Raw genomic sequence first — 57,671 nt, forward strand, 5'->3', positions numbered from 1 at the left:
TACCGCGCTGCAAAACGTGGCGCTGGCACCCTGGAAGATCAAAAAGCTGCCGAAGCAGCAGGCGATGGCGATTGCCCGTCTGCGGCTGGATGAAGTGGGGTTAACGCAGCGCGCCGATCATCGACCACGCGATCTTTCCGGTGGCCAGCAGCAGCGTGTCGCCATTGCCCGCGCACTGGCGATGGACCCGGAGGTGATGCTGTTCGACGAGGCGACGTCGGCGCTCGATCCTGAACTGGTGAAAGGCGTCCTCAACCTGATGGCAGACCTTTGCCAGCGCGGCATGACCATGGTGGTGGTTACCCATGAAATGGGCTTTGCCCGCAAAGTTGCCGATCAGGTGGTATTTATGGATGAAGGTGAAATCGTGGAGACCGGCATGCCGGAAGCGATCTTTGAATGTCCGCAGTCGGCGCGCCTGCGCCGCTTTTTATCAGAGGTACTGTAATGGCGTTAATACAGGGAAAAATTCGTACTGCGGTGGTGGGATTCGGCATTTCCGGTCAGGTGTTTCACGCGCCACTGCTCGCTGCCGATGCGCATTTTGCGCTGGACGTTATCGTTACCGGCGATGCTGAACGCCGGGCGCAGGCCCGACAGCGCTATCCGCAGGCGCGGCTGGCAGCAAGCTGGGAAGAGTTGTTACAGCTAATTGATGCGGGCGACGTTGAACTGGATCTGCTGGTGCTGGGCACGCCGCCGCAGGGTCATCGCACACAGGCGGAAGCTGCCATTGCGCGCGGATTGCATCTGGTGATTGATAAACCTTTTGTTCCGCACAGTCGTGACGGCGAAGCGCTGCTCGCCGCCGCCCGGGCTGCCGGGACGCTGCTGACGGTGTTTCAAAACCGCCGCTGGGACGGTGATTTTCTGACGGTGAAAAAGCTGCTGAGTCAGGATGCGCTGGGCGAAATCCGCACTTTTGAATCACGTTTTGAATGGTGGCGACCGCAGGGATTCGGCAACTGGCGCGACCACGCAACTATCGCGCAAGGCGGCGGCCTGCTGCTCGATCTTGGCAGCCATCTGATCGATCAGGCGTTACAGCTCTTTGGTCCGGTGGCCGACAGCTACGCCGAGCTGGCACGCCATACGCAGCCCGCGCTTTCCGATGCCGACGAAGAGAGCTTTGTGTCGCTGCTGCACGTTAACGGCGTGCGTACCCGTCTGTGGATGAACGGGCTCGCCGCGCGCCAGGGACCGCGTTTTCATCTGCTGGGCAGCCAGGCAGGCTTTAGCAAATGGGGACTGGATAATCAGGAACCTGCGCTGGCGGCCGGCATGACGCCGCTGGATGCCGCCTGGGGCCTGGAAGAGCCCAGCCGCTGGGGCACGCTGACCCACAATAACCAGGATCGCATTATCGAGACCGAGCGCGGCGACTATCCCGCTTTCTATCGCCAACTGGCGAATGCGTTACTGGAAGGTGCTCCGCTGCCGGTAGATGCCGTAGAGTCGCTGGCGGCGCTGCGTCTGATTGAAGATTTACATACCCGTTACGCCGTCCGCACTGCCTGAAACGGACAGCCTGTTTTCTTACCTGAACAAGGAACATCGTGATGTCACTGAAAAATAATCAGAAACCTGTGGTGGTGATTGGCGGCGGCGCTATCGGCGTGTCCAGCGCGGTACATCTGCTGCGTCAGGGTGCGCAGGTAACGCTGGTTACCGAAGCGGCGCTGGGATCCGGCGCATCGGGACGCTCCCTTTCCTGGCTCAATTCCGCTGGAGAACGTGCGCGTGAATATCATGCGCTGCGTATGGCGGGCATCGATCGCTATCGCACACTGTTTGCCCACCATCCCGATCTCCCCTGGCTGCGCTTTGACGGCGGCCTTTACTGGGCTGCAGATGACGATCGCGGCACCCAGGCGCGCCACGCATATGAAAAAGCGCATGGCTACGACTCTGCGCTGGTCAGCCCGGAAAATATCGACGCTTTTACGCAGAATATTGCGCCGCAGGCGATGGCTAACAGCGCCATTTATAACGCTGGTGAGGGCTGGGTAAGCCTGCCGCATCTGATCGGCTGGCTGATGGAAGAATTTCATCAGCGAGGCGGCCAACTGATTGAGCATGCCGGGAAGGCCACGGTGAAAACCGATGCCAGCGGACGCGTCTGCGGTATCAGCACCACGCGTGCCGGTGAGCTGTCGGCAGATAAAGTGCTGGTAGCCTGCGGGCCGCAAACGCCGGAGGTAGTTGCGCCGCTTGGCGTCACTATCCCGAATGGCTCGCCGGTCTCAATGCTGGTTACCACCGAGCCCGTAGTTAAGCCGATTAATGTGGTGATGAATACGCCGCGCGCCGCTGTGCGACCCAACCCAGGCAATACGCTGGCGGTGGATCATGACTGGTATGAAGAGCATATTTCTGCTGTTGGCGATGGCGAATACCGTATCCCGGAGCCGGTGGTGCAGGAGTTGCTGGATGAAGCCAGCAAACTGATCGCTGGCAAGCCTGCACTGCGCGCCAGCGGCTGGAAGATAGGCCTGAAGCCGATTCCAGGCGATGGCAATCCGATTTTTGGCGAGCTGCAAAAGGTGCCGGGCTGCTTTGTCGCCTTTACTCACTCCGGTGCCACGCTGGCGCTGATTGCCGGTGAGTTGCTGGCGGAAGAGATGCTCAGCGGTGAGCCACATCCAATGTTTGCGACCTTCCGTGCCGAACGCTTTAGCCAGGCTTAAATCACTGGTTAAAGCTGACCCGACACAAGATGCTCTCTGTTAAAGGTTAAAACAGGAGAGATTACTGGCCAGCATCGCTGCTGGCCGGTAATTGATTAATGGAAGAAAATATCGCCCGATCTGGCTTTAATAATTTTGCCGTCCGCTTTGGAAATCAGCACATAGTTACCGCCCATATAGGTCCAGTGGCTGTCAGCATCCGGCGCAGGCAGGTGGCGTTTTTGCCATTCAGTAATCTCGTAGGTCTTCGTCCGATACTTTTCCGGTACCACCGAACCAATCGTGTAGCGCTGCGCATCGCTAAAGAATTCGGTTACTTCGTAAGGCTCTTTCGGCTGCTGCTGAGCCGTATCCGGCGTTGCGGCATCAGGCGTTGCCGGCTCAACCTGTGGTTGGGTCTGGGCAGGATACTGCGGCACGGCGGATGCTGGCGCATCCTGAGTTTGTCCCTGAGTCGGATCCTGTTGAGCTGGCGTTTGCGGCACGCCCTGATTCGGATCCTGCTGGGCTGGCGTTTGCGGCACGGCTTCCGCCGGAGCGGCCTGCGGCTCTCCTTCCGCATGGGTAACAGAAGTAAATGCCAGCGCGCCGATCAATGCGCCCGAAAATAAAATCTTAGTGGTGTTACGCATAGTTTCTCCTGATTTCCCTGCCCTGTTGTCGCGGGCGCTTATTCTTAGTGACAACAAATTAACCCTGGTTACGCCAGCAGGCACAACTTTTATTGTGAACTTTGTTGTCAAAGAGCGACCTTGATCCGGCTGTAAACCGCAGACTGCGGGCTGCCTGACCGGTTGCTGAGGCGGTATTTTCAGACGGAGGATATCACTGGCTGGGCTACCTGCACGCGAAGCTAATCATACAACCAGCGACCCGCCCTGGCGGATTCTGCAAACATTTTTACCGTCAATGGTTTTCTGTTTGCAATTACTGACGCCCTGAAATTACGCCCTTTGAAAAGGCGGGTAGTTAATGGCAGGTTTTCCCAGGGAAAGTAGTTGCGCATATCCAAAGCAGAAACATCAACACCATATTTGTTACTGTAATCACTAATCACATAAGGTAATTCATCGGCTGGTGCATAATCCTGTAACAATGTTTCCAGCTCAAGCGGAACCGTCTGGAGCTTTCGGTTAACTTGCCTGGATAATTCACCACGAAAAAATGCCAGTATCTCTGTATCACTTACCAAATTTTATCTCCTCCTCTGGCAAGATAATTATATTTTTTTATAGTCTGGAATGTAATTACAGAAACATCACTTGCGAGTATAACCCATCCGACAATCGGAATGGCTCTGCCTACAAACGTACCGATTTTATGTGTCATGAGAATTTTCAGGCGATGAGGCGGGTACCCGCCAACGACAGAAGGAAGCTCCAGTCCCCATGGAAACTGCGCATTACCAAACGCTTTTCTTGCTCCACGTGATGCTAAAGATGTGCCCGGCGTGGCATTAGCAAATTTTCCACGGGTCGACAAAATATTAAGGCCGGTAACAATGGAAATAATAGCGCCGAAATCCTGAACGCCGAGTTGATCCGCTACATTCTCGCAAAATATCATGAACAGTAATTCACTGGCTGAAAGATTAGATCTTCCTGCATAAAAGTAGGTTCCATTAAGTTCCTCTGTGGTATCCATTCCCGTGCTTTCCCTGTAAATTCTCCCTTATCCAGATGCCGACTATAACGCGCCACAGCAGCCGACTAATGTGATTATTTATATTTGTGACAAATGCCAATAATACGTTGGCCGGTACAATAGCGAATATTGCAATATCCCCATCCTGACCAACACCCTGCCCGTAATAGCATCTGTATAATCACAGAATGCTGGCACCAGCAGCGCGGGCTCACGCAAAGCCCGCCGCGTTTCAGGCTTTGCGTGAACAGCAGACGATATAATTCATATTATGCCGCTGCGCATGGAAATAGCGTAGCATGCCCAAAAAGCGCTGGCGGTTTTCCCGGTTTTTCAGGCCATTAAACATAATCTTCACGGTTCTTAATAGCCCTTCATCTTTCATCATGCCGCGTGGCGACACCAGCGACATTTTACCGTTATGGGTTTGCACCTGACTAAAGCCGCTCTGCAGGAACATTTGCTGCCAGTTCTCTTTACTCATCGGGCTAACGTTAGATTTCACCACCTGCTGTAGCCGGGAATCCGCGCTGGCCGGTAGCTGCCCCTGCGTTAACATAATATCGTGGGTTAACAAACAGCCGCCTGGCTTTAACACACGATAATACTCCTGCACCAGACGCTGTTTCGCCTTATCCGCATACATGGTGAGCATGGCTTCATTGATCACCATATCAAAACTGTTATCCGGGAAAGGAAGATGGTGCGCATTGGCTTCGCTGACCTGGATACGCTCGCTAAGACCGGCTGCGGCGACATTTTCACGCGCTTTGCTTAGCGCCTGCTTGTCCATATCCACGGCGTGAACATGGCAGCCAAAGCGCGAAACCAGTTCAATAGCCGTGGTGCCCATATTACAGGCGATTTCCAGTACCCGGCTCTGTTCATTCAGCCCGGCATGGGCCATCAGCCATTCGGTCGCCTCTGTGCCGCCGGGACGCAGCCGGGTTTTTCCCAGGCTGGCCAGAAAGGTATGTCCTGCTTTATTACTCTCAGACATTATTATTTCACTCAAAAAAAAGATGCATATATTATGCATCTTAGTAAGAGTGAAGTTAAGCCGAAAGCCGTGCTCACCTGCCCCAGAAAGGGCAATGGGCATTAATAATCAAACTGGCGGTAATAGCGGCGGATATTAAGATCGTGTCCGGTATATTTCTCAAAATGTGCCGCCAGGCGATCCACCAGCAGCGTGGAAGCAACGCAAGGGGCGACAATCCAGCGGAAAGCGTCATCTATTCCGTTCAGGCGATAATCGCGTGGATCGATTACCACCACACAATCGCTGATTTTACGGGCAAAGGCTTCTACCCGATCGTCCAGCGTGCGACATTTACCTTCGCCTTTTACCAGGAACAGCGGCACCTCTTTCTCCAGCAGCTCCAGCGTACCGTGAAAGAATTCCGCCGAGCTTACCGATTTAGTGCGCTTCCACTGCATCTCCTCCAGAATACACATTGAGAAAAGGTAGACCTCGCCCCACATCTCCGCGCCGCCGATCCACATCATATAGTCGCGGTCATGGTACTCACGGGCGATCTCATCGGCCTGTGGATCAAAATCACGTTTGGCCTGCAGCAGATTTTCCGGCAGCAGCTCCAGCTGGCTGGCGAAGCGCTCATAGTCGGCAAACTCGCCGTTCAGCGCCACCAGCCGAAAGAACAGCCAGTAAAGCAGCATATATTCATATTCCACCCCATTTTTATGGCGCATCGGAATATGCCATGTGGCATTGCTGGCCAGCGGCGAATCCTGATTTTTAGTAATCGCTACCACGCGAATACCCTGCGCTTTACACCATTGCGCAATGGCAACGGATTCTTTGGTATCACCCGATTTAGAAAGCGTAATCACCACAGAATCTTTATTTAATTTCTTATTGCCCTTATTAATTAATTCCGCCGCCTGCTCGGTATATATCGGCAGCGAAGTACACTCTTTTGCAAACTCATTGATTGCCATCATGGGTGCCAGCGAGCCGCCTACCGAGGCGAAAAACAGATTGCTGTAACCTGCCTGATGAATATTTTCCGCTACCTGTTCGGCAATTTTACGCGCAGCGATGATCTCACGAGCACTGTTCAGGTACTCGTCCTGATTAAAACCCAACATATTTTTTCTCCTGAGGAATTAAATTTTGCTTTGCAGCACCTTGTCGAAATCGTCAAATATTCGCACGCTTAAATTAATGCCTTTAAGCGTGGCAACCCGATAAGCCATTATTTGTACCGGCACGATTAATAACAGCGGTGCCAGTAAAGGATCGATGGGGAAATTCAGTCCCAGCTGACTTTCACTGCTTTCTCCGTGTGCGCTGAGGGTAAAGGCTGCTTTAACGTGCGGACGCATATAGTCACGCAGGGCGGCAAGGCGTGGATGCGGCGCATCTTCAATAAACAGCAGCAGATGCTCATGGTTTGCCTCCAGGTAGGGGCCGTGCATGTAGGCTTCCAGTTCAAAACCGCTTGATGGGCGGCGCACCGTCTCGGTGAACTTGGTTTCGAACTCCTTCGCTACGCCCACCAGACCGCCGTAGCCGATGGCGATGTAGCGCGGTGCGGCAGCCAGCATCGCCTGATGGCGCGTAATGAAATCATCGGTGCGGCGTATCACCTCCGGCAGCCGCTGCGCCATGTCACGTAGCGTGTTCAGCGTTTTGTCGCGGGCACGGGCATCCAGCGCCCCCTGCGTCTCTGCGGCCAGCAGCGCGATCAGCAGTAAATTCAACACCGTGGCGCTAAAGCCCAGGGTCACAAAGCCAACCGGCTCAATGCCGCAGTTAATATCCAGCACCGCATCAGCTTCGCGCGCCAGCGGGCTGGTGCAGTCGGCGGTCAGGCAGTAAACCTTGCGGCCCGCCGCCTGCACCTTACGCTGCGCCTCCAGCGTCGAGTGGCTTTTACCGCTCTGCGACAGGGCGATTACCCAGTCGGTCGTCTCATCAAACCGCTCATAGTGGGTAAAGGGATACGGCTCCCTGATCTCTACCTGAATATTCGCCCACTGACTAAAGGCAAAAGCGGCGCACTGCGCGGCATTCAGCGACGATCCGGTTGCCAGAATCAGCAGTCGCCGCACCGCTCCCTGCGCCAGCAATTCCGATGCCGGAGCCAGCTTTTGCGGATACTCATCCAAAATACGCGCCAGCACTTCCGGTTCGCGCTCGATACAGTCCATCATCGTGACCGACATCGCTATCTCCTCAGAACAGACCAATCCATGAACCCAGGATGCCGACCAGCGCCATCCCGCCAATAATCGCCAGCGGCTGCACCTTTTTGCCCAGCAGCCAGTAAACAATGCCAAAACTCAGCAGCGGCAGCAGACAAGGCATAATGTCGTCAATAATTCCCTGCACCTGGGTTTTCGCTTCGCCCGCGCCGAAAGAGACGGGAATAGTGATATCGATCATTGAGGCGGTCATTGCGCCCACCACCATCAGACCGATAATCGAAGCGCCGTAGGTGAGGCTTTCCATCATCCCGCTTTTCTGGACGCGCTGAAGCACGCCGGTGCCGAGGACATATCCCCAGCGGGTAAACAGCCAGCGCACCAGGATATGCGGCACGTTAAAGATCAGCACAAACAGGATCGGCCCAAGAATATTGCCTTTCAGCGCCAGGCTGGTGCCGATGCCGGTGGCAATCAGCCGCAGCGTTCCCCAGAAAAAGGAGTCGCCCAGCCCGGCCAGCGGCCCCATCAGCGACGCTTTGACGTTATCGATCGACGCGCTGTCCAACCCGCCGCCGCTGCGGTTTTTCTCCTCCATCGCGGCGGTAATGCCGAGGATCAGCGTGACGATATGCGGCGTGGTGTTAAAGAAAACTAAATGGCGTTTTAGCGCGCTCACCAGATCCTCATGGCGCGTGTAGAGCTTTTTCAGCACCGGCATCATGGCGTAGACAAAGGCCAGGTTCATCTGCCGCTCATAGTTCCAGGAGAACTCCATCTGGAAAGAGCGCCAGAAGACGCGGCGCAGATCGCGCGGCGTAATCTGCGGCTCCGCCTGTGGCTCGTTATCAGAAATCATCTTCGTCATCGTTCACTCCTTCTGCCGTTGAGGCACGCTGAACCGGCTGCTGCGTCATATTGACCATTACCACCGCGACAATTGCGCCGAGGATGGCAATGCCGGTCACCGGGATCTTGAGATAGGCCATCAGCACAAAGCCGAGGAAAAAGTAAGGCGCGACCTTTTTGTTAATCAGCAGCCGCGCCAGCATGGCGAAGCCGAGCGCCGGGATCAGGCCGGTCGCTACGCTCAGTCCATGCTTAATAAACTCAGGGATTGCGTCGAGCAGGCTTTTCACCGCGCCGCTGCCTACCAGGAAGGAGACGGTGACAATGGTCGCCAGCATCAGCGACAGACCGAAGCCCGCCAGCAGATGCATACGCTCAATGCCGCCGGTGTTGCCCTGCTCCGCATACAGATCCGCCTTATGGCTGAGCGTCGGGATAAACAGCCCCAGATAGATATTTTTCAGCACCAGCGTCAGCGTGGCGATCGGCAGGCCAAGCAGCAGCGCCGTTTCGGTACCTGCGCCGGAGGTAATGGCGAAGGCCACACCAAGAATGCCGCCGGTTACCACATCAGGCGGAATTGAAGCGCCAACCGAGAAAGAGCCGATAAATGCCAGCTCCAGCGTCGCGCCCATGATCACGCCGGTTTGCACATCGCCCAGCACCAGGCCGGTCAACAGGCCGGTGACGATGGGCCTGGAGAGCAGTGAGGTGCCTAAGGCATATTCAGACTGGGCGATAAACGCCACCAGCCCCAGCAGTAATGCTTCTGTCATCATCACTCCCCGCGCTACAGCGCTTCGCTAAACAGCTGTTTGCGATCGCCCGGCACCTGGCGGATCTCAATCTCTTTGCCCGCCTGAACCAGCGCCTCCAGCAGCGAAATTTCATCCGGCAATACGTTGATCGCTTTAGAAATATTCCGGCTGCCCTCTTTGGCCTTGATCCCGCCAAGATTAATGCTGGTGATCTCCGGTACCGCCGTGGCCAGCCGCCAGGCATCGCTCACCGACTCCACCACGATAAACAGCTTATATTTGTCGGTGACGCCACTTTTGATCGCCTCAATGGCATCGTCGATATTTTTAATCACCAGCTTTACCGCAGGCGGCTTAGCGAGCTTGATGGTGGTTTTGCGCAACTCATCGTTGGGCACACTGTCATTGGCGATCAAAATGCAATCGGCGCCAATATATTGCGTCCAGGAAAAGGCGACCTGGCCATGCAGCAGTCGATGATCGACCCGTAAGAGCTTTATCATTGTTATCCTCCTCGCTCAGAAATCTTTATCCACGCAGCTGGCGCTGCTAATGGTCTGATTGCAGTACTGCATTCCCGCGCGGGCGTTGCTCAACGCCTCGTTTATCAGCGCTATCGCGGGCTCGTCGGGCGACGCAATCAGCATCTCAATCACCAGCGGCAGGTTTAATCCGGCCAGCAGATGAAAATTGGGCCGATGCAGATAGCGAATAAATTCGTTATTTACGCTGCCGGCAAAAATATCGGTAATGACGATCAGTTCATCCTGCGGCGTAAACGCGGCCATCAGGCTATCGACCTGGCAGGTTAAATCGTCGTTTTCATCTACGTAGGCACACAGCACATGCAGATGCGGCTGTTCTCCGAGAATTAGCTCAACGGATTGACGGATACCGGCGGCAAAAGAGCCGTGGCTGGCAAAAATGTAGTGACGTTTCATCCTGACCTCATCAAGCGGTTCCACGCGTTAATAAGAGCAAGCGGCGTGCCAGAAATAGTGGCGCGCCGCGTCATGCCCAGAGAAGCGAGGCTAAAACTCTTGATCGGACGGAATAAATTCAGTTTCGCGGTACAGAATATCGTGGATGTAATGCAGCTCGGCGTCGGGGATTTTGACACTATAGCTGGCCTCAATGACACTAAACGCCTCGCGCAGCGCGTTAAGCTGCTGAGACGGACGCTGCGTTCCGCTGTAGCGTTGGATCGCCGCCTGACGGATCAGCCGCTCGATCAAACAGCTGATATGTATATAAAGCGCCACCTTGCGATCGTTGGTTAGCGTCAGTCCGGCAAGGTGCTCATAGCGCAGCAAAAACTGCTCCACCTGATTGATCACTTTACTGGTATCAAGAATGGTCACCGACTCAATCACCCGTCGCAGCGAGAAGTTTTTCACCAGCTGGTTATTGATCTCTTCGACCTGTTCAGCGCTGGTTAGCGGCCCGAACAGCGCCCTCAGTGTGGCGCTGCCTGTCCCGGAGATCAGTGACTCCAGTGAGATCCACGGCACCGGCAGATGCGGATCGATCGTGCCGACCACCGCCAACACCTCATAGCGCGCCAGCAGCGGTTCACGCTGCGCCCGATCGGTGAGACTGCTGTAATCGCAGGCGACCATCTCAATCGCCAGCGTCTCCGGGATACTGGCCTTCAGCAGCGCGCTCAGGTTATTGGCCGCGCCCAGGCCGGTCGCGCAGGTGGTAACGATCGCCCGCGGTTTATTCCGCACCGGCCAGATAAGCTGATGCTCAATCGGCAGGTCCTCCGCCACGTCGTTAACAATCGCTTCAGGCAGATCGCCACGCAAAATGCGCTCACCCACGTAAAGCGCCATGCGCGTCGAGACGTTATTGATAATCGCCACCGGCGTGGTGATATGGCGGTTAAAGTGTTGATAAATGGCGTTCAGCGAGCCCATATCCACCAAAATTATCAGCCCGGACGCCAGCGCGTTGCGCTCGATATAGTGCATCACTTCGCTGGCGATCGCGTCCGGCGTCACGTCCAGCGGCATATCAAAAGATTCAAACAGGTTGCTTTTCAACAGACGGTTCGCCACGTTGGCAATGCTGCTGGCGGTGGCGTAGCCGTGTGCCAGAATTACCGCCCGCGTGACCTGTTTCTGGCTCAGCACACCGGTTTTCTGTAACCAGAGGATCAGCAGCAGCGCATCGATACGCTGTGGATGCAGATCAAGCTTATGGGTTACCGCTGCCAGCACCTCGTGACAGAAACCACAGAGCAGCGGATAGCGCTGTTCCAGGCTGTGAGAAAGCTGCCGGATCAGCTCCGCGTTAAGGCGGGCGGGCGTTTCGCTGGCGCGATGCAGCAGATAGTGGCTCAGCGCATAGATGCAGTTGCCGTTAAACTGCAGGCTGAAGCGCTTTTCCAGCCGATAAAACGCTTCACGCACCTGGCTGCTGGTCAGCAGCAGCATGGAAGATTCCTGCTGATCGCGATGGGTAAAAATAAGCTGGTCGAACAGGCTTTCAATTTCATTGCCCATGCGTTTTTCCATCTCTTCCCACGCCAGCTTTCCGCTGCGCCAGCTTTCAAACAGCAACAGCACGCTGAGTTGCGCGTCCTGAATCAGCAGCCGCGCGCTATCCTGTTGACGCAGCAGCCAGGGCAGCGCAACTGTCCGATCGATCACCAGCGGCTCCGCCTGCGTCTCTTCAATCGTTGGCAATTGCGCCATCACCGTTTCCGGCAGATCGTGCAGGGTGATCTCGATCGTCTCGCGGCTCCTCTGCCGCGCCCAGGCGGAGGCAACGCTATATTTCACCGCGTTTTTCATCTCCCCCACGTTGCCGCGCCAGATATGATTTCCCAGTGCGGTAATCAGCCGGGGGCTCAGCCGTAACCGCCCACCTACTTTCTGCGCCTCGCGCCAGAAAAACTGCATCATCAGCGCCTGCTTCTCCTGCGGGCTGCGGCTTGCCAGATCGGGCAGCGTCACCTGAATTGGGATACGGCGAATAAAGGTGGTCAGGAAAGTGCTGTGCACCTCCTCGGTGGTGGCGAAGATCAACCGCGTCTGCACCCGCTGTCCCTGCGCGGTTTCGCCCAGCCGGTAGATCTCCCCGCGATCGAGCCAGGTAAACAGCTTTTCCTGTCCTTCCGGATGCAGGCGGTGAACCTCATCAAGAAACAGGATGCCGCCGTGCGCCGCCTCAAACGCCCCTGGCCTGTCGTTAACCGCGCCGGTAAACGCGCCCTTTACATAGCCGAACAGGTTAGCGGTCAACAGCTCCGGGTTGCTGGCGTACTGGGCACAGTTGAAGTTGATAAAGGGCGCATCGGGCGCGATAACCTGCTGGCCAATAGCATATTGATGCAGCAGTTGCGCCATATAGCTTTTTCCGGTGCCGCTGTCGCCGGTAATCAGCAGCGGCAGCCCGCCGTCGGGATAAAACAGCGCGGTTTTTAACTGTTCGATGGGCTTTTTCAGGCTGCCGTCATGACCAATCAGCAGGGCAAAATGGTCAGCCTCCGGTGCAGGCTCGCCCTCTTCCGCCAGCAGTTCGGCGATGCTGGCGTATTCGTTGCGCGACAGCGGGAAGAACTGTTGCTCAAAGCTGGCTTTATGCAGAAAACAAACCGGACGACCGTTAATTTTTATCAGCTCGCCCTGCGCCACCAGCTGGTTAAGATAGTGGCTGGCAGTATTGCGCTGCATGGCAAAGCGCTGCGCCAGCCAGGCGGCGGTAAACACTTCACTGACCTGCTGCGGATCAAAAAAATCGGTCTGATTAATTAAGAAGTTCAGTAGCTTATCTTTACGCATCATGATTTCCCCGGTTTACAACGCAAGGCTATGATGCCGCGAAGTCAGCCGCTGCAACCGCAACCGCGCCGGGGAATTACTGTTTTGTGGCATGCCGCACAGAAGAAGCTGCTGACGGCTATTTTTATTTGTACTCTTTATTCCCCAGCAGCGTGTAGGTGTGTTTACACTCTGCTAAGGCCCATGTTGCAGGGGCATTACTTTTACCAGAGGTAATATCTTTTATCATAATCGACGGATTATTGTTGTCCGGTTTTTTATCCAACCAAGCTTCGTAACTGTGCCCAGCTTCAGGAATAAGATATTCGGAAGATTGAATCAATTCTTCACCAAAAGCCCTTTTTACTGTAATCATATACATCACTTCAATGGGTTGATCCGCCTTAATGCGAAATTCCATTACGTTCGAATTTTTAACTTTGCTGTCCTCTGGCGAAGGGGCAATACCAGCAATTTTTTTGTTATAAGTGGATTTAATCCCCATAAGGTTGAAACCTGCCGTCAAACCGCGTTGTACCGTTTGCTGATAACAGTTTCCTACAGTGCGATAGCTACGCAGAATTAGCGGCATATCACCGTTCTCGACACGAAGCATAGCTGCATCGCTGCCGGAATAGTCTTCTTGTTCTTTATTAAGATGAAAAGTACAGCCACTAAGTAACAGGGGGATAAATAAACCACTCAGGATATATCGGGGAGATAAAAACACAGGATTTCCTTATTTGTTAAGTAATGAAAAGCCAACTTGCAGATGCATTACCTGGCTTCCTGTTAATTTTATCGGCGAGCAATCTGAAGTCTTTACCGCTTATTAATTGATAGTTACAGGTTAATCTTATGCTTTAAGCTAAGCGCCATTTTTTTCACACTACGCAAGCCTACCCGGAACTGACCGCCCTATCGCGCCACTTAACAGACTGACCCCCTAAGCGATAAGGATAACCTGATGATCACACTACCCGGGGCGCTAAGCCCAACTCAACCCCTCACGCCACCTGACCTGAGCGGCCTGTCGGATAAACTCCCGTTAACAAACAATGGTGCGTTTTCGCCTTCCGGCGGTATGACCGCGATCGATTTTGGCCAAAGCGGCAATAGCGGCACCGACCTAAATGCACTGTTTGGCCAGAATGGTGGTGCCACGCAAGAAGCGTTAAATAATGAAATTGCCCAGACGCTGACCCAGCTCATCAGCGCGCTGCTTACCTCGCTGATGCCGCTGTTACAGCAGCTCACCGGCCAGCAAAACCAACAGCAGAGTGGGCAACCCACCTCCGCCAGCGGCGGCATGCCGCAAAACCTGACAACGGGCGGCAATCCAACCCAGCTTACCGACGGTAGCAGCGCCGGACAAAGCGCCCCAGCGTCAGGCGGCGCTCCGGGCGGCAATATAGCCAGCGCAGGTGGTCAGAACGGCGCGCCTACCGGTACGGCAGCCACCAATGGCACTGGCCAGAGCGTGACGCAATCAGGCACCAGCGGACTGCATCTGCCCGACGCGCTGAAACCGTATGAAGGCGCGATACAGAACGCTGCGGCGAAAACCGGCGTGCCGGGAGAGGTGTTAGCGGCGCAAATCTGGCAGGAGTCACGCGGCAGCCTGGGTGCCAGCACCGTTAACGGCGGTAACGGGCTACAGGACAGCGGCCTGATGCAGGTTAACAGCAATACCTTTGCCGATCTGCAGCGTAAAAACCCTGACCTGTTAGGGCCGAACGCTAACGCCAATAATCCAACGGATAACATCATGGCAGGCGCGCTCTATATGAAAGAGCAGCTCAACGCCTTTGACGGCAATATGGGCGCGGCGCTGCGCGCGTATAACTCCGGTCCGCTTAACGTTAACGTGAATAATTTAAGCGATATCTCGAAAACCGGCACCGGCGACGCCACCTACGTCGATAAAGTCATGAATTTCTCCTCGATTATCAGCAGCGGCCAGGGCCAGCTGCCAGCCTGATAAAAAAAGTCCCTGCACATCGGGTGCAGGGACTTCAAGCTGAGGTCCATTGCTCAGGAAAAAGGCGGTGGATCTTTCTTATTCTTATTAACATTTTCTAACGCGATAGAAACGGTATCGGTCGCAGCAGTCACCGCCCAACCTACCGGACCCCGCGCCGCGCTCATTGCGCCTTCTGCCAGCCCTGTCAGGCCACCGGTAAAGACTTCGCCCAGCGTACGCGCCTCGCCGATATTATTAAATACCGGTGCCAGCACCGACTTCAGAATCGGGATATTGGACAGCACACGTCCAATCTCGCCCATTCCCCACTGGAAGTTATCTTTAGTGGTGCCGTCTTTACGTACGTGCGTATCCTTAGTCTGCGGCAGATTGCCATCGGCTGGCAGCGCGCTCAGTCCTTTTTCCGCAATATCCTTCAGCACACCGGCCTCGGTCCCGTGACGGGCATCGCCATCTTTGGTGATCCCTTCGATTTTGCCGTTGGTATGCACATCGCCGCGATCGCCACCTTCACGATCTTTCAGCCCTTTGATGCTGTTCAACACGCAGGCCATGTTGTAAGCCGCATCTGCCCGGCTTTCCGGGTCAGGATTATCGGCGGTCCAGTCGCCGAAACGCTCCTTCAGCTGATCGCGTTTGATGTCTTTCTGATTACCCAAATTTTTCAGCACCGGGTTCTCATCCAGAATCTGCTCCGCGCTGCGGTTATCATCAGGCGGACGGCCAGTCAGGTTCTCCTCCGTTGGCCTGACGCTGGTGTCATGCTCGCTGGTACGTACCTGTCCTGCGCCTGCAGCGCCCTGCGTCAACAGCGGTGAGGATGCCTGCAGCGCCTCGCCGCTCGCGCCGCTCTGAGCAGTTTGCTCTGCCTGCTGGCTTCCCGCCGACGAGAACAGCGTTTGCAACAGCGCCTGCAGGCCGATAAACATCATCAACCCCTGCAGCATTCCGCCGCTTTGCTGACCGCTGCCCGCCTGTAACGCATCGCCGGACGCTTCACCCGGCAGCGGTGCATTAGCCGCCGCCCCGCCGTAGTTAAGCACGCCGCCGGTGCTTTTCAGCGTGTTGGGCTGTGCGCCTGCATTTTCCGCGCCGCCAGGCTGCGGGCCGGGAAGTTCAGGTAAAAGGGGGACTGCTCCCCCTCCGTTAACGTTCAAGGCCATTATTTCACCCCGTTGTTAGATCCACCGCCCAACAGTGACATAATTGCGTTCAGTCCGGTCATTTGCAGCGCCGAGTTCAGCAGGTTACTCAGCATATTGCCGCCACCGGACTGCGCGTTGGCCTGGCCGCCAGCAGACTGGCCGCCAGACTGCGCGCCAGTGCTGTTACCGCTGCCCTGCTGCATGCCCATCAACTGCTGCATCATCTGCATCATCTGCTGCATCATCTGCTGTAGCTGCTGGATCATGCCGCTAACGCCGCCCTGATTACCCTGTGCCGCCGGGCTGCCACCGGACTGCGTGCCCGCCTGCTGCAATGGGTTTTGCCCGCTGTCACCGCCTTTCAGCATCTGCTGCAAGCCAAGCAGCATCAGCAGCTGCTGTAGCATCTGCGCAATGCCGCCGCCTTTACCGGCAGAAGAAAGCAGGCCGCCGTTCTGTGCGCCTGATGGTTGAGCCGTCAGGTTTTGTCCGCCAGCCGCCCCTGTTGCGCCCGCGCCGCCCAGCGCGCCAGGACCCAGCAGGCTCAGCGCGCCCGAACCGGCGTTCAGGCCGAAATCAAGCATATTGCCGCCAAGCTTGCCGCCTTTGCCATTCTTGCCGTCAATGCCCTGGCCGCTGGTATTCGGACCGTTAGGGCTGTTGGTACCGTTAGTCGTGCCGTTGGTGCTGTTGGCGTTGGTGTTCATTCGTGGCCCGTTTGGCCCGATGTCCTGACGCCCTGCGCCGGTTACATCTGGCGGCGGCATGGTTGTTCTGCCTGCGCCACCGCCGCCTAAGCCACCTAATTTAAATCCCATACATCCTCCGGTTAAACGTTACGTTTATGAATGAATCGAGCATCCCAGGCCGCCCTGCGCTTACGCTTCGCTGACATTTGTAACGGTATGGCAGGCTCTGGCTCACTTTGTAAGTGGCAGGGCGAAGAAAGAAGTTCCATCAAGTGCAACAAGAGATGTGGCGTAGTCCACAGACATAAAAATTTCATCTGGCGCCCCTGATGGCAAAGGCATCCCCACAAGCGGCACGGTGAAAGGGGTTAGCGGGCACACGGTCAGGAAATCCTTACAGCGCTGTTGTAAATCCCTACCAACTTATCAGCACAGACTGATAGCTGAGGCAGAACGTTATGGCAGAAAGTAAGGAAACCGAATGCTTTTGTAATTTTTTATGAACGAAATGCCATAAAAAAAACTTCACGATTACGTAAGACCGTCGACATCCCCTACACGCAGCAAAATTTTATGTCGAGTCACTGGAGACATTATGGTTAAAGCGATTACTACCAGCACGCGCTGCCCCGCGCATGAGAGTCGGCGCACCAGCCATGCTGAGATCTCCCCTCTGCACCCCGCAACGTTGACGACCTGTAGTTTTCCGTCGACAGATATTCATGCGCATCTGCACAAGCTGGTGGATACCATTGCGCCGCTTAATGTCGATGTGCTGCTGGAAGGTGAAACCGGCACCGGCAAAGATACGCTGGCGCGGCGAATTTATGAAAGCTCCGGCTGTCGCGGCCCGCTGGTGCCGGTAAACTGCGGCGCAATCCCGGAAACTCTGGCGGAAAGCGAGCTGTTTGGCGTTGTCTCCGGCGCCTATACCGGCGCCAGCCATTCGCGTCCGGGCTATATCGAGGCCGCTAATAACGGCATTCTGTTTTTGGATGAGATCGACAGTATGCCGCTCATCGTGCAGGCTAAGCTGTTGCGTATGCTTGAGTCGCGCGCGATTGAGCGCCTCGGCAGTACCCGCTGCATTCCGCTTACGCTGCGCGTGATTGCCGCCGCCCAAACGCCGCTGGAGCAGTTGGTGGCAGAAGGACGCTTTCGCCGCGATCTCTATTTTCGTCTGAATACCATTACGCTGGCCACGCCCACCGTGCGTTCGCGTCCTGAACTGATTATCCCGCTGTTTCGTCAGTTCACGCAGGATGCCGCCCAGCGGCTAAATCAACCGCTGCCGCCGCGCCAGCCCGGCCTGGACGAAGCGCTGCTGCTGCACAGCTGGCCGGGTAACATTCGCGAATTAAAAGCGGCGGCGGAACGCTTTGTGCTGGGTCTGCCGGTGTTGTGCCAGCAGGCGATCCCGCAGGCGGAGCCCATTATGCTGAAGGAGCGGTTACGGCGTATTGAGCGCAGCCTGATTGATGAATGCCTGCATCGTCATGGCAACCGTATTGATGAGGTGGTGCATGAGCTGGGCATTCCACGCCGCACCCTTTATCACCGCCTGAAACAGCTGAAGCTCAGCGCCTGATCCCTGCCCGCCGTCAGCCGACGGCGGTTTTTCTTTCTGTGGAAAAAAATCTGCGTTTTTATGGAACCCGCCCGGTGCGCTCGCCACTCAATGATCGAAACCATCGCAGTACACCTTAAACATTAACGAGGAAAGAACCATGAGCATAACAACAGGTCTGTCTAACATGATCACCGGCGGTGCCAGCTCAATGAGCCAGATTTCAGGCGCGCTGGGCGGTGCTGATTTTATGATGGAAATGCAGGGTGTAAAGAACGAGATGCAGCAGAATCAGGTGGCAAAGGCCAAGATGGATGCAGAATTCCAGCGCATCAACGGTATTGCTGACAGCCAGGCCCAGGCCGGCTCAGCCGCAGCCCAGGTGAAGATCTCCTATTAAGCCACGCGGGCGGGGAGGAGAACGTCACGCTCCTCCCTCTCTTTCCTTTAGCTGAAGAGCCGAACCGATGAAAGTTAATAATACCTCCCCTTCGCTGACCACCTCCGTGACATTAGAAGCGGACGATGCCTCTCCGGAGGTGAACAAGTCGGATGCGCAGTGGTTCAGCGCGGCGCTGAATGCGCCTGAATCCTCCACGCCAGCGGGCGGCGCGCCCGATATTATCAGCAGCCTGACCGGTGCCATCAGCCGCAACCAGCAGGCGCAGCAGAGCGCGTTTCGCGATCTGGAAGTGGCTTCGCGCTCTACCAGCTCGCTGGACTTTAGCGCCGCCAACGCCGCGCTGTCGGACTATTACGTGCAGAGCCTGATGAACGCCAAAATTATCTCTAAAGGCGTGCAGAGCCTGGATAAATTAACCAACCTACAGTAAACCCTATGCGACCTTTTCTGGTAAAAGCCCTGCTGGTCGGCTTGCTTGTGCTGCTGCTGAGCGGCTGCGGCGACGATACCGTGCTGAACAGCAATCTGGCTGAAAACGATGCCAACGATATTGTGGCCGAACTGAACCGCTACCATATTCCCGCCAGCAAACGCGTGGATAAGGCAGGCGTCTCGGTGCTGGTGGCGCCGGAAAATATTGAGCGCTCGGTCAATATTCTTGAGGCCGCCGGGCTGCCGCGCAAAGCGCGTACCAATCTGGGCGAGGTATTCCAGAAAAGCGGCGTGATATCCAGCCCGATGGAGGAGCGGGCACGCTATATCTATGCGCTGTCGCAGGAAGTGGAATCCACGCTGGCGCAGATCGACGGGGTGGTGGTGGCGCGCGTCCATGTGGTTCTGCCGGAGCGCATTGCGCCCGGCGAGCCGGTGCAGCCCGCCTCCGCCTCGGTGTTTATCAAATATCATGAAACGCTCGATCCCGACAGCATCGAACCGCGCATTCGTCGGCTGGTCGCCACCAGCATTCCCGGCCTGGTCGGACGCGACGACCGCGATCTGGCGATCGTTTTTGTGCCGGCCAAAGTGTATGAGGATCGGGTTGAGACCGTGAAAATGGGTCCGTTTACCCTCTCTCCCGGCCAGTTTTCGCTGGTAAAAGGCGTGCTGAGCGTGGCGGGGATCCTGCTGCTGCTGCTTGTGGGCGTGATGGCGCTGCGTTCCGGTAAAAAAGGCGCACGCACGGCGGTCGCCACGCCAGGGAAATCATCATGAATCAGCAATGGCTGATATGGTGGCACAGCGGCTACTGGCAGACGGCACATGAAAGCTGGCGTCAGGATAGCTGGTTTACGCTGCCGGAAGCCCGCCGCCAGGCGCTGACACGCATGCGTGCCGGGGCCATCGGTCACCAGTGGGGCGTGCAGCCCTCGCCTCTTGCGCCGCCGCAGCCGCTGCTGCTTAGCCTGCTGGCGCTCCCCGAACCACAAAAAATCCGGCTGCTGACGTTCGTTGAGGCGATTTGCGGCGCAGAGACCGCACTAACCGGCGAAGAAAAAATCTGGTGTCGGCGGCTGTCGAGAGGCATTCGCCCGGAAAGCTGGCTGCCGGAAGCATTGCTTTCGCGCCCCATGGCGCTGGCGCTATTACAGGCGCTTTATCCAGACTGCTGGACGCGCCTGCGCATGGCGTTTCCCCGCGAGGCAGTGCTTGCCTGTCCTTCCATGCCGCCCGACCTGCCAGCCCGGCGGCTACAGCCGATCTGGGAAGCTGCGCTGTGGCGCTGCCAGTCCGGGGAGAATAACCATGTGGCAGCTTAGACGGCTCAGCTGTTTCACACCGCCGGAGCCGCAGCAGACGTTGCTTAACCGTGACGCGCTGGTGCTACAGCAGCAGGCACAGCAAATACGCGCTGCGGCAGAGCAGGAAGCGCAAAGGCTGCTGGACGAAGCCCATCAGCAGGCGCAGCAGATCCAGCAACAGGCGCAGGCAGAGTCCGCCGCGTTACTTGAAAAGCAGCAGGCGCATTTCTGGCAGCAGGCACAAATGCTGTTCGACGACTGGCACGAGCAGCGTGAAACGCAGCAGCAGCAGGTGGTGTCGCTAGCCAGCCAGTTGCTGGCACAGGCGCTGGCGCACTGCTTAGCGGAAGTGCCGTCGGAGCAACGGCTGCAGGCGCTGCTGACTCAACTGATGAATCGTTTGCCGTCAGAGACGCAGGCGACGCTTTACTGTGCCCCTTGCCGCCAGGCGCCGCTGGCCGCCTGGCTGAGCGCGCGGCCCGCGCTGCGCTGGCAGCTTACGCCCGATGAACGGCTGGAGATCGACGCGCTGCGGCTGGTGACCGCACAGGGGGAATTGCAGATCAGCTGGCAGGCGCTTTGCCAGTCGCTGAGCGGCGGATAATTTTTTAAGCCGCACGGAACCCAACGGTAAAAGGCACCACTCAAGGGAGAACCTTAAACCAGAGGAGTCAAATCATGCCTTCCGGAGATTTGCTGCAGCGCCGCTTAGCCACCCAGTCCAGCCGTACACATAACGAGACCTATCAGTTCGCCAAAGAGATCTCTGGCCAGCCGTTCAGTCTTAGCGATATGTACGCCTTTCAAAACCAGCTGCTGGATATGTCCAATGCCAGCTGGGCCAGCTCGCAATATACCCAGTTTAAGTTCGGTATCCGCAAAGCGATTATCGATGCCATTAACTGATGCGCGTTAACTGACGGCAGCTGCGGCTGCCGTTAACAGGCTTTCCCGTTTGGATGATTGTCAGAAGAAAGGAGTAAGGTGTGATCACCCTGCCCGCTGTGAAAAGGCTGCTGCGCTGGACAGCCGCCCTGCTATTGCTGTGCGCTGGCACCCTGCACGCCAGTACCCCGGAAGCCTGGAAAAATGGCGCTTACGCCTATTCGGCCGACAACACGCCGCTCAGCATTATCCTCGAAGATTTTACCAACAGCTTCGGCGTGGATATTAATCTCGGCACCTTACCCGACAGCAACGTCACTGGCCGCCTGCGCGCCGTCAGCCCGGAAGCGTTTCTTAACCGGTTGGCGCTGGAGTATCGCTTTCAGTGGTTTGTTTATAACAACACGCTCTACGTCAGTCCGCTGACGGCACAAACCTCGCGTCGTCTGGAAATTTCACCTGATGCCGCGCCCGATATCAAGCAGGCGCTGAAAGGCGTCGGCCTGCTGGAGCCGCGCTTTGGCTGGGGCGAGCTGCCCGACGAAGGGGTGGTGCTGGTCACCGGCCCGCCGGAGTATGTCAATCTGATCGCCGACTTCGCGAAAAAGTCAGATACGCCGAAAGAAGATAAAGAACCCAAAGAGATGATGGCGTTTCCGCTGAAATATGCCTCAGTGGCCGATCGTAATATTCGTTATCGCGACCAGACGCTTCTGGTGCCCGGCGTAGCGACCATGCTTAACGAACTGCTGGGTCAAAACAGCGGCGACAGCGCCAAAGGCATGAGCAGCGGCCAGGGCGGCGATGACGGCATGGAGCAGATGCGCATGGAGTCGCAAAGCATCCTTAACCAGCTGGTGGGACGCAGCACGCATCGCGATCATGATCCCGGCGGCGGTCCGGCAAGCGTCATGGCCGGACGCGTTTCCGCCGACGTGCGCAACAACGCTCTGCTGGTGCGTGACGATCCGAAATACCGCAGCGCCTATCAGTCGCTGATTGCCACCATTGATGTGCCGCAAAAGCTGATCGAGATCGATGCGCTGATTGTGGATATCGACCGCAACGAGCTGGCGCGCCTTTCCACCAGTTGGGCCGGCCAGTTTGGCAACGTCAGCGGCGGCTCGGCGCTGCTTTCCGGCCCCAGCACACTGTTTGTCACCGACTTCCGTCGCTTCTTCGCCGATATTCAGGCGCTGGAAGGCGAAGGCACCGCCTCGATTATCGCCAATCCTTCTATCATGACGCTGGAAAACCAGCCGGCAGTGATCGATTTCAGCGATACCGCCTTTATCCGCGCCATTGGCGAACGGGTGGCGGATATTCAGGCAGTCACCGCCGGCACCAGCCTGCGCGTGACGCCGCGAGCCATCGGCAGCGCCAAATCATCGGTACAGCTGATTGTGGATATAGAGGATGGCAAGCTGGATAAGGATGATAATGGCGAAGCAGAAGGCACCAGCAATGGCGTGATCAGTACGCAGGCGCTGGTTCAGGAGCGGCGTTCGCTGGTGATGGGCGGTTTCCACACCAAGCAGAGCGGCGATCGTGAGCGCCGCATTCCGATCCTCGGCAGCATTCCGTTGATCGGCAAGCTGTTTACCTCCACCCAACATGAAACTTCGCAGCGTGAACGACTGTTTATTATCACGCCACATCTGGTGGGCGATCAGGTGGATCCTTCCCGCTATATCGCCGATGAAAACCGCAGCCAGCTGAATGATGCCATGGGCGACGTTAACCGCCGTCATAAATATACCGATATGAAAAGCCTGGTGGAAACGGCGCTGCGCGATCTGGCTGAAAACCGCCTGCCCACCGGCTTTTCTACCGGCGGCAGCGGCCAGACGCTGAGCGCGCTGTGCAGCCTGCCTGGCGGCCTGTTCAATGATTACCGCCGTCACCAGTGGTATCACAGCAGTTCGGTGCAGATCACCGTTGGCGTGATCACCAATAACAGCAACGTAACCCAGCGCTTTGACGAAGCGACCTGCCGCAGCGATCGCACGCTGGCGGTGGCAGTCTGGCCGCGCTCACAGCTGCGTCCCGGTGAATCCGCTGAAGTTTACGTGGCGTTTGAACCGGGTGCCGTTGCCCGGCCAGGGCGCGTTTCGCTGCTCTCCGCCACCGCCAGTCGTCTGACACCCTGAGGATCTAAAGTGAGAACGATGATCATAGCACTGCGTAAACTGCTTTTTACCGGCCTGCTCGGCCTGCTGCTTACCGCCTGCGCGCCGAAAGCGCCGCCCGGCTGTCAGGATATGCGCTGTCGCCCGCAATCTGGCCCGCAGCACCTGACCATCTGGTGGCAGCCGGAACTGCGCAACGGCCCTTACGATTACACCCAGGTACAGGTTCACCCCTGAAAACGTTAAGAGGAAAAACGTATGGCTTTGCCTCCCGTTATCACCGGTGCCGCAGCCGTTGTACGCACCACCAGTCATGTCGGCGCGCGTGCGCAACCTGCTGTGACGCAGGGCGCGGCACGCGCCACCCAGCGCAGCAGCGGCAACCTGCTACAGGGCCGCGCCCATGCGCCCGCTTCCGCACAGCAGCAAGCGGGTGCCAGCTCTTTGCGCCGTCGGCATTCGCAGCCGGAAGCGCGTCACGCTGGTCAGCATGGGGAAAACGGCCCGGCGTTGCAGCGGCGTCACTCCACCGGCGAAAAAGAGGCGCGGCCAACAGACAGCTGGCCGGTGAACAAGCCGCCTGCACGACGTCACTCGGTTGACGGTACGCCAGAGGAGTCTCCCAGGCCCGGCGCACCCGCCCGCCGCCATTCGCTTGCGACTACGCCACCGTTGGCTGACAGACCGCCACAGGCCAGCATTACGTCCGCCTCGCTGGCTGACTGGAGCAGCACGATGTTGCAGCTTATCGACAGGGTGTCGGAGCGCCATGCCAGCGCGCTAAGCGCTGCCGAAACCACCAGCCTGGCGACGAAGCAGGCGCAGAGCAAGCGTCTGGAGCAAAACGCAGCTGAATCTGAACCACCCGATGAAGCAGCAGACCCGCCCTCTCCGCCAGCCGCGCAATTAACCCGCCTGGCGGTTAACGCAGGCCGCCTTAACATTAACGCCTCATCCTCCCTGCAGCCGCTGCTGGAGCAGACGCTGGGTAAAGCCGATCAGCGCTATCGCTGGCATGAGAGCAGCGGCGAACATCACCATGTTCTGCTCGATCATAGCGGACGCCTGCTTAACGTACAGGATTCGCCGCTGGCCTTTACCGCCGTAGCGCACAGCAAGCCCGTCAGGCCGGAGCAGCAGCCACGGCTGGATAGCGCTAATCAGCGTATTGCCCTGCACCATAACAACACACAGCAACACCGTCCGCTGCCTGACCCGGCAGTACACTCTATGCTTACCGGTATCTATAGCCACCAGCGCGAAGACGGCACACAGAGCGAGCATCTGCGGCTGCATGAAAACCGTCTGTACCGCTTTGATACAGGCCATCAACGCTGGGAACCCACCCACAAAGATGATGAGAAAACCTTCGATAAGCTCAGCCGCCAGGGCAACAATCAGCTGTATGCCATTCAGGGCGACAAACGTCTGCACAACCTGAGCCAGCAGCAAAAGAGCCTGATGTTTAGCGATAAGATCGCCGCTTTTAGCGTCGGTGCACAAGGCGAACTGGCGGTAGTGCTGAAAGATAAAAAGACGCATGAGCAACAGCTGCAGCTGATGAACGGCATCAACGCGCCTGACTGGCAAAGCCCGACGCTAAAGATGAAGCAGAGCGTTAACGGTCAGCCGGGCGACTTCCAGCTCAACAGCATCGCGCTGCATAACAACCAGATCCTCGCCGTGGATCCCAACGGCAGGCTATTTAGCGCAGCCCGTCCCGACAAAGGGGCCCGTGAAATTAACTTTGCCGACGATAACCGCAACCAGGCGATTCTCACAGCGTTCGGCGAAGGCGCGCAGATCACTGCGCTGCACAGCAACGGTCAGGGACAATTACATGCGGTGGTAAAAGACCGGCTGGATAATGAACACAGCTGTGGACTGGATGATCAGGGCATCACGCCAGGCTGGAACCTTAGCGAAAGCATGGTGATGGATTACCAGAAAGGGCTACGCCGCAAAGAGCCGCTACCGCATGCGGTCGTCGATGCCGGACGTCTGGGTAAACTGGCGCTAATGAATGGCAAAGTCCATTTTTACGACACGGTTTCGCAACGCTGGGAAGCGACCTCCGAAAAAGCCGATCGTCTTATCCGTGGCAATGACGGACTGCCGTTAAAAGTTGAGGGCGGCGAAGTCAAACCGCTGAAGGTCAACCAGGCGGGCAACAAAACCTCGCACCACAACAATCTGTTTCAGCTCACTCAGGTGAAAAACAGCGTTAAAGCGGATCTCGCGCTGCATGGCCTCGGCAAAGAGAGTAAAACGCAGACTATTTCCTCGCTGGGTAATGGTCGACTGCTGGCGCTGGATGAGAACGGCGAGATACGCCTGCATCAAATCTCCTCTGGTTTGCGCCGCGATCGGCAGCCGCCGCATACCATCACTAAAACAGGTTTGCCCTCCACTGAGGGATTAACGGGCGAAGCGGCAAAGCAGGCGCAGCTTAAAGATATCGCAGTAAATGAGCATAACAGGCTCTTTGGCCTGACCGGCGGCGGCGCACTTTTTATGCTGGATGCCAAAGCCTGGCACGGCAACAGCGGCGACGGATGGCAGCCCGTCACCCATCTGCCTGAAAACTTCGGTACGCTTGCCAGCCTGCATACCGATGGGCAAGGCCGTCTGATGGTGGCGAACACAGAAGGCCAGGCTGTGCTGCTGGATGCCGGTAACTGGCAGCCAATGCATAAGCGACAAGCGTTAAACACGTACAAGAATAATACCTCTGCCGAAACTTTTGACCGGCTGGGCGACGCCGGAAAATCGGGCCGTATTCCCGGCACTAACGTCACTTATAAACGCGAGATCGACCTGTTCGGCAGCAGCGGCAACAATACGTCTAAAGTAAACAGCCCGTTTAAAAAACGCATGGAAGCATTTGTGCTGCGCACCTCCGGCGGCGGCTGGCCGCGCCCGTTGAAGAATCTGGGCAATGAGTTTAAGCATCGTCTGCACGGACGCGAAGGCCTCAGCCCGCTTTATAAAGCGCAAAATCATATCGCTATGGAGATAACCGCTCAGCACACATCGCGTACCCAGCCTCATGCGGCGCTTGAACAGCGTCTGAGCCGGTTGAATATTAAAACCAGCGATCCCGGGCTGCATCAGGAGATCAATGACTTTGCGGAGGAGCTGGGCCATAGCCTGATGTTGCAAAGCCGGGCGGTCGGACAGCATTACGGCGTGCTGGATGATAAAAACCAGCTAAACACCCAGCCGAAAAAGCTAAAAAACACCCATAACGGCCACTTTAATACGGCACGCAAGCGCGATCCGCAAATAGTGGGCACGCTGCATCAGCTGATTAATAACAACCCCTCTGCCCATACGGCGTCTGCCCTGCAGGTGATTAACGGCATGCGCGCCAACCGCTTGACCCTCGATCATTTGAAACACGATACCGATAAACCGGTGCGCGACAGCCATGACGAACTGGGGCTGGTAAAGTCGCGTCTGTTTCTGGACGCCCTGACCCAGCAGCGGCTGCACAGCGCGCTGGATATTTACCAGCGCAGCCTGCATATGGGCGACGATCCGGCAATGGCGCGCGCGGCACTTCAGACACGCATCCGTGAACTGCGCGATCAAACCTGGGGCGATAATCCGGTGAAGAAGCTGACCGATCAGGGCTTCGCCAGTACGCATCAGGTCGAGGCGAATTATGACGCCATTAAAAAAATGACCAATGCGTTTGCCAAAGAGCATCACGGCCTGAATTTAACCTCGCGCACCCTGTTTAACGCCGGGAGTCAGCCACAGCTGGTAGAGAACCTGGCAAAAGAGCTGAAGTCATTGAATAACGGCGAGAGCCTGACCTTTAACAACAACTACGGCGTTTTTGCCTCCAGCACCGTCTTACCGGGTAGTCAGGTTATGCACATCGCGGGCGGACGCGCCAACGCCGATCGCGGCTACAGCCTGGCCTTTACCCGTGGCGAAGATGGACTCACGGTTACCATTGGACGTAACGGCGCGGGCGGCGTGACTCCCTTTACCGCCATCGGCCATAACATGCTGACCGGCCACGTTGACCCTAATGATGTGAAATTTGGCAAAAATGGCGACCATAGCGCCTCGCCGGCAGTCAGGCTGGGCGCGGTAGCCTCGCTGAATCTTCAGCGGCAGTCGCAAAACAGCGTGACATTTAGCCTGGCAGACAACGAGCTAAATGATTTCCTGAACCGCCTGGCCAGCAACCAACTCGATCCGCTGGCGCTGCTGGATAAAGGCAACGAGCATAAAGTGAAAAACGGCACCACCTGGACCGCCAGTCTGGATACCAGTGCTATTGCGCAGGCCAGTATCGGGCTGCCGATGACGAATAAGAATGAGAAGGAGCATATAGCCTCGACGCGCTTTGGCGGCGGCGTAGCCGCTAACCTTAACATCGCGGCGGCTTCCCGGGAGCGCAACAATAACGGTAACGCCAGTACCGATAAACATACCCGCAGCAATAACCGCGTACGTTTCTTTAACCAGGGCGCGGCGGAAGCGCGCTTTATGTCGCCGGGCGGGGTGGTGAATCAAACCGCTCAGGCGCGGCAGCCGATTATGGCGATCACCGGCGCTGGCGTCCGCTACAGCTTTGATAATCGCACCAAACAGACATTAAGCCTGGAGTTGACCCAGCCGCATCGCCTGGCGGCAACGCATCTTGATAAGGTATCGGAAAGCCTGAGCAAAGCCTTTACCGATCGCGCCACGGCACAGTTAATTGAGTCGCTTAAAGATCCCGCCGCCGACAGTGGTAAAACGGCGAAAACCCACGATGAGAAGCTTGATGCGCTGCTGAACCATTTCGAACAGCATGAAGCGCAAGGCAAGGTCACCAGTAACGCTCAGTATGCTGCTATCCGCGAACTGGTGAAGCTGCGCCAGCAGCGAGAAGCGCTGAACCTTCACGTTCCGCTGCCGGGTGGCACGGAAATCCAGTCCACCTATAGCAATCTCGCCAAAATAGAGAGCAACGGGCTGCTGCACTGGCTTGGCGAGATGCTGAATCACGAAACCGAATCGAACCATGCGCTGAGCAACGCCAACCGCATTCACGGCATGATGCAACAGGATGCGCATCTGAGCGGACTGATTAAACAGATGCAGCTTTCTCCCGATACCCAGGCGGTGGTAACGCTGGAGCCGAAAGATGACGTTAAAGAGCAGCTTAATGCGGACTGGCTTGCCGGACGCATCAGTCGCGGCGAGCTGGAGGCGCGCCTGAAAACGCGCAGCAATATGCGTATCAAATCAGTGACCTTTACTGAAAGCAAAAGCAAAAGCTACGGGATCTCCACGCCGCAGTTTTTGCTGGGCGGTGGCAGTAACGTTTCTGTCGCCAAAAGCCGTAACCTCGGCAAAATCAGCTTCAGCTACGGTCGCGATCAGCAAAGCCCGCTTGCTTATACGCTGGAAGGCGAGCTGGCTAAACGCAGCACCGAACAGCTTGCGCAGCCGTTGCAGGCCGCACAGCAGAACGGTCGGGTTCTTAAAAGTTAACGGGGTGGATAATGGATAGTCACTATTTGCAGCGCCTGCTGGAACAGTATGGCCGCACATTGAATACCGAACTGACACTGGATAATGGCGTTTGCGTCTTGCTTGATGCGCAACAGCAGGAACTGGTCACCATTGAGGCACCGCCGGGCGAGGATCTGCTGCTGCACTGTGAAATTATGCCGCCGCAGCAAATGACCGACGACCCGGCGCTATGGCGCGCGCTGCTGGCAATGAATTTTGAGATGGATGCGATGCGTGGCTGCTGGCTGGCGCTGGATCCAGAAGTTGCGTTACGGCTCTGTAGCCAGCAGCCGCTAAAGCATCTGGATGCGCCGCGCTTTACCCAACTGGTCAATAACTTTATCGATCAGGGGCGTCAGGTGCGCGAGTTTATGCCCACGCTGCTGACGCGGCTGGCGGAAACGGCGGAGGCCATGGCATAAGCATCGTGTTAAAGGTGGAAATATACTCTCCCTGTTCCTGATGGATCAGGTTACAAAGCAGGGAGAGGCAAATCCCCGAGCTTAAATGGAAAGCAAAAGCGGTTAAGCAACCCGACAGATTAGTTAACGCGGGTTTAAACAGCGCCTCAGACAATCCTCATCTGCGCGATCACTCCTCCTCCAGTTCAATCACCTCATCCAGATAGTGATCTTCCAGTTCGCGTAGCAGACGATAAACCTGAGCGACTGCTTTTAAGGTTTCGCGCGGGATCCACTCACCTTCCGCCGTGGTGCGATAAAGCGTACGCGCCAGCCAGATATAACGGATCACCGGAATTTTTGCGCGCTGCGCCTGCTCAATCAAATGGTGAGCATCATCATCGCTGGCCTTGAACAGCAGACGCGGCAGCGGAGTTTCGCCGGGACGATAGTAAAGCCCTACGGCAAAGTGGGTCGGGTTGACCAGCAGCACGTCAGCCTCCTCTACCGCAACCCGAGGCGGCGCTTTTGGTGCTTCGTTTAAGATCTCATGCGCCACCTGTCGGCGGTGCCCTTTCATATGCGGATCGCCTTCACTCTGCTTGAATTCGTTACGGATATCTTCATGGCTCATGCGCTGCTGTTTCAGGTAAAAATACTTTTGCAGGCCGAAGTCCAGCACGCTCAGCGCCAGCAGCGCCAGCAGCACCTGGCGTGCCGCCTTAACAAACAGCATCAACACGCCATGCCAGAAGGTGTTGAGATCGGTCTGCGCCAGCCGCGCCAGATTACCGATTTCCGGTTCTAACGCCAGCCACAGCACCATGCCAATTGCCCCCGCTTTGATAATGCTGGTCAGCAACTGGGTAAACTGGCGCGCCGAAAACATATTTTTGAAGTGATTGACCGGATTCAGGCTCTCCAGCTTCGGCATCATCGCCTCCACCGCAAACAGCGGCCCGAACTGCAGCCAGCCGCCCACGATACGCAGCACAATTGCAATCGCGCCGATAATGGCGGAAAAGAGCAGCAGCACCAGTAGCGAGTCGGTTACTACCTCCTCCATGGCGTGGCCAAAGGGCTGACCGATGCGCGTCAGCGGCAGCATAATCATCGCTTCCATTCGCTGCATGCCGCTCTCCACCAGTGCAAAGATCGCCTCCAGGATGCCAATGGAAATCAGCAGTTTGGGAATATCCTGACTCTGGCTTACCTGCCCTTTTTTACGTGATTCCTGGAGCTTTTGCGGGGTTGCGTCTTCGGTTTTTTCACTCATCTCCCGCTCCCTTAGCCGCAAACAAATGGGGGAATATCGCGCTCAGATCGCGCAACTCAAACAGGCGCTCACCGGCCAGATGGTTGAGCAGCGGCAGATACAAAACAAAAAACAGCAGCCCCAGCAAACATTTCAGCGGGATCGCCAGCACCGTGGCCTGAATTTGGGGGCTGTAAATACTGATAATGCCCACTGCGAAATCCAGCAGCAGCAGCAGCCCCACCAGCGGCCCGGCATACAGCACCATGGTGACAAACGTCTCTTTCAACAGATCCAGCCAGACTTGCCAGCCCTGCTCGCTTAACGGCGGCAGCCACGCCAGCGGTGGCCAGATACGGTAACTGTCCCACAGCAGCTGCGTAATCGCGCCCAGCCCCGGTCCCACTATCAGCAACAGAATCATCACCTGCTTCATCAGATAGCCCAGCGGCGTGGCGTCTGGTCCCAGCTGCGGGTTAATTTGCCCGCCCATCAGCGCACCGCGCTGGTTATCGAACAGCGCGCCGACCGATTCATACATCCAGAACGGTAGCCCAAGGATCAGACCAATCAGCGCGCCGAGGATCAGCTCTTTAATGGCAATGGCCGCCAGCCCCATCAGCGACAGGGAAGCGCTAAGCATATCGCCATATAACACCGGCGTGATAAACAACGCCAGCGCGACCACAATAGCGGTGCGCAGCGTGCCTTTAATCACGGAAAAAGAGAAAACAGGCGTCAGCAGCAGACAGGGAAAAATGCGCGCCATGCCCAGCAACAGCGCCAGCAGCGCGTTAAACAGCTGATCCAGCGCGTCGCTCCACAGCATCAGCTGCCTACCCGTGACATCATGGCGAAAGCGTTCTGCGTCAGTTGAATAAGCTCAACGCCTACCCAGCGCCCGGTCATCGCCAGGGTGATGCCCACCGCCACCAGCTTCAGGCAAAACGGCAGCGTCTGATCCTGTAGCTGCATCGCCGCCTGCACCAGCGAAATTACGATGCCCACCAGCACCGCCACAATCAACGGCGGCGCGGAAAGCAGCACCACCAGCAGCATCGCCTGGCGGAAAAAAGTCAGTATCTCCATTGCCGCCTCACAGATAGCTGTAGAACAGGCCGTCCAGCAGCCGCGTCCAGCCGCTGACCAGCACAAACAGCAGGATTTTTAGCGGCAGCGAGACCGTCATCGGCGAAACCATCTGCATCCCCAGCGCCAGCAGCACGTTCGAGACAATCAGGTCCACCACCAGAAAAGGGATAAAAATCAGAAAGCCGATCTTGAAGCCGTTTTGCAGCTCCGACAGCACAAAGGCGGGGATAATCAGTAGCGGGCTTTGCGGCGTAATGCTCTGCGCCATCTCTTTGGGCCACATGCGCGCGCCGTTCTCCTGCAGATGCACCAGAATATCCGGGTCGGTATTGCGCGACATGAATTTTCTTAGCGGCTCCGCGCCGTTGCCAAAAGTGTACTCCAGCCGCTCCATGCTGCTGAAATCGAGCGGCATCGCCTTGATACGCTGGCTCGAATCATTAAATACCGGTGCCATCACAAACAGCGTGGCGGCCAGCGCGATGCCGTAAAGCGCCATATTAGGCGGCACCTGCTGCACGCCCATGGCGTTACGCGTCAGCATCAACACCATGGAAATTTTCAGGAAGCAGGTGCAGATAATCATTAACATCGGCACCAGCGACAGCACGCCGAGGAACAGCGCCAGCATCATCGGGTTAAGCGACTGCATCTCCATTCGCGTTTTACCCGCCGTGTCCCAGAGGATTAATACTGCCCGGCAGCATATGGGTGATCTGTAACCCCAGCCGTCCTTCCACATCCACCAGCTCGCCTTTCGCCAGCGGAAAATCGCCGTGACACAGAAGCGCCTCGCCTGGCCGCACGTTATCCACCATCACCGTGGTTCCGGCGCTCAGGTGCTGTAGCTCTCCCAGCGTCAAACGCAGCTGGCCACAGCGCACCGTTAACGCCAGCGGCAATCCATCCAGCGCGGGCGCAGGCTCGCTCTGCCACGCCTCGTCGGGCTGCGTAGCGGGGGCCATATCATCGTTATCGTAGGGAAATGTCACAGGCGCGATCTCCAAATCAGAAAGAGTAAAAAAGGCGCGATCCGCCTCACCGGTCAGCTCTCCGGTCAGGCGCAGGCCAGCCAGCTGCAGCGAGCCTTCTCCATACGGAGAAAAAGCGGCATGCGTCGGCAACAGCACATCTTCCGGCCGCAGCTGACGCAGCTGCCCGACGCTCAACGTGAGCGCGCCAACGGTCAAAGGAAAGCTCAGCGGCAAATCAGACGGCAGCCCCGCCGCCTCCGGCTGCCAGCCCGCCTTATCCAGCAGGCGGTTCAGCGTGGCAATGGATGCCATCAACATGCTTTCTGAGTGGAGTTTACCGAGCCTGAGTTCCAGGCGAAGCGAAAATGGTGCCTCTTCTGTTTTATTTACCGGCGAGAGATCGCCAAACAGCGGCTGCAATTCACTGCTCAGGCTTTGATTAAACAGCGGCCAGTACCAGGGCGTGACCTCTGCCTCGGCATACGGCAGCGCGGGGCAATCGGAGATCAGCGCCAGTACCCCTTCCGCATCGCTTAGCTGCACAACGCCGCTGTTGCAGCCCAGCGTCAGCCCGGGTGCCGCCGCTGGCTGATCCTCCGGGAGAAAAAGCGTTAGCTGGCCCGCCTCGCCCGCCAGCGTATAGTGAAAGCGCAGCCCGGCACCGATACGCTGACGCAGCTGCACCTCATCCGTCTCCCGGCGTGGCAGAGAGAGTTTCATGCGGCCCCCCGCTGTTCAAAACGCAGACGCACCCGGCTGGCCATTCGACGCCGCAGCGCCTGGCGACAGCGCTCCTGATGCGCCTCCAGCACGTTTAACGCCGCCGGTGAAAAGCGCAGCGCAATATCCCAGCCGCCGGCGGGCAGATGCTGTAAACGCGCATCCACCGCACCGAGACGCGGCAGCAGCAGCGTCATCGCGACCGGCCCGTTAGGCTGGCGGTCGGTAATGCGCCCCAGCTCCGCCTCCAGCGGCTGCCAGAGCGCCATTGGCGCGGCGGCGGGCGCGTTCTGTGCGGCCTCATGAGTAAAACGCGGCTGCGTATGCAGCTCTATGCCGCTGCTATTGAAAGCGGGCGGCGTCGGGACACTATCCAGCAGCGCGCTGAACAGCAGGCCGTCCGGGCTGGCCGAAGGCGGCTCGTCGCTGCGTTTCGCCGCGCTGCCTGGCGTATTGCCCTGGCTACGTTCGCTGCGCGTTTTATCCGCCCCGCGTAAGGGCGGTTTTGCCTGCGGCGCTGGCTCTGGTTGCGGTTTCAGGGGCTTCGACGTTGCGCTGGTGCGTGTCGTCTCGCGCTCCGGCGGGCGCGGCTCGCGTGGCTCGCGCGGTTGCGGTTCAGGTCGCGGCTTTGCGGCGAGGGTTCGATCCGCAAAAGGGTTCATGATTGCACCTCATTTTCCTGCATCAGCATCTCCAGCTTTTCCAGCTCCCGTTGTCGCAGCTGAGTTTCTGTACGCGCTGCCGCCAGCTTCTCGCTTTGCGCAGCACACTGCGCAGCGCTTTCGCAGACCGCCTGGCGCTGGCGCTGTACTGCCCCGGCGGCCCTCTCCTCCTGCAGCAGGCCACGCTGCAACCGGGAAAACGGTTGATGCCCCAGATAAGCGGTATCAAACCCGGCGCGCAGCCTCTGATAATCGCTTTGCCGCTGCGTAAGCTGATCATCTGCCCTCCTCGCCTCCGCACGCAGCTGTTCCAGCTGTTGCTCGTGTTGACGCTGCTGTCGTTCGCTGCGACGCAGGCGCTGACGGCGGATCGGCAACAGCAGGGCAAACGCATCACGCAAACTGGCAGCAGGATCTTCCGGGGCCGGTTCTTCAATGGGGTTAATCCTCTGGCGCATGTTGGCTTACCTCTGAAAGATGATGCAGCGTCGTCTCCCAGTCGCTGGGGGCGCGCGTGGCCTGGCGCAAATAGCCGTTAATCACCGGCTGCGCCTCTACTGCCGCATCGGTCATCGCATCGTGGCCGGGCTGGTATTCGCCCAGGCGAATCAACATTTCTACCTGCTGCCACGCTGCCATCATGCGGCGCAGCTGTGTGGCATCGCGCATCTGCTCGCGGGTTACCACGTTGCTCATGGTGCGGCTCAGGCTGGTCAGCACATCGATCGCCGGATAGTGGCCGCGCTCCGCCAGACGGCGTGACAGCACGATATGGCCGTCGATCAGCGAGCGCACCTCGTCAGCCACCGGATCGTTCATTGAATCTGCCTCGATCAACACCGAGTAGAGCGCGGTGATCGCCCCCTTTTCGGTTTGTCCGGCGCGCTCCAGCAGACCCGGCAGCAGGGTATAGACCGACGGCGGCAGGCCACCGCGTCCGGGCGGCTCGCCCAGCGCCAGACCGATTTCACGCTGAGCGCGGGCGAAACGGGTCAGGGAATCGAGGATCAGCAGCACGCTTTTGCCCTGCTCGCGAAAGGCTTCGGCAATGGCGGTCGCGGTAAAGGCGGCGCGGGCACGCTCCATGCTGCTGCGATCGGAGGTAGAACAGATCAGCACCGTGCGGCTGCGCAGCTCTTCATCCAGCTCATGATCGAGAAACTCACGCAGTTCGCGGCCACGCTCGCCAATCAGTCCAAAAACAATCGCATCGCAGGGCGCATTGCGCGCCAGCTCCGCCAGCAGCGTGGTTTTGCCGCAGCCCGCCCCGGCAAATACGCCAACGCGCTGGCCGACGCCAATGGTCAGCATGCCGTCAATGGCGCGTACGCCGGTCGGCAACGGCGTTGAAATACGCGGGCGGGCGGTAGGCGGCGGCGCGTCGCCCAGCACCGGGATGGTGCGTTCCGCTTCGCCCGGCAGCGCAAACGCGCCGACGCCCTGGCCGTCAATCGGACGACCAAAACCATCCAGCACGCAGCCCAGCAGCGCATCGGAAACAGAGATACTGTGCGGCAGATAAAGCGGCGTCACCCTTGCGCCCTGCGCGATGCCGTCCAGCGGACCCAGCGCTGACAGCAGCGTATGCTGCGGGTTAAAGCCCACCACTTCCGCCATCACGCTCTCTTCCGCATCGCGTTCAATACGGCAGAGATCGCCGATGCGCGCGCGCGGCAGGCTGCACTCCAGCAGAATGCCGCTGATGCCGGTGATACGCCCATACACGCTGACCGCATCGGGCTGACGCAGCCGCTGCTGCTGCTGGCTGAACCAGCTATCAAGATCGATGCGCATTACCATTTCACCGTAATAGGATCGTGACCGCTGAACTCGATCCGATCGTCGGTGATCGCCACCAGACGCAGATCGCCAATCTGATCGCCGATAAACAGCCGATCGCCATCGTCAGTAACAATATTGGCGCGCGATCCGGTTGCAATTTGCACGATGCGGAACGGCAGCTTTTTCTCCAGCGGACGCACTGCGCTGGTGACCGGCGCAGCAGCGCTGTAGCGCGCATAAAAGCGCGTCATCATGCGGTTAAAAACGGTGATTTGCGGTTTAGTCAGGGTACCGCTCAGCAGCAGGCGATCGCCCTGACGGCTGATTTTTACGCTGTTCGCCAGGTCGCGTTCGCGCAGCATGATTTGCAGCGGCGCACGCAGATCCTCTACCGTTCCCCAGGCGGGGCGTGAATTTTCACCGGCGTTGGGCTGGGCGACCGTCGGCTGTAAGATCCAGCTCACTACGGTGAAGCTGAACAGCAGCAGCAGGCCGAATATTACCCCGCGCATCCAGCGTGGCGTGCCGGTACGCGCTGTCACCTCTTCCGCTACGGCGGCGGCAGGTGCGGGAGCAAAGGCGCTGGCGGGCAGCGCGGCGGCCTCATGCCACGGCGTGCTGGCCTGCGCCACGCAGAGCCAGACGCCCGCCAGTTCAAAGGGGTCTTCCAGCGTAACCGGCTGCCCGTCGCTGGCCTCTTCCTGTTCCGTCAGCCACCAGCTCCCTTCCTGATAATGCAGCCAGCGCTCGCAGCCCGTTACGCTTTCATCGCTGAGCAGCAAATCAGCCTGCGTCGACGCGCCAATCTGCCAGCGATCGCCGCTGAGCGGCAGCGCGGCCCCGCAGTGCAGCCCCGACAGTACGCGCAGTTCAAACATTATTCTCCCTCCCAGTTGGTGAGTGAATAAAAGAGAGCATCCGCCTCCAGACGTCCCAGCACATGCACCGCCAGCGTCGGCTCCAGCTCAGCAAAAGAGAGCACCGGCACCTGATGGAAGGATTCGGCGATAAGCGCGCGCAGCGGCCCACGCAGATCCTGCGCTGCCAGCAGCACCGCCTGCTGTTCGTTGCCGGTGGTGAAGGCCTGGCCTATTTGCTGATGTACCGCCTGAATCTGTTCCTGGCTCAGCGCGAAGAAAATATCGTTCTGCGTCTGACGCAGGCTGTCGCGCAGCGCCTCTTCCAGCTCCGGTGACAGCAGCCAGGCGTGGATGCCGTCCGCCTGGCTGTATTGATGGCAAAGATGGGTTTTCAGCGTAATGCGCACCTGCTCGGTCAGCAGAAACACATCGCGCTCATGCTGACCATGCTCGATTAACGCTTCGGCGATGGCGCGTACCGAACGCAGCGGAATACGCTCCGCCACCAGCTTTTGTAATACGCTGGAGAAGCGCGCCAGCGGCATTACCCGCTGCAGTTCCTGCGCCAGCTCCGGCTGCTCGCTCTCCAGCCAGCCCATCAGCGCGCGGGTTTCCTGCAGGCCGATAAAATGCGGGCTGCTGGCGTGAATGGCATTTTCCATCCGTTTCAGCAGCAGCCCGGCGGCAGTCCAGCGCACCACCTCCTGATTTTCCAGCAGCGGATGATCGGGTGGCAGCCAGAGATAGTGCGCCTCCTGACGCGCGGCCTGGCCCAGCGCGGGTTTCGGCGCGACGCTCGACGGCGCTTCCTCCCCGCCCGTTTCCGGCAGCGCAGGCTGATTGTCAGCCTGTAGCTGGCGCTGCTCTTCTTCGCTCAGGCTCTCCAGCCAGCGCGCCTCCACGGCAAGGCAGGCGGTGTTAAAGGTGCCGGCCACTTTCGGGATTTCATACACCGAGAAGCGGAATTCATCCGCGCTCAGCTTGTCGCTGAATTCAATGTCAAACGCCGGTAGGGTAAAGCCGAAGTTATAGACGATACGGTTACGCAGGCGGCGGATCTCCTGCACTAAATCGAGGGTTTCCGCCTTGCCGCGACAGTCGGTGGGAAACTGGATCAGATAAGGCCGCGTTGGGTTGAACTGGCGCAGATCCTCGCGGCCATTCAGCTCCGGCGGGATCACTTCGTTTTCAATTTGCGGCTGGGCGAGACGCAGCGTATGCCGGGCGCGCCACACCTGGAATCCGCCGCTGCTGAGGGTGATCAGCGCCAGCAGGGTAAAAACCAACCCCGGCATTCCCGGCACCAGCGCAAAACCCAGCATGCCCATTGAGGCGAGGATCCATGCCTTCGGCTGGCTGGTAAGCTGTTCGGCGATCTCACGGCCAATATTCGGCGCTTCCACGCTGTCGTTGTCCGATGAAACGCGCGTGATGATCATCCCGGCCGTAAGCGAGATCAGCAGCGCCGGGATCTGGGCGATCAGCCCGTCGCCAATGGTGAGGATCGAGAAGACATGCAGCGCCTCGCCCGCCGTCATGCCCACCTGCAGCACGCCGATACTGATGCCGCCGATCAGGTTGATAAACAGGATCACCAGCGCGGCGATGGCATCGCCCTTCACGAATTTCATCGCGCCATCCATTGCGCCAAATAGCTGGCTCTCTTTGGCCAGATCGCTACGCCGCGCTTTGGCCTGATGCACATCGATCAATCCGGCGCGCAGATCGCTGTCGATTGACATCTGCTTTCCCGGCATCGCGTCGAGAGTAAAGCGCGCCGCGACTTCCGCCACGCGCTCCGATCCTTTGGTGATCACCAGAAAGTTCACCACCGTCAGGATCAAAAACATCACCATCCCAACCGCCAGATTGCCGCCGACCACGAAGCTGCCAAAGGCTTCAACGATATGGCCCGCGTCCTGCTGGATCAGGATCTGGCGCGTCACGGAGATCGACAGTGCCAGACGAAACATCGTGGTCAACAGCAGCACTGCCGGAAAGGTGGAAAAGGCCAGCGGCTTTGGCAGGTACATCGCCAGTACGATCAGCAGCGAAGAGAGGCAGATATTCAGCGCTATCAGCGTATCAATCAGCGCCAGCGGCAACGGGATAATCAGCATAAACACCAGCGCCATGGCAAAGGCGGCGCCGACAATCTCAGAGCGCTGCATGGCGCTAATGGCAATTTTATTGAGAATTAAAAATAAGCCGTTCATCTTACGTCTCTCTGGCTTTGCGCTCAGGGGTTACGCGCCTGTTTACGTTCGTTCTTTAACAGCGCGGCGCTGTGACTTGCCAGCAGCGCCAGCGCGGTTTTTCGCCCATCTTTGACTTTCCATAACGCCAGCGGCAGGCTGCGCACCAGCGGCAGTATCGCGTTAAAGAACATCGACAGCTGGCGGGCGCTGGGGTGTGCCACCACATCTTCGCCTAACTGCTGGAGATCTTGCTGCCAGGCGCCGTGGTGGCTGAGATGCAGCAGGCGGCGCGTCAGATCCACCGCGCTGACGCTATGCAGCGTCATTTTTCCCGCCATGCGCTCCAGCAGCTTCTGGCTCTCTTCCAGCGTATGACTCACCTGGCGCGCTTCCGCGAGGCCGGTCTGGATATGGCGCAGCGCGCCGGTGCTGATGGAAGAAGCCAGCGCGGCGATATCGTCTGCCAGCGCCCGCTGTAAAGTGCGCAGGCCAGAGACAAACTGCTGTGGTTCGGTATGCGCCAGCAGCAGATCGACCATCGCAATTGCCGACTGCTGATGGACAATGCTGTCGTAATAGAGGTTGCGCAGCGTCTGGCGCTGTTGCGGATGCACGGTAAATTCCGCAAAGGCGGCGGCGGTGTTCAGACCGGCGCGCAGGCGTTCGCCGTGCCGGGTTTGCAGCGTCTGTAAATGGTTATTGATGGTGTGACAAAGCTCGTCATCGCCCTGCTCACGCGCTTCACGCTCCATCACGCGCAGCAGCAGATCACAGCGAGCCGGATCGTTATCCAGCTGCGCCAGCAGCTCATCGGTATCTGCTGGCGGCTTGCGTTTCAGCGCATCGCGCAGCTGGCCGAGGTGGGTTTCCCGCCGCGCCCGATCGTCGGAATCGAGCATGGCGTAAAGCTTATGCAGTTCAACCTTGCCTGCGTTTTGTCGGTGACGCAGGTGCTGCTGCTGCACACGGCGCTGTTCGGCTTTTTTCTGGCTTTCGGCACGCTCGGAGAACATCAGCCCCACTTCTTCTTTCATATCGTTGGCACTGACGGCAGCCGATTGTTCAGCGACCCGGCTGGCATTTTTCTCTGTGCCGCCGTCGGCGGCTTTCATCAGGGCTTTAAAAGGGTGCGGCATTAGCGGCAGCGTTGGGGTCTTCAGCATCGCCCGTTCCTCATCAGGTTGACCCCGGTTATGTGGCGCTTTTGCGGTTCGGGTTCCCTGAATTCACAAATAAAAAAATTTTATCGCTTTGAAATAATTAACCTGTGAAATTTGTGTAAAAAATGGCACAGCGAATAAAATGCTTTTTGCCAGTTTTTTCTCAGAAATATCCTGGTAAATTAAACGGCGAATAATAAAAACAAGCTGTTAGTTGTTTTATTTCTCCTGGCACAGCGCTTGCTATAGCCAATCGGCACTCACACCCGATTCCTCTGGAGAAAATAAAATGATCGACATTAATACCGACCAGCCAATAACTGTCTCTGCCGTTGCTATCGACTGGACGGACGTTTTTAAAAAAAATAATAAGAAATTACTGAATTTCATTCGCAAGCGTGTGGCGAATCATGAGGATGTGGAAGATATTGCGCAGATGACCTGCCTGGAGGTACTGCGTAACGGCCATAAATTTATCGGCGCTTCACGCCCGGAAACCTGGATGTTTGGTATCGCGATTAATCTGATTCGTAATTATTATAAATCCCAGCAGGGTCGCTTTTTATTTGATACGCTGAATGATGATATTCTTACCGATATGCATTATGACTGCGATCCGAGCGATATCACGGAAAATGAACGGGTTTTAGGCGCAACCCTGGCCTCAATCGAAACCCTGCCGGACGATCTGAAAACCATGCTATCAATTTTAGTCGGGCATGACGGCAGCTATCAGGATGTGGCGCAGCAGCTTAATATTCCGGTGGGCACCGTTCGTTCACGACTTTCCCGCGCCAGGGAAACGTTAAAAAATCGTGTTTATGCCTGAGATTATTCTGACATTACGCGAATAAGATAAATCCGGCGGGAAAGTTTATTCTGTTGACTCGGCGCTGAAATTTCAGAGGGCTGATAAATGATGCCAGAAAATGGAGATGCGTTATTGCAGAATTATTCTCATTACCTTAATCCTACGCTGACGCCGCCCGATAGTCTTTCTTCTATCGCGCTGGATCGCATTCATGATGCGATTTATTTAGTGGATCGTAACCTGCGGATAAAATATGTTAACGAGAAGGCGTGCAAATTAATGGGCTATTCCCCGCATGCCTTAATGCAGCTTAGTTTCGCCGTTATCGATCATGAATTGCAGGATGATGATGTTACCGCGTTATGGTGGAAACTCACCATGCGCCCGGAAGGGATCACCTTTACCTCACAGCACGCGCCCAGCCGGGGAGAACTGATCTCCGTTCAGGTGAGCTCCAGCCACTATCTGCACGGCGGCGAAACGCATGCGCTGTGCGTGGTGCGCGACGTGCGCGAGGTAAAACAGAAAGAGGCGGTTCAGCAGCTGCGCGAGAAACAGTTCCGCGCGCTGGTAGAAAACTCGCCGGATATGATCGCCCGTTTCGATCTGGCGCTGCGCTGTGTATATGTTAACCCGCCGGTGCTGAAGTGGTTTGAAGGGCGCGAACAGGAGATCTATCACCGACAGCTGACCGAAGCGGTGCCGCACAATGAGACCGGCATGGCGCTGCTGCGTCTGGTGTCGCAAAGCATGGCGAGCGGCAACGAAGCGGAAGGCGAGCTGACGCTTACCCAGGGCAGCCGCCGACGCATTCTGCACGTACGCAGCGTGCCGGAGTTCAATCTGCACGGCGAGTTAGAGAGCGTGCTGACCGTCGGACGTGATATCACCGCTATCCGCCTGGCGGAAGAGGAACTGCGTGAAGCGCATCAGCAGCTGCGTCTGCTGGCACGCAATCAGGAAACCCAGCGCGAGGCGGAGCGCAAGCATCTGGCCCATGAGATTCATGATGAGCTGGGGCAGCATTTAACCTCGCTGCGCGTTGGTCTGTCGCTGATCCGTATGCAGTCGCCAGAGGCGGGCGAAGCGCTGCATCAGCAGGTGGAGAACTTGATGCAACTGGTGGACAGTACTATTCAGGTGGTGCGCGACGTCTCTACCCGCCTGCGCCCAAATATGCTGAATCTGGGTCTGGTGCCGGCGCTGGAGTGGCTGCGCGACGAGTTTAACAAGCACAATACCACCCGCTGCATTTTTATCCCGCCGCAGGGAAAAGCGCTGCGCCTGAGCGACGAATGCGTTACCGCCGCCTTTCGCGTGGTGCAGGAGTCGCTGACCAATGTGCAACGTCATGCCAAAGCCAGCAGCGTGTATATCTTTGTGAAACAGGATGGCGATAAGCTGCGGATCGATGTGGTGGATAACGGCAAAGGCTTTGATATGCAGAATGTGCGTCCTAACGCCTGGGGGTTGCCGGGCATGGTGGAGCGGGCCGCGATGCTGAACGGCGAAGTGCGCATTGACAGCCGTCCCGGCGAAGGCACCCGCGTACAGCTGAGCTTTCCGCATCGTCCGCGCAGCCTTTCCCGCGCCCTGTTTAACAAGATTGATAAGTGAGCACCTCATGACGCAAGCAATACGCCTGATGATTGCTGACGATCACGCTATTATGCGTGAGGGACTGAAGCAAATTTTTCTGCTGGATGACGGCATTGATGTCGTCGGAGAAGCGGCTGACGGCGGTCAGGTGCTGGAGCGCCTGCGCGAAGGCGGCATCGATCTGCTGCTGCTGGATATTTCCATGCCCGGCATCAGCGGCGAAGATCTCATTAACCGCATTACCCTGCAATATCCAGCGCTGCGTATTCTGGTGCTGAGCATGTATAACGAACCGCAGATTGCCCGTCGGGTGCTGTACTGCGGCGCGTTGGGCTATATCACCAAGGATAAAAACCCGGAGGCGCTGTTGAGCGCGATTCGGCAGGTAGCACGCGGCGCGCGCTATATCGATCATGAGCTGGCGCAGGAGATTATTTTCTCTCAGTATCAGAGCGGCGACCGGCCACCGCATGAGAACCTGACGATGCGCGAGCGTCAGATCATGATCATGCTGGCGCATGGCGAATCGATCAATGCCATTGCCGATGCGCTGGTGATCAGCAATAAAACCGTCAGTACCTATAAGTCACGCCTGATGAAGAAAATGAAGTTCACTACCAACGCCGATATTGTGAAATATGCGATTAGCCATCATCTGGTGCAGTAGCGCGGGGCATAGATATCAACGAGCGTACGCGCCCACCATGCTACTGATAGCTGGTGGTATACCCGTTGCAAAGAGAAAGCACCTTGCCAGCGACGGGCTAAAACTTTAGCGTTATGATAAGCGAAACTGATTAAAGACCTGCCAGGGTCAGAAAAGCATAAGGCAAGGATGAAAAGTATGAGTGCAGCACAAGCCGGGCAATGGCTACGCTACTGGCGCAATTCACTGGCAGACGCTGAAAGCGGCAGTGGCGCAATGACCCATAAGGCGCTGAGCGAATACCAAAAAGTACCGGCAGAAATAATCGGGCAAGGTTGCCTGGACAAAGAAAGTGATGCCCTGAACCTGCTGTTTAAAGACGTTCCTGATGAGACAAAATTTATCAAGCTTACGCTGCGCCCTGCGGCTTATCGGGTTAAGCAGGAACATGAGCACAGCAAAAGTAGTTCTTCGGGTTTCCCTGAGACAATAACGCCAGTCATCTGCCCAGTCTGGCTTAGCCGGGAGGGACATCTTCTGCCTGCTGGCAAGCCACAAATCCCGCGCGATCTTCTCTCTCCTCAGTATGACGATAAGTTTACTTTGGCCTCCGTTCAGGATCTTGACCGTTTTCTGGATCAGCAAACGATACAAATTTATAGCGAGCAGGAAGCCAGTGCGCTCTTCAGCAAGCAACCCGACTTCGATAAAGCAACGTCTCCCTGGAGTCTTTATATTGCTTCGGCCCGTGAGCTGTTCAAGCTCTGCGACAGAGAACGGCTTAAAGCGCGCTATACCAACCAGAACGGTGGCTATCTTAAAAAGATCGAGGATGCTATCAGCGGAAGCTACCAGATTTTAAAACTTTACGACTGGCTGGCTGAGTGCAAAGAGTCGCTGCCGCTGGCGGAAAGCTACGCGCTTGAAAACAACACGCAACATTTTCCTTGCGCCAATGCGCTGACGCAGCTGGTGACCCGCGCAGGGCATTCCAATTCACGTTTTCCTCTTGCCGCTGCCCAGCGCGATGCGTTGGCCCAGGTTATGACCATGCAGCCCGGCGAGATCCTGGCCGTTAACGGCCCACCCGGCACGGGTAAAACTACCTTTGTCCTCTCTGTTGTTGCCTCGCTATGGGTAGAAGCCGCATGGAAAGAAACCCAACCGCCATTGATTATCGCCGCCTCAACTAATAATCAGGCCGTAACCAATATTATCGAGGCCTTTGGCAAAGACTTTGAAGAGAATAATGATCCCTTAAGTGGCCGTTGGCTGCCAGAAATGAAAAGCTACGGGGGATATTTCCCTGCCCCCAGCCTGGAAGGCGAAGCAGCAAAGCATTATCACACGCCCTCCTTTTATAAGCTGCTGGAAAATGAAGACTACGTAGACCGCGCGGAAAGTGCCTTTTTGACCCGTGCGCAAGCGGTTTTGCAAGGCACGGACCTGACAACGGTAAAACAAGTTAAGCAAAAGATTTGGAAGGAAATTAATGCCTGCTATCAATTGATGGCCGAGCTTGAAGTGAGCTGGAAAAATTTTGATAAGCTGCAACTCAAGCGTCAGCAGATGGAGCCTGAAAAGAGGCGAACCGCTTTACAAGCTGAGCTATTAACTCTTAAGCAAGATCTTATCGGCGTTGAAGATAGCCTTACTGGCTGGCTGAAATTCTGTGCAGATGAATCCCTGCTGTTGAGCTTACTGGACGTCGTCCCTGCCGTAGCGAACAAACGCAGGGCTAAGCGTAAGCAATTTATCAAAAATAACTTTTCCTCTCTGGCCTGTACGCTGGCTGACGATTGCTCCGCTGAAAGGCTGGAAGCCAGACTGGAAGATTGGCTTAAAAAGCAACGGAAGAATATTGAATATCTGGAGCAACAGCTGGGTCAAATAGCGACTTTACAGAAGCAGTATCAGCTGGCAGAAGAGGAATGGCTACAGCTAAGCGCGCCTTTTAGAAATAAGAAAACAGCAACGGCTTCCTGGGATGAAATTGACCGCTCGCTGGATGTTTCTTTACGCTTTCGCCTGTTTCAACTGGCGGTACATTATTGGGAGGCGCGCTGGCTCCTGGACTATCAAGAGCACGACCGCGAGATGCTGATTAGAAACCGCAACGGCAATGATGCGCAGGGTCTGAAGGCGGTGCGTGCCCGCTGGGCGCGTCGCATGTGTCTGACGCCCTGTATTGTTTCAACGCTTTATTCTCTGCCTGGGTATATGACCTATAAGGTATTTGAGAGCGAAGGCGTTTTTAATAATGAATATCTGATCAATGAGATCGATCTGCTGATCATTGATGAAGCGGGACAGGTGGCGCCTGACGTTGCTGCTGCCTCTTTTGCGTTGGCCAGGCGTGCGCTGGTGATCGGTGATGTGCATCAAATTCAGCCCGTTAGCAGCCAGTCGCCGGTGATTGATATCGGCAATCTGATGCAGCATCAGCTATTAGCTAATGCCGCTGACTACAATGAGCTTTGCCAACAAGGACGTTCCGTTGTTGAAGGTTCAGTAATGCAGATTGCTCAGCAAGCCAGCCGTTATCACTATCTGCCGGAAGCAGAAGCAGGCATGTTTTTGAGAGAGCATCGACGCTGTTATGACGAACTCATCTCCTTCTGTAATGAGCTGTGCTATCACGGCTTGCTGGAGCCTAAACGTGGAAGCATCGATGCCGCAGAAAAGCGGCCGCCTTTTCCGGCGTTAGGCTATTTGCATATAGACGGTCTGGCCGAATCTCCTCCTGCCGGCAGTCGCATTAACCGTCTTGAAGCCAATACCATTGCCGACTGGCTGGCAGATAAGCGCGCTGAACTGGAAGCGTTTTACGGCGCTAAGCTGGAAAATATTGTCGGAGTTGTCACGCCGTTTAAAGCGCAGGAGCGACTCATCGCTGAAGCCTGTAAAAGCCGTGGTATTGATGTCGGACGCACCGAGGGGAAAATGACTGTTGGAACAGTGCATGCACTTCAAGGGGCTGAACGCAAAATCGTTCTTTTCTCTGCGGTTTATTCACGCCATAGTAATGGCAGATTTATCGATAAAGACAGTTCAATGTTAAATGTCGCCGTTTCACGCGCCAAAGATAGCTTTCTTGTTTTCGGCGATATGGAGGCTATTGATGCCTCTCCGCGCGGAACGCCCCGACATTTACTTGGCGAATATTTAGCCCGACGCACCGACAGTGAGCTAATTTTTTCCGTCGGCGCACGTCCTGACTTGTTATTAAGCTGCCGCGAACCGCGGGTGATTAATAATGCGGAAGCGCATGATGCATGCTTGACCGAAATCCTACAGTTGGCGCAGCAACGGGTAGTCATTGTCTCGCCCTGGGTCTCGCTTTTCAGGCTCAGGGAAAGTGGGATATTGAGCGCCATGCAACAGGCCGTGGCGCGCGACATTAGCGTCGAACTTTACACGGACTATCGCTTTAATACGTTCATAAACAATCGTTTTGATGAAGAGAAAAATACCCAGTTTAGCGCTTGCTGTATGGAGCTGACAGCACATGGCATCGCCGTGCGCGTAGTTAACAAAGTGCATAGTAAGCTGCTGATGGCGGATAATAATTTTATCTGTATCGGTTCTTATAACTGGGCTAGCGCACAGCGTCAGGGAGAGTATAAAAATTTCGAAACATCAGTGTTGTATAGCGGCGAGCTGAAAGATGAAATTCATATTCAACTGGCTTCTTTACAGGAGCGTATTCGCAGCGATTTTTCTACTGAAACAACTTAGGGAAATAAACCACGGGCTGTAGCGGTTTACTAAAGCAACTGGTAACACCTTCCGAAGCGGGAGGCGTTACCAGAGAGGATAAAGCGCTTACTTAATCTCTACCGTTAACTCCGGCGCACCGAAGCTAATCAGCTCAGCGTGCGATGCTTCAAAATAGCGCTGCCAGAATGTTTCAAGCTGCTGCATTATTTTGCCGGAGCGGTAGTTATTTTTAGCGGCGGTATCGATAAGCCCAGCTCCCGCCACGTAAACTTTCGCCCCATTAAAATCAGCGATCAGGTTCTGTTCCGTCACTTTCGCCATCTCTTTTTCAGCAGCGATCGCGCGGATACGGTTATTGCTGTAAAAACTGACGAAGTCGCTGTTCTCCAGCATATCCGATACCAACAACACCGATTTATCGTGGGCTGGATCGCTTTTCAAATCTTCAGCAATGCGTTTCAGGCTGCCAAAAATTTCACTTTTGGCCACGTTATCACTGTCGGCGGCAAAGCTGGCGGCCATTAGCTTACCGATCCCCTGACTGAAATACTGTTTCTGCTGCAGCAAACAGGCATCGAGTTTTTTCAGGCTCTCCATGCCCATGTTGTTACGCGCCTTCTGATCGGTAAATAGCGCTTCCAGCTTGCCGTCATAGACCCGCTTCAGATAGTTATCCTGAAGCAGCGCAGAGAACTGATACAGCACGACGCGATCGCCCGGTTGCACGTAGCGGAGTACGTGCTGCCAGACTGACTCTTTCAGGGACAAAGGCACCTTAACGGTTTGATCGATGATGATGACCAGTTCACGCCCGCTGCCATTAGGACGTACGGCATCCTGCTTCAGAAAGTGATAACAGCTGGGAATATCATTTCGCTCGGCCGCCTGCGTTACGCACGTCATCCCCAGCAACATTAGCGCAAGCCAGCTTCTCATGCTTCCCCCTTCGCCCTTGTCCGGTTAAGCAATTGTTGAACGCGCTGGCGTTTCATTAAGGTTTCCAGAGCGAACCCCTGATCTTCGGCAATCAGTGCCAGTTCTTCTTCGTCTAATCCGGTTAACTCTCCCAGCGCCTCAAGACGCTCTTTTTCATTCTGCCGGGCGCCGTGCTGAACCGAGGGTTCTGGCAACAGTGTCGGCGCGGCGGGCACCGGCTCTGGCATCTGCGCAGTTACCATAGGCGTTGGTTGAACAACCGGCGCAGGGGCGGCACTGGGTTGCGCCTGGTTGCTATCCTTGATGCTGCTTTCATTTAATGCGCGCTCGGCACGGGCCTTGCCAAGGATTTTCCCACTGATGTAGTCATCAAAGGTCAGCAGTTCATTAAGCTGTTGGCTCTGGCTACTGGTGCGCTTCATTAACATACGGTTCTGTAACGCGCTCAGCTTCTCCTGCGCATCACGCTCGACGCGCTCGCGGCGCGCGCTGTGCCAGGCAGTAAATTCTTCCGAACCACTGAAATTACCGACATATTTCGCCGCCATTTTCGATTCAATACCGGCAAAAGAACGATAGATGCCGATAAGAATACCAATCAGCTGTACCCCGACAAAAATCACGGAAAGGATGATAAACGTCAGCTTAGAGGCAAATACACGGTTATGGTTGATCTCTTCTGCAGCCTGGCTGTCAGCTTTAGCATTATCCGCCACGGCCGCATCAGGCAGTTCGAAAGGCGAACTTTGCGTATCGCTCATCTGGCTAAAGGGCGAGCCATTCACCGTCTGCGTATCGATGGCATCTATAGTGGCCGCACGAACAAAATAGGCGCCGACCGCAAAGAAAATAATCAGCGCCAGCGCAATAACCGTCGCCCAGTATTGCGGCTTGGCCTCAACGTTGGTGTTAACGCGATTACGCATCTGGATGTAATTGGGCTGATCATCATCAACGTCACTGGTTTCGAGCGAGACATTATTAGCTTTAGCTAACCCTTTCGCATTGCCATCATGACGCGCATCGTTATACCAGTAGCGGATCTTTTTCAGCAGCGTATTTTTATGCAGTTCTGCCCCCATTAAATGGGTGGCCGGCACCAGCACCACACCGATTAAGACAGAGATAACAATCGCGGAAAACTCAGCCTGATTAGCAGAAATGTTATTTGCGATAAAGGGCGACAGCACCAGCGCAAAAATAAACGCCTCAAGCAATACTAACGCCACGCTACAGAACCACAACAGCGGACCGGTCGGCTTGCGCCCGCGCTCATCTACCTTGTTCAGGTAATTCACGCATTGATGATAGAAGTTAGCGCTGTGATTAAAAGACTCATAATAGCGCCAGTACTTAGCGCAAAGCATTTTCTCGGCGGGATACCAGGCTTTGCCATCCGACTCTGTGCGGCGGGGCTCATTGCTGCGTGAAAGACGGGCAATAAGACCGATTACAGGAAAACCACTGAAGAAATTAAGGAAGAAATAGCTGACCTGATTCCACCAGCGAATAAAAACGACAATTAAGATCACCAGGGCCAGTAGCGGCCAAAAAATATAGCGATAGAGGGAGATCGCCTCGGCGATAGTCTGGAAAAGTTCCATTCTTTGTTTCCTTGATTAGCTACGGGTCGGGCTGTAATTCGCCACCCAGGCATTGCTGTGACTGGTATAAAAAAGCTGGCCCTGCTGCGCTTTAGTGGCATTTTTCGGCACCAGCAGATCGATACAGGAGAGAGGCTGCTGTTTTTCGGATGGCAGATAAACCCGATAAAGAATGCTGTCTTCGCCTTCCCATGCGTTAGCGACAGCGCTTATCGGCGCATCAGCCTTACGGTTGCCGCTGCTTTGGTAGTTGCGAGTAATATACACATTCGGGTTCGCCACCACGGCGGCATTATCTTTCAGCACTTTTACCGGCGAAAGCGTGACCAGATGGTTATTAACCAGCCCAGCCCATGCTCGGCCATTCATTCCGTTGAAATATTCCCGCGTCTGATGATCGTCGAGCGCTTTTCCATTGGCCAGATTTTTCGCCGCGCCAGCTACGCGTGCGTTATCAGTCAGGCAGCTTCCCGTTACGCCGCTGGCGTTGGCCTGCGAAATCAGCGAAAACCCGCTGCTGCGCGGCTTAAGATTCGCCGCCAAAGGAAGCGTGGAGGCGCTGACTGCCTGGCCGCCAAAATCTACCCAGTTTTTATTATTTTCCGACACGGTTGATACGGTTGCTGTCTCCTGGCTCTGCGCTACCGGCGTGCTGTCCGGCGCTTTTTTAGGGCTGCGGATCCCTACAGAACGGCGTTTTGTGGGCGCTGGCACGGAGGCGCTTTTAGCCTGCTGCGAAGCGGCGGGCTGGGTGCCATAGCGTAAATAGGCCAGGTTGTTGCCTTCCTGCTCTACGCGCTGACGAAGCAAGGTTTCATTTGCCAGACCAACGATCTCTACCCTACGGTTCGCCGCTCGTCCGTCGTAAGTGGTGTTATCGGCTAAAGGACGAGACGAGCCCGCGCCCTGAAAATAAAGCTTCTGCGGATTGAGGCCAGCCTGCTGCAGAATGCGACCGACATTTTGCGCCCGCTGCTCTGACAGCTTTTGGTTCCAGCTGGCGCTTCCGGTAGCGTCGGTGTGGCCGACAATCAACACTACGCCGTTTTGGTCGCCCTCTTTCATAACGGCAGCGATCTTTCTGACCTGACGCAGTCCGCTGGCGGAAAGCTGAGCGCTGTTAGTATCAAACATGCCGCTGTCTTCAACCTGGGCCACCAGCCCTACGGTTTCTGTACCGCTTTTCTGCTTCGCCTGCAGCGGCTGGCTTCTAATCGCGATATGTTCTTCTGCCGCGATTTGGGCCAATGCTTTCTCGCGACTTTGCCAGACGTTACCAGCCATACAGCCGGCGATACCGCCGATTAATCCGCCGGCTACAGCTTTAGTGGCATCCTTAGTAACGAGATAAGTTATCCCCCCGCCTAATGCCGCCCCGCCAATACAGCCGATGGCCGTGCCATAATTTTCGCCAGCCTGATGCAGACTGGCGCAGCTTGAAGTCAACATAACAACAGCTGTTAGCGACCCCACTTTCCTGAGATGACGGCGTTTCACGTTCTCTTCTTAGTCCTTGTCCATGCCTGAAAATAAAAAATGTTTAATTAAGGGCGTGCCAATATGTTTTTATATAACTCGTAAATTTCCTGGCGAATATCGTTCTCTTCGCTGCGCAGGGTGACGCAGGGCTATAACTAACCCACCGGCTAAATAAAGCAGATCGCAATTATTTTTAAGCACTTAAAACAAATTATCAGCAGATTATTATTATTTTTTTGGCTTACATAACAGGAAATGCGGCCAGATAACGGAAAGAGCCAGTAGAAACCATCCTGCATATTCAGCCGGTTAACTGCAGAAAACCTTATGGGTTTTAAAGCGCGCCTATTATTATCGGGCACCTAAAAATTGTCCAGAATTTATGTCTGTTTGTTAAAAAGACGTTGCCAAAAGATATTGTTGGCGGTTTGCTTATGACTGAAAAATTTACCCGTATCAGCGGCGTTATCATCGATAGAATGATAAAAAGGCCGCATTTGCGACCTCGTTAACATTATGACGTGCTCTAACGCCGCTGGGGTGCCATTGACCTGTTGGTTATCCAACAACCGCAGCGAAAGCGCATCCGTATTTGGCGCTACAGGCTACGCCCGATTTCGCAGTGGCTCAGCATCCGCCAGTTCGACGGCAGTTCGCGCAGCGCGCCGGTGACCTGCACCGTGCCGCGTTGACGAATATCCGCGCTGGAGGCGCCCACCTGAATCTCAAACTCGCCCGGTTCCACCACGCGCTCCCCTTCCCGACTGGTAAAGTTGAGCATATCCACCGGCAGGAAAAAGGTCAGGCGTGCCGTTTCGCCCGGCGCCAGCCTGACGCGCTGAAACGCCTTAAGCTCCTGTACCGGCCTGACCATTGAGGCGACCTTATCGCGCACATACAGCTGCACCACCTCGCTGCCTGCGCGCTGACCGCTGTTGGTAATATCAAGCGCGACCTCGATTTCGCCGTCAATAGCGACCTCATCACGTCTGAAGCTGAGCGGGCCGTAGCTGAAGGTTGTCCAGCTTTTACCGTAGCCGAAAGGATAACGTGCGCCAAAATGGAAGGCGAACGGCGTGCCGCCGCTTTTGAGCTTGTGGTTATAGTAATAGGGCATCGCACCGGCGCTTTTCGGCACCGACAGCACCAGCCGTCCTTCCGGCTCGGCACGCCCGGTGAGCACGTCGGCCAGCGCCGGTCCGCCCTCCTGCCCCGGCGCCCAGGCCATCAGTAAGGCCGCGACACGTTCCTCCAGCCCGCCGAGGTTATAAGGTCGGCCCCCGGTCATTACCACCACCACCGGCTTACCGGTTGCCACCAGCGCCTCCAGCAGCTGTTGCTGCACGCCCGGCAGCGACAGGCTTTCCGCATCCGAGCCTTCCCCTACCGTGCCGCTCTGGAACAGTCCGGCCAGATCGCCCACGCAGGCAATAATCACCTCGCTCTGTTCCGCCACCGTTACCGCCTGCGGGATTAACGACAGGTCCTGCGATACCGGCGATTGCTGCATTGGCTTTCCGGCGCTGTCGCCGGGGAAAACCGGCGCGCCCGCCATCCGCTGTTCAATGATATGGCAGCCACGGGCATAGCTGACGCGATCTTCACCCAGCGCAGCGCGCAGCGCCTGTAGCGGCGTCACGACTTGCGACGCCTGGTCGAGCATATCGCTGATAATCAGATGCACCGGAAAGCTGTAGCCGCTCAGCAGCGCCAGCGGATCGTTTGCCGTCGGCCCGATCACCGCCACGCGCTGCGCTGGCTTCAGCGGCAGGACGCCGTTATTTTCCAGCAGAGTGATGGAACGCGTCGCCACTTCGCGCGCCAGCCGTCGCGCCTCTGCGCTTTGCAGATTGATGCGGCTTTCATCGGCGTAGGGCTGCTCAAACAGCCCCAGGCGAAACTTCTCGGTTAGCAGGCGGCCCACAATTTCATCCACTTTATGCATACTAATCAGGCCGCGTTCCACCGCTTGCGCCAGGTGCTGTGCGCAGTCATCTTTCGGCAATTCGATATCCAGCCCGGCGTTAAAGGCCAGCGCCGCCGATTCTGCCGCATCGTGCGTAACGCCATGGTGCTGATGCAGCAGACTGACGCCGCCGTAATCGGCCACGATGATACCGTCGAAGCCCCAGCGTTCACGCAGCAGCGTGGTCAGCAGAAAGGCATCGCTGTGAGAAGGCTGATTATCAATATCATGATAGGCAGGCATCACGGAACCGGCATTAGCCAGCTTAACGGCCATCTCAAACGGCAGCAGGAAGGTGTCATTCAGTTCGCAAAATCCGAGATGTACCGGCGCATGGTTGCGCCCGCCTTCGCTAAAAGAGTGGCCGACATAATGCTTCAGCGTCGCCAACAGATCGCGCTGTTTCCCCTGTAGTCCTTTAACAAAATGGGTGGCCATCACGCCAACCAGCCAGGGATCTTCGCCGAAAGTCTCTTCGGTGCGCCCCCAGCGCACATCGCGCGAAACATCCAGCACCGGGGCCAGCCCCTGCCGACAGCCGGTGGATCGCGCCTCTTCGCCGATCGCCGCCGCTACCTGCCCGACCAGTTGCGGATCCCAGGCAGAGGCGTAATTCAGCGGCGAAGGAAACAGCGTCGCACCTTTGCACAGCAGGCCAACCAGGCACTCTTCATGAAACAGCGCCGGAATGCCCAGTCGCGTCTCCTCCACCAGCGTTTTCTGCAGGCGGTTGGTCGCCCTGACGCCGTCCTGCGCCTCAACCACATGGGTGCCCAGTGGCCGGGTGATCTGCCCGATGCCACGCTGCAGCCGCGCATTAAGATCGCTCAACTGGCCCGCGCCGGAGAAGCTATCACTAAGATCGCTGCGTTCACGATGCGCGCCGTCGGGTGAAAGGATCAGCCAGAAGGCGTGCATCTGAGCGAATTTCTCTTCCGGCGTCATGCGCGCCAGCAGGTCGGCGACGCGTTCGGCAACGGGGCGCTGTGGATCCTGATAAATAGCGGTCATAGATTACTCCTGAATTGCGGAAACCAGAGGGGGAAGCTCTTCACGCTGCTGACGCTTACGCGCCAGCTCGCTGGCGATCCCGGCTACTCTGCGGCTGTTAAGCTTGTAGATGCACAGCAGCAACGCCATCGCCAGGAATAACGCCGAAGGGATAAGGGTGAACAGGGCGTTGATAGTGGTCAGCACGCCCGTTGACTGCTGCGGCTGGTTGGGCAGATAGTCCACCAACGCGAGGATCCAGCCCACCAGCGCTCCGCCCAGCGCCAGGCCAAATTTGATGGCGAACAGCGCGGTGGAAAATACCAGCCCATCCAGCCGTCGCCCGCTGCGCTGCTCTTCGTAATCCACCACGTCGGAAAACATGGTCCACTGCAGCGGCGTGGTCAGGTTCTGCAGGAAGCTGAATACGATGTTGATGCCGAATATCCACCAGAGCGCGGTTGGCGGTAGAAAGAAGATCAGCGAACCGAGGATAACAAAGCTGATAATGGTCCACTGATAGGCGCGCACCCGATCGAATTTGCCCAGCAGCCGTTCGGATAACAGGGCACCCAGCAGCGCGGCGGCCATACCGGAAACAATAAAGGCGAATACCAGTTCCGGGCGCAACAGCAGATATTTTACGTAATACATGGTCGCGGAACCGCGCGTGACCACCGCCGTCAGCAGCAGGATATTGAAGAAGAAGATAATGCGCCACTGGCTGTTGCGCGCCAGGGTTTTCAAATCGCTGAGCATGGAGCTGTTATTGTCGGCAGCGGAATAGTAGCGTTCGCGGGTCATGGCGAAGCAACAGAAAAACAGCACCACGCCCAGCAAGCCCATCAGGCTCATGGCATAAAAATAGCCCTTTTGCGCGTTACCCTCGCCCAGCCAGTTAACCAGCGGCAACGCAATTACCGTCACGATTAAGCCGCCAATAAATGAGAGACCAAAGCGCCAGGATTGCAGCGAGTGACGTTCACGCGGATCAAGCGTCAGCGCGCCCGGCATGGCGCAGTAAGGCACGTTAATCGCGGAATAGACCAGACTCAGCAAAGTGTAGGTGAAGCAGGCGTAAAGGATTTTCGCCGTCGGCCCGGCATCCGGCACGTAGAAGGTGATCAGGCAGCAGACGCCGAACGGCACCGCAAACCACAGCAGCCAGGGACGAAAGCGCCCGTGGCGCGTTCGGGTACGATCCACCAGCGCGCCGATGCAGGGATCGACAAAGGCATCCAGCGCGCGTACCAGCAAAAACATGGTGCCCATAATCGCCGCTGGCAAGCCATAGACATCGGTATAGAAATAAGCGAGGAACAGCGTCGCCGTTTGCCAGACCAGCGCGCTGGCCATATCGCCAAGTCCATAGCCAATTTTCTCTTTTTTACCCAGCACGGAACAGGTCGTCATTGTTACTCCCCTTTTACCCGCCATCTGCATTTAATGGAAAACGCCTTTTTGCTGCCTGTTAATGTTGTAAAAGGGCGGCGGAATAACAATTGCAAAAATTAACGGTGAATTTATGTTTTTACGTTTTTTTGAATAAGTGTGATGGACAGCAAATAAGCGCCCGCCTGGGTCAGGTACGCGCAGCCCCTGTCCGATGGCTATCCCAGGAGAGCGATCAGCTGATAGTGGTCATCTCGATGCTGGCGAATATTTATCATCGGGACGAGAGCTATTAAAATCCTGTAGAAGGATGCTCTAAATCTTTTGCCATGTTTTGCGTCTTCAGATATAACAGAACCGCTGCCGGCAACCGTTGTTTTAGTTCAGTATATAGACCGGCCTGTTCGGCGCTCCGGTTACGGGAAAAGTTAATTTGAACAAAAGATCATATGCTGTTTAGATAAAAGGCCTCGATAATGAGGATAACCATTATGATAATGAAAAATCAGAAACAGACCTACCCCCCTATTTCAATGCTTAAATAAATCATAGCTGATGCAGCCATGAAGTATAAAAAAGCTTGCCAGCTCGTTCAACCGCTTATTGAAAATAAATACTGGGGATTAATCTTCCCTTCCAACGGCGCGACAAACGCTATTATTGCCAATATGATAGCTCTGGAGGTAATGAAATTCTTTATCGCCCGAAAAAGATGCAACGTCATTAACAGATGTTTAAATTTTAATTTTCCAGTGCTGGAAACCATAATGGGGTATAGTATAAAATGAAACCAAACTCCAACCTGAATTTTTTTTGGGTTTATTATTCAGCCATGTCATTACTGAATAGTGATGTTAAAAGAGGGGTTTTTATTATCTATATCCTTAGCATCGGCATAAATAATACGGAGACAGGATTTTTACAAACTTCATTATTTATTGCTATGATGATAGGAGAGCTACCCTCTGGTTTTTTAGCTGATAAGTATGGCCGAAAACTGGCTCTTATTTGCAGTTTTATTTTTATGATACTGTATGGTTTAGGATATTTATTATTCAGTACCTTTACGCCTTTTTTGGTTATGTTTATTCTTAACGGTCTGGCTTTTAGCCTTCAATCAGGCTCCGATCAGGCGTTACTCTATGATTATTTAAAAGCAAATAGATCTGAAAAGAGTTTTATAAAGATAAACTCTCGTGAAAAAGCAATAAGTGCGCTTGCTATTTCTGCCTCTATGGCCTTAGGTGGTTGGTTAAAAGATGAGACCTCCTGGCAGTTTTTATTTCTGGTGTTTATTTTTACAAAAGTTGTTGGGCTACTGCTTACATGCTTTCTCACTGAGGCTAAACCGAGCGAAATTCCTTTAGATAAACGTGACAATATTTCTCTCACAGAAAAAAATTCTGTTCGGCATTTTTTCCTGTCGAAAAAAGGCCTAAGCCTTCTGCCTCTGTTTTTGGGCTTTGCAATCTATGAGGCGGTGCTAACCCCCACTTATATTTATGGGCAAGCTTTACTTAATACAGCTGAATTTTCGCTTTCTGTTATCGGCTTCGCCTATGCTGCCATTGAATTAACGAATGCGGTACTCTATAATTTTTCGGATTTCATTTCTAAAAAAATCAAGTTTACCCACCTGGTAATTATCACCTGGTTGATCCTATCAGCCTCAATATTCTTATTACCTGTATCAGGTGATTTTATGATATTTGTGTTTTATTCAACACTTTGCCTACCCTCATTTGTCGATATGATATATATGGATTATGTTAATAATCATTATCCCTCACTCATACGCGCCTCTTGTATTTCTGTAAATAGCTTTCTTAGTTCTGCTTTGATTAGCTTATCGTATGTAACATACGGTTTCTTTATTGAAAAGGAGGGTATCAGCTTAACTTTCCAATGTTCATCAATATTAGTTCTGGCTGCTTTACCTTTGGCTTTATACGGCCTTTTTCAGCTGAATTCAGACGGCAACCAACAAGAAAAACCGACGTTATTATAATAGCGCGAGATGCAGATCATTGCCTGCCACTAATTAATCTACATCCTTGCCGTTGCTGGTGATTACCTTCTTATACCACCAGAACGACTTCTTGCGCGTGCGCGCAGGACGATGGCGCGTCGTATAGGGTCAAACGCAAAGCTACCTCGCACAAGATCGCATTGAGGGAAAACGGGGCCGCTAACGGCCCCGTTGGATATCACTTAAAAGTTCCAGCTAAAGCCCGCGTTGACGCTGTTATCCTGATGGTTTTCCGATAACAGTCCGCTGTAGCCCAGCGACAGATGCGAGTTGCTGTTTAACGCCACCTTAGCGCTGGCTTTGATCACGGCACCATCGCGCGAAGCAGAGACGCTGTTCACCACAAACGGTGCGCTACTGCCGTTGAACTTCAGCCCGGTCCCCCGATCCAGCTCGCCGTACTGATGCTGCCAGCCCAGTTCACCGCGCAGCGCGATTGATGTTCCGCCGTTAACATC

At 55.9% G+C, this 57,671-nt stretch carries 51 protein-coding genes (2 of these 51 running past the window's edge); 20 read left to right on the plus strand and 31 right to left on the minus strand.

Features of this window, described 5'->3' with window-relative positions; all coding sequences use genetic code 11:
* The 3 genes in view from B1H58_RS04255 to B1H58_RS04265 are tightly spaced (at most 41 nt apart) and all read left to right on the plus strand, a layout consistent with a single transcriptional unit that may run on beyond the window.
* Positions 1–448: the 3' portion of an amino acid ABC transporter ATP-binding protein gene (locus B1H58_RS04255; RefSeq protein ID WP_085068143.1), read on the plus strand. The gene continues 326 nt to the left of window position 1, outside the view; 448 of the gene's 774 nt are visible here — the last part of the coding sequence; the start codon falls outside the window, past its left edge; the stop codon is at positions 446–448.
* On the plus strand, positions 448–1,518 hold the full coding sequence (locus B1H58_RS04260; protein ID WP_085068144.1) for a Gfo/Idh/MocA family protein: 1,071 nt from the start codon (positions 448–450) through the stop codon (positions 1,516–1,518). Before B1H58_RS04255 ends, B1H58_RS04260 begins: the two co-directional genes overlap by 1 nt.
* A gap of 41 nt (positions 1,519–1,559) precedes the next feature.
* The gene (locus B1H58_RS04265) at positions 1,560–2,687 is read left to right on the plus strand and encodes an NAD(P)/FAD-dependent oxidoreductase (protein ID WP_085068145.1); all 1,128 of its coding nucleotides are present in this window, start codon (positions 1,560–1,562) and stop codon (positions 2,685–2,687) included.
* Positions 2,688–2,782: 95 nt separating this feature from the next.
* Here B1H58_RS04265 and B1H58_RS21195 read toward each other — a convergent pair whose 3' ends face one another.
* The 12 genes from B1H58_RS21195 to B1H58_RS04325 all read right to left on the minus strand — a co-directional run bounded on the left by B1H58_RS21195 (position 2,783) and on the right by B1H58_RS04325 (position 13,606).
* The gene (locus B1H58_RS21195) at positions 2,783–3,319 is read right to left on the minus strand and encodes an RcnB family protein (RefSeq protein ID WP_085068146.1); all 537 of its coding nucleotides are present in this window, start codon (positions 3,317–3,319) and stop codon (positions 2,783–2,785) included.
* Between the two features lie 221 nt (positions 3,320–3,540).
* Complete coding sequence (locus B1H58_RS04275) at positions 3,541–3,879, minus strand: DUF1493 family protein (RefSeq protein ID WP_085068147.1); 339 nt, start codon at positions 3,877–3,879, stop codon at positions 3,541–3,543.
* Positions 3,873–4,331 carry an STM2901 family protein gene (locus B1H58_RS04280; RefSeq protein WP_085068148.1) on the minus strand — a complete coding sequence of 153 codons (459 nt, stop codon included), beginning with the start codon at positions 4,329–4,331 and terminating at the stop codon, positions 3,873–3,875. The genes B1H58_RS04275 and B1H58_RS04280 overlap by 7 nt, the downstream gene beginning before the upstream one ends.
* 232 nt (positions 4,332–4,563) lie before the next feature.
* Positions 4,564–5,331, minus strand: coding sequence for a class I SAM-dependent methyltransferase (locus tag B1H58_RS04285; RefSeq protein WP_085068149.1), 768 nt, complete (start codon positions 5,329–5,331; stop codon positions 4,564–4,566).
* A gap of 101 nt (positions 5,332–5,432) precedes the next feature.
* Complete coding sequence (locus tag B1H58_RS04290) at positions 5,433–6,443, minus strand: SIS domain-containing protein (RefSeq protein ID WP_085068150.1); 1,011 nt, start codon at positions 6,441–6,443, stop codon at positions 5,433–5,435.
* Positions 6,444–6,461: 18 nt separating this feature from the next.
* Positions 6,462–7,523 carry an SIS domain-containing protein gene (locus B1H58_RS04295; protein WP_085068151.1) on the minus strand — a complete coding sequence of 354 codons (1,062 nt, stop codon included), beginning with the start codon at positions 7,521–7,523 and terminating at the stop codon, positions 6,462–6,464.
* Between the two features lie 10 nt (positions 7,524–7,533).
* Positions 7,534–8,361, minus strand: a complete 828-nt coding sequence (locus tag B1H58_RS04300) for a PTS system mannose/fructose/sorbose family transporter subunit IID (RefSeq protein WP_157130227.1) — start codon at positions 8,359–8,361, stop codon at positions 7,534–7,536.
* Positions 8,351–9,127, minus strand: a complete 777-nt coding sequence (locus B1H58_RS04305; RefSeq protein WP_085068153.1) for a PTS mannose/fructose/sorbose/N-acetylgalactosamine transporter subunit IIC — start codon at positions 9,125–9,127, stop codon at positions 8,351–8,353. Before B1H58_RS04305 ends, B1H58_RS04300 begins: the two co-directional genes overlap by 11 nt.
* A 14-nt stretch (positions 9,128–9,141) precedes the next feature.
* A complete protein-coding gene (locus tag B1H58_RS04310; RefSeq protein ID WP_085068154.1) occupies positions 9,142–9,612 on the minus strand; it encodes a PTS sugar transporter subunit IIB in 471 nt (156 codons plus the stop codon).
* 15 nt (positions 9,613–9,627) lie between these two features.
* Positions 9,628–10,050: a PTS sugar transporter subunit IIA gene (locus tag B1H58_RS04315; RefSeq protein ID WP_085068155.1), complete on the minus strand. Its 423-nt coding sequence runs from the start codon at positions 10,048–10,050 to the stop codon at positions 9,628–9,630.
* A gap of 90 nt (positions 10,051–10,140) precedes the next feature.
* Positions 10,141–12,897 carry a sigma 54-interacting transcriptional regulator gene (locus B1H58_RS04320; RefSeq protein ID WP_085072225.1) on the minus strand — a complete coding sequence of 919 codons (2,757 nt, stop codon included), beginning with the start codon at positions 12,895–12,897 and terminating at the stop codon, positions 10,141–10,143.
* A 124-nt stretch (positions 12,898–13,021) separates the two neighbouring features.
* Positions 13,022–13,606: a hypothetical protein gene (locus tag B1H58_RS04325; RefSeq protein ID WP_085068156.1), complete on the minus strand. Its 585-nt coding sequence runs from the start codon at positions 13,604–13,606 to the stop codon at positions 13,022–13,024.
* 237 nt (positions 13,607–13,843) lie between these two features.
* Between B1H58_RS04325 and B1H58_RS04330 the strand changes: the two genes are divergently transcribed.
* The gene (locus B1H58_RS04330) at positions 13,844–14,857 is read left to right on the plus strand and encodes a lytic transglycosylase domain-containing protein (RefSeq protein ID WP_208615335.1); all 1,014 of its coding nucleotides are present in this window, start codon (positions 13,844–13,846) and stop codon (positions 14,855–14,857) included.
* A gap of 53 nt (positions 14,858–14,910) precedes the next feature.
* On the opposite strand, the gene B1H58_RS04335 is transcribed toward B1H58_RS04330, so the two are convergent.
* Together B1H58_RS04335 and B1H58_RS04340 are read right to left on the minus strand one after the other, a co-directional pair.
* Positions 14,911–16,023 (minus strand): hypothetical protein, encoded by a 1,113-nt coding sequence (locus tag B1H58_RS04335; RefSeq protein ID WP_237172447.1) that lies wholly within the window; start codon positions 16,021–16,023, stop codon positions 14,911–14,913.
* A complete protein-coding gene (locus tag B1H58_RS04340) occupies positions 16,023–16,823 on the minus strand; it encodes a hypothetical protein (RefSeq protein ID WP_085068158.1) in 801 nt (266 codons plus the stop codon). Before B1H58_RS04340 ends, B1H58_RS04335 begins: the two co-directional genes overlap by 1 nt.
* 466 nt (positions 16,824–17,289) lie before the next feature.
* Here B1H58_RS04340 and B1H58_RS04345 point away from each other — a divergent pair, with 466 nt between their 5' ends.
* The 11 genes from B1H58_RS04345 (at position 17,290) to B1H58_RS04395 (ending at position 29,359) form a co-directional block, all read left to right on the plus strand.
* Entirely contained in the window at positions 17,290–18,282 is a 993-nt protein-coding gene (locus B1H58_RS04345; RefSeq protein WP_085068159.1) for a sigma 54-interacting transcriptional regulator, read from the plus strand.
* Positions 18,283–18,421: 139 nt separating this feature from the next.
* Positions 18,422–18,661 carry a hypothetical protein gene (locus B1H58_RS04350; RefSeq protein WP_085068160.1) on the plus strand — a complete coding sequence of 80 codons (240 nt, stop codon included), beginning with the start codon at positions 18,422–18,424 and terminating at the stop codon, positions 18,659–18,661.
* A gap of 67 nt (positions 18,662–18,728) precedes the next feature.
* On the plus strand, positions 18,729–19,094 hold the full coding sequence (locus B1H58_RS04355) for an EscI/YscI/HrpB family type III secretion system inner rod protein (RefSeq protein WP_085068161.1): 366 nt from the start codon (positions 18,729–18,731) through the stop codon (positions 19,092–19,094).
* A gap of 5 nt (positions 19,095–19,099) precedes the next feature.
* Complete coding sequence (gene sctJ, locus B1H58_RS04360) at positions 19,100–19,876, plus strand: type III secretion system inner membrane ring lipoprotein SctJ (protein ID WP_085068162.1); 777 nt, start codon at positions 19,100–19,102, stop codon at positions 19,874–19,876.
* On the plus strand, positions 19,873–20,421 hold the full coding sequence (locus B1H58_RS04365; RefSeq protein WP_085068163.1) for a hypothetical protein: 549 nt from the start codon (positions 19,873–19,875) through the stop codon (positions 20,419–20,421). Before sctJ ends, B1H58_RS04365 begins: the two co-directional genes overlap by 4 nt.
* On the plus strand, positions 20,408–21,007 hold the full coding sequence (gene sctL / locus B1H58_RS04370) for a type III secretion system stator protein SctL (protein ID WP_085068164.1): 600 nt from the start codon (positions 20,408–20,410) through the stop codon (positions 21,005–21,007). The genes B1H58_RS04365 and sctL overlap by 14 nt, the downstream gene beginning before the upstream one ends.
* A gap of 74 nt (positions 21,008–21,081) precedes the next feature.
* On the plus strand, positions 21,082–21,309 hold the full coding sequence (locus tag B1H58_RS04375; protein ID WP_085068165.1) for an HrpF protein: 228 nt from the start codon (positions 21,082–21,084) through the stop codon (positions 21,307–21,309).
* 80 nt (positions 21,310–21,389) lie between these two features.
* Positions 21,390–23,438: a type III secretion system outer membrane ring subunit SctC gene (gene sctC / locus B1H58_RS04380; protein ID WP_237172448.1), complete on the plus strand. Its 2,049-nt coding sequence runs from the start codon at positions 21,390–21,392 to the stop codon at positions 23,436–23,438.
* 18 nt (positions 23,439–23,456) lie between these two features.
* On the plus strand, positions 23,457–23,654 hold the full coding sequence (gene hrpT, locus B1H58_RS04385; RefSeq protein WP_085068166.1) for an HrpT family type III secretion system protein: 198 nt from the start codon (positions 23,457–23,459) through the stop codon (positions 23,652–23,654).
* A 21-nt stretch (positions 23,655–23,675) separates the two neighbouring features.
* Positions 23,676–28,916: an AvrE-family type 3 secretion system effector gene (locus B1H58_RS04390; RefSeq protein ID WP_085068167.1), complete on the plus strand. Its 5,241-nt coding sequence runs from the start codon at positions 23,676–23,678 to the stop codon at positions 28,914–28,916.
* Between the two features lie 11 nt (positions 28,917–28,927).
* Entirely contained in the window at positions 28,928–29,359 is a 432-nt protein-coding gene (locus tag B1H58_RS04395) for a type III secretion system chaperone (protein ID WP_085068168.1), read from the plus strand.
* 169 nt (positions 29,360–29,528) lie between these two features.
* On the opposite strand, the gene sctU is transcribed toward B1H58_RS04395, so the two are convergent.
* From sctU to sctW, 11 genes are read right to left on the minus strand one after another with little or no spacing between them, the layout of a single operon-like run.
* Positions 29,529–30,614 carry a type III secretion system export apparatus subunit SctU gene (sctU, locus tag B1H58_RS04400; RefSeq protein WP_085068169.1) on the minus strand — a complete coding sequence of 362 codons (1,086 nt, stop codon included), beginning with the start codon at positions 30,612–30,614 and terminating at the stop codon, positions 29,529–29,531.
* Complete coding sequence (gene sctT / locus B1H58_RS04405) at positions 30,607–31,422, minus strand: type III secretion system export apparatus subunit SctT (protein ID WP_085068170.1); 816 nt, start codon at positions 31,420–31,422, stop codon at positions 30,607–30,609. The genes sctU and sctT overlap by 8 nt, the downstream gene beginning before the upstream one ends.
* Positions 31,422–31,682, minus strand: coding sequence for a type III secretion system export apparatus subunit SctS (sctS, locus tag B1H58_RS04410; protein WP_085068171.1), 261 nt, complete (start codon positions 31,680–31,682; stop codon positions 31,422–31,424). Before sctS ends, sctT begins: the two co-directional genes overlap by 1 nt.
* 7 nt (positions 31,683–31,689) lie before the next feature.
* The gene (sctR, locus tag B1H58_RS04415) at positions 31,690–32,343 is read right to left on the minus strand and encodes a type III secretion system export apparatus subunit SctR (protein ID WP_085068172.1); all 654 of its coding nucleotides are present in this window, start codon (positions 32,341–32,343) and stop codon (positions 31,690–31,692) included.
* A 7-nt stretch (positions 32,344–32,350) separates the two neighbouring features.
* Positions 32,351–33,379: a FliM/FliN family flagellar motor switch protein gene (locus B1H58_RS04420; RefSeq protein WP_085068173.1), complete on the minus strand. Its 1,029-nt coding sequence runs from the start codon at positions 33,377–33,379 to the stop codon at positions 32,351–32,353.
* Positions 33,376–34,041, minus strand: a complete 666-nt coding sequence (locus B1H58_RS04425) for a type III secretion system HrpP C-terminal domain-containing protein (protein WP_085068174.1) — start codon at positions 34,039–34,041, stop codon at positions 33,376–33,378. Before B1H58_RS04425 ends, B1H58_RS04420 begins: the two co-directional genes overlap by 4 nt.
* Positions 34,038–34,499 carry a hypothetical protein gene (locus B1H58_RS04430; protein ID WP_085068175.1) on the minus strand — a complete coding sequence of 154 codons (462 nt, stop codon included), beginning with the start codon at positions 34,497–34,499 and terminating at the stop codon, positions 34,038–34,040. The genes B1H58_RS04425 and B1H58_RS04430 overlap by 4 nt, the downstream gene beginning before the upstream one ends.
* Positions 34,483–35,841, minus strand: a complete 1,359-nt coding sequence (gene sctN / locus B1H58_RS04435) for a type III secretion system ATPase SctN (protein ID WP_085068176.1) — start codon at positions 35,839–35,841, stop codon at positions 34,483–34,485. The genes B1H58_RS04430 and sctN overlap by 17 nt, the downstream gene beginning before the upstream one ends.
* Entirely contained in the window at positions 35,835–36,701 is an 867-nt protein-coding gene (locus tag B1H58_RS04440; RefSeq protein ID WP_085068177.1) for an FHA domain-containing protein, read from the minus strand. The genes sctN and B1H58_RS04440 overlap by 7 nt, the downstream gene beginning before the upstream one ends.
* Entirely contained in the window at positions 36,701–38,899 is a 2,199-nt protein-coding gene (locus B1H58_RS04445; protein WP_085068178.1) for an FHIPEP family type III secretion protein, read from the minus strand. The genes B1H58_RS04440 and B1H58_RS04445 overlap by 1 nt, the downstream gene beginning before the upstream one ends.
* Positions 38,900–38,922: 23 nt before the next feature.
* A complete protein-coding gene (gene sctW, locus B1H58_RS04450; protein WP_085068179.1) occupies positions 38,923–40,044 on the minus strand; it encodes a type III secretion system gatekeeper subunit SctW in 1,122 nt (373 codons plus the stop codon).
* A 286-nt stretch (positions 40,045–40,330) separates the two neighbouring features.
* Between sctW and B1H58_RS04455 the strand changes: the two genes are divergently transcribed.
* The 4 genes from B1H58_RS04455 (at position 40,331) to B1H58_RS04470 (ending at position 46,835) form a co-directional block, all read left to right on the plus strand.
* Complete coding sequence (locus B1H58_RS04455; protein ID WP_085068180.1) at positions 40,331–40,870, plus strand: RNA polymerase sigma factor; 540 nt, start codon at positions 40,331–40,333, stop codon at positions 40,868–40,870.
* An 87-nt stretch (positions 40,871–40,957) separates the two neighbouring features.
* On the plus strand, positions 40,958–42,469 hold the full coding sequence (locus tag B1H58_RS04460; protein ID WP_237172449.1) for a PAS domain-containing sensor histidine kinase: 1,512 nt from the start codon (positions 40,958–40,960) through the stop codon (positions 42,467–42,469).
* 7 nt (positions 42,470–42,476) lie between these two features.
* Complete coding sequence (locus B1H58_RS04465; protein ID WP_085068181.1) at positions 42,477–43,118, plus strand: response regulator; 642 nt, start codon at positions 42,477–42,479, stop codon at positions 43,116–43,118.
* Positions 43,119–43,295: 177 nt separating this feature from the next.
* A complete protein-coding gene (locus B1H58_RS04470) occupies positions 43,296–46,835 on the plus strand; it encodes an AAA domain-containing protein (protein WP_167373282.1) in 3,540 nt (1,179 codons plus the stop codon).
* 87 nt (positions 46,836–46,922) lie between these two features.
* Here the strand turns inward: B1H58_RS04470 and B1H58_RS04475 are convergent, their stop codons facing one another.
* From B1H58_RS04475 to B1H58_RS04495, 5 genes are all read right to left on the minus strand, one after another.
* Positions 46,923–47,753 (minus strand): hypothetical protein, encoded by an 831-nt coding sequence (locus tag B1H58_RS04475; RefSeq protein WP_085068183.1) that lies wholly within the window; start codon positions 47,751–47,753, stop codon positions 46,923–46,925.
* Complete coding sequence (locus B1H58_RS04480) at positions 47,750–49,357, minus strand: hypothetical protein (RefSeq protein WP_085068184.1); 1,608 nt, start codon at positions 49,355–49,357, stop codon at positions 47,750–47,752. The genes B1H58_RS04475 and B1H58_RS04480 overlap by 4 nt, the downstream gene beginning before the upstream one ends.
* A 15-nt stretch (positions 49,358–49,372) precedes the next feature.
* Entirely contained in the window at positions 49,373–50,806 is a 1,434-nt protein-coding gene (locus tag B1H58_RS04485) for an OmpA family protein (RefSeq protein WP_237172450.1), read from the minus strand.
* Between the two features lie 628 nt (positions 50,807–51,434).
* Positions 51,435–53,813: a glycoside hydrolase family 3 N-terminal domain-containing protein gene (locus tag B1H58_RS04490; protein ID WP_085068186.1), complete on the minus strand. Its 2,379-nt coding sequence runs from the start codon at positions 53,811–53,813 to the stop codon at positions 51,435–51,437.
* 3 nt (positions 53,814–53,816) lie between these two features.
* Positions 53,817–55,205 carry an MFS transporter gene (locus B1H58_RS04495; RefSeq protein ID WP_085068187.1) on the minus strand — a complete coding sequence of 463 codons (1,389 nt, stop codon included), beginning with the start codon at positions 55,203–55,205 and terminating at the stop codon, positions 53,817–53,819.
* Between the two features lie 763 nt (positions 55,206–55,968).
* On the opposite strand from B1H58_RS04495, the gene B1H58_RS04505 reads away from it, so the two are divergent.
* Positions 55,969–57,192, plus strand: a complete 1,224-nt coding sequence (locus B1H58_RS04505; RefSeq protein WP_085068189.1) for an MFS transporter — start codon at positions 55,969–55,971, stop codon at positions 57,190–57,192.
* Between the two features lie 203 nt (positions 57,193–57,395).
* On the opposite strand, the gene B1H58_RS04510 is transcribed toward B1H58_RS04505, so the two are convergent.
* Positions 57,396–57,671: the 3' end of an autotransporter outer membrane beta-barrel domain-containing protein gene (locus B1H58_RS04510; RefSeq protein ID WP_237172478.1), read on the minus strand. Its footprint extends 2,760 nt past the window's final position; the window shows 276 of its 3,036 coding nt (coding positions 2,761–3,036); the start codon falls outside the window, past its right edge; the stop codon is at positions 57,396–57,398.

Origin of the sequence: Pantoea alhagi (assembly GCF_002101395.1) — a bacterium.
Taxonomy (GTDB): domain Bacteria; phylum Pseudomonadota; class Gammaproteobacteria; order Enterobacterales; family Enterobacteriaceae; genus Mixta; species Mixta alhagi.

Bases quoted from the DNA above. Each gene is read 5' to 3' on its own strand.
- B1H58_RS04260 (WP_085068144.1), top strand. From the start codon at position 448: ATGGCGTTAATACAGGGAAAAATTCGTACTGCGGTGGTGGGATTCGGC.
- B1H58_RS04265 (WP_085068145.1), top strand. From the start codon at position 1,560: ATGTCACTGAAAAATAATCAGAAACCTGTGGTGGTGATTGGCGGCGGC.
- B1H58_RS21195 (WP_085068146.1), bottom strand. From the start codon at position 3,319: ATGCGTAACACCACTAAGATTTTATTTTCGGGCGCATTGATCGGCGCG.
- B1H58_RS04280 (WP_085068148.1), bottom strand. From the start codon at position 4,331: ATGGATACCACAGAGGAACTTAATGGAACCTACTTTTATGCAGGAAGA.
- B1H58_RS04285 (WP_085068149.1), bottom strand. From the start codon at position 5,331: ATGTCTGAGAGTAATAAAGCAGGACATACCTTTCTGGCCAGCCTGGGA.
- B1H58_RS04290 (WP_085068150.1), bottom strand. From the start codon at position 6,443: ATGTTGGGTTTTAATCAGGACGAGTACCTGAACAGTGCTCGTGAGATC.
- B1H58_RS04295 (WP_085068151.1), bottom strand. From the start codon at position 7,523: ATGTCGGTCACGATGATGGACTGTATCGAGCGCGAACCGGAAGTGCTG.
- B1H58_RS04300 (WP_157130227.1), bottom strand. From the start codon at position 8,361: ATGATTTCTGATAACGAGCCACAGGCGGAGCCGCAGATTACGCCGCGC.
- B1H58_RS04305 (WP_085068153.1), bottom strand. From the start codon at position 9,127: ATGACAGAAGCATTACTGCTGGGGCTGGTGGCGTTTATCGCCCAGTCT.
- B1H58_RS04310 (WP_085068154.1), bottom strand. From the start codon at position 9,612: ATGATAAAGCTCTTACGGGTCGATCATCGACTGCTGCATGGCCAGGTC.
- B1H58_RS04315 (WP_085068155.1), bottom strand. From the start codon at position 10,050: ATGAAACGTCACTACATTTTTGCCAGCCACGGCTCTTTTGCCGCCGGT.
- B1H58_RS04320 (WP_085072225.1), bottom strand. From the start codon at position 12,897: ATGCGTAAAGATAAGCTACTGAACTTCTTAATTAATCAGACCGATTTT.
- B1H58_RS04330 (WP_208615335.1), top strand. From the start codon at position 13,844: ATGATCACACTACCCGGGGCGCTAAGCCCAACTCAACCCCTCACGCCA.
- B1H58_RS04335 (WP_237172447.1), bottom strand. From the start codon at position 16,023: ATGGCCTTGAACGTTAACGGAGGGGGAGCAGTCCCCCTTTTACCTGAA.
- B1H58_RS04340 (WP_085068158.1), bottom strand. From the start codon at position 16,823: ATGGGATTTAAATTAGGTGGCTTAGGCGGCGGTGGCGCAGGCAGAACA.
- B1H58_RS04345 (WP_085068159.1), top strand. From the start codon at position 17,290: ATGGTTAAAGCGATTACTACCAGCACGCGCTGCCCCGCGCATGAGAGT.
- B1H58_RS04350 (WP_085068160.1), top strand. From the start codon at position 18,422: ATGAGCATAACAACAGGTCTGTCTAACATGATCACCGGCGGTGCCAGC.
- B1H58_RS04355 (WP_085068161.1), top strand. From the start codon at position 18,729: ATGAAAGTTAATAATACCTCCCCTTCGCTGACCACCTCCGTGACATTA.
- sctJ (WP_085068162.1), top strand. From the start codon at position 19,100: ATGCGACCTTTTCTGGTAAAAGCCCTGCTGGTCGGCTTGCTTGTGCTG.
- B1H58_RS04365 (WP_085068163.1), top strand. From the start codon at position 19,873: ATGAATCAGCAATGGCTGATATGGTGGCACAGCGGCTACTGGCAGACG.
- sctL (WP_085068164.1), top strand. From the start codon at position 20,408: ATGTGGCAGCTTAGACGGCTCAGCTGTTTCACACCGCCGGAGCCGCAG.
- B1H58_RS04375 (WP_085068165.1), top strand. From the start codon at position 21,082: ATGCCTTCCGGAGATTTGCTGCAGCGCCGCTTAGCCACCCAGTCCAGC.
- hrpT (WP_085068166.1), top strand. From the start codon at position 23,457: ATGATCATAGCACTGCGTAAACTGCTTTTTACCGGCCTGCTCGGCCTG.
- B1H58_RS04390 (WP_085068167.1), top strand. From the start codon at position 23,676: ATGGCTTTGCCTCCCGTTATCACCGGTGCCGCAGCCGTTGTACGCACC.
- B1H58_RS04395 (WP_085068168.1), top strand. From the start codon at position 28,928: ATGGATAGTCACTATTTGCAGCGCCTGCTGGAACAGTATGGCCGCACA.
- sctU (WP_085068169.1), bottom strand. From the start codon at position 30,614: ATGAGTGAAAAAACCGAAGACGCAACCCCGCAAAAGCTCCAGGAATCA.
- sctT (WP_085068170.1), bottom strand. From the start codon at position 31,422: ATGCTGTGGAGCGACGCGCTGGATCAGCTGTTTAACGCGCTGCTGGCG.
- sctS (WP_085068171.1), bottom strand. From the start codon at position 31,682: ATGGAGATACTGACTTTTTTCCGCCAGGCGATGCTGCTGGTGGTGCTG.
- sctR (WP_085068172.1), bottom strand. From the start codon at position 32,343: ATGGAGATGCAGTCGCTTAACCCGATGATGCTGGCGCTGTTCCTCGGC.
- B1H58_RS04420 (WP_085068173.1), bottom strand. From the start codon at position 33,379: ATGAAACTCTCTCTGCCACGCCGGGAGACGGATGAGGTGCAGCTGCGT.
- B1H58_RS04425 (WP_085068174.1), bottom strand. From the start codon at position 34,041: ATGAACCCTTTTGCGGATCGAACCCTCGCCGCAAAGCCGCGACCTGAA.
- B1H58_RS04430 (WP_085068175.1), bottom strand. From the start codon at position 34,499: ATGCGCCAGAGGATTAACCCCATTGAAGAACCGGCCCCGGAAGATCCT.
- sctN (WP_085068176.1), bottom strand. From the start codon at position 35,841: ATGGTAATGCGCATCGATCTTGATAGCTGGTTCAGCCAGCAGCAGCAG.
- B1H58_RS04440 (WP_085068177.1), bottom strand. From the start codon at position 36,701: ATGTTTGAACTGCGCGTACTGTCGGGGCTGCACTGCGGGGCCGCGCTG.
- B1H58_RS04445 (WP_085068178.1), bottom strand. From the start codon at position 38,899: ATGAACGGCTTATTTTTAATTCTCAATAAAATTGCCATTAGCGCCATG.
- sctW (WP_085068179.1), bottom strand. From the start codon at position 40,044: ATGCTGAAGACCCCAACGCTGCCGCTAATGCCGCACCCTTTTAAAGCC.
- B1H58_RS04455 (WP_085068180.1), top strand. From the start codon at position 40,331: ATGATCGACATTAATACCGACCAGCCAATAACTGTCTCTGCCGTTGCT.
- B1H58_RS04460 (WP_237172449.1), top strand. From the start codon at position 40,958: ATGATGCCAGAAAATGGAGATGCGTTATTGCAGAATTATTCTCATTAC.
- B1H58_RS04465 (WP_085068181.1), top strand. From the start codon at position 42,477: ATGACGCAAGCAATACGCCTGATGATTGCTGACGATCACGCTATTATG.
- B1H58_RS04470 (WP_167373282.1), top strand. From the start codon at position 43,296: ATGAGTGCAGCACAAGCCGGGCAATGGCTACGCTACTGGCGCAATTCA.
- B1H58_RS04475 (WP_085068183.1), bottom strand. From the start codon at position 47,753: ATGAGAAGCTGGCTTGCGCTAATGTTGCTGGGGATGACGTGCGTAACG.
- B1H58_RS04480 (WP_085068184.1), bottom strand. From the start codon at position 49,357: ATGGAACTTTTCCAGACTATCGCCGAGGCGATCTCCCTCTATCGCTAT.
- B1H58_RS04485 (WP_237172450.1), bottom strand. From the start codon at position 50,806: ATGTTGACTTCAAGCTGCGCCAGTCTGCATCAGGCTGGCGAAAATTAT.
- B1H58_RS04490 (WP_085068186.1), bottom strand. From the start codon at position 53,813: ATGACCGCTATTTATCAGGATCCACAGCGCCCCGTTGCCGAACGCGTC.
- B1H58_RS04495 (WP_085068187.1), bottom strand. From the start codon at position 55,205: ATGACGACCTGTTCCGTGCTGGGTAAAAAAGAGAAAATTGGCTATGGA.
- B1H58_RS04505 (WP_085068189.1), top strand. From the start codon at position 55,969: ATGAAACCAAACTCCAACCTGAATTTTTTTTGGGTTTATTATTCAGCC.